Below are 56,318 nucleotides of genomic sequence, written 5' to 3' on the forward strand. Positions count from 1 at the left end.
GAAGGCGCCCCCGCCCAGAGCTTCCCCAACCCGCCCTACACCACCCTCACCAACACCCCCGTCTCCCGCGAGAAACCCTTCCTCTACCTCGACGGGGCCGACTACAAGGTCTTCCTGCCGGAGCTGCGCACCAACGCGCGCGGCACCACCTGGGGAAGCGGCACGCCCAGGGGTACATCACTGCCGCTCACCCAGTTCTACGTCGCCAAGCCCGGTGTCTCCGCGGCCACCCTCAACGAGGCGCTCACGCAGGGGCTCAATCTGCTGTTCACGCCGGGCATTTACCACCTCGACCAGACCGTACGCGTCGAGCGCGCGAACGCGGTGGTACTCGGCCTCGGCTACGCCACGCTCATACCCGACAACGGCGTGACGGCGATGAGGGTCGCCGATGTCGACGGGGTACGGCTCGCGGGCTTCCTGATCGACGCGGGTCCGGTGAACTCTCCGACGCTGCTGGAGGTCGGCCCGCAGGGCGCCGCCGCGAACCACTCCGCCAATCCGATCACCGTGCAGGACGTCTTCATCAGGATCGGCGGCGCGGGCCCCGGCAAGGCCACCACCAGCATGGTCGTCAACAGCCGGCACACCATCATCGACCACACCTGGGTCTGGCGCGCCGACCACGGGGACGGCGTCGGCTGGGAGACCAACCGTGCCGACTACGGTGTGATCGTCAACGGCGACGATGTGCTGGCGACCGGGCTGTTCGTCGAGCACTTCAACAAGTACGACGTCCAGTGGAACGGCCAGCGGGGCCGCACGATCTTCTTCCAGAACGAGAAGGCCTACGACGCCCCCAACCAGGCCGCCATCCAGAACGGCGCCCTCAGGGGCTACGCCGCCTACAAGGTCGCCGACACCGTGACCACGCACGAGGGCTGGGGTCTGGGCAGCTACTGCTACTACAACGTGGACCCGACCATCCGCCAGGCCCACGGCTTCGCCGCGCCCGCGGTCCCCGGCGTGCGATTCCACGGCCTGCTCGTCGTCTCGCTCAGCGGTAACGGGCAGTACGACCATGTCATCAACGCCATCGGCGCCGCCACCTCGGGCACGACAACCGTGCCCTCGACGGTGGTGTCCTTCCCCTGACGCCGGTCGGCGCCCGTCGCGAGCGGTGTGGACCTCGCGGCGGGCGCCCGGGCGCGTGCGCCATCCGTACGGTCCAACACCGCGCGCGCCCTGTCGCACGGGGACGTCCAATGGACGGGTGACCGCGCTTCCGGACGACTGCCTCGCGCGCAACGAGTGGATCTGCGGCGACTATCTCTCCAGCCGCCGCACGATCTTGTGGGACGCGGTGCTCCAGCATCTCCATCTGACCTTCCTCGCCATCCTGCTCGCGCTGGTCATCGCCGTCCCGCTGGCCCTGGCGGCCCGCCGCTGGAACTGGGCGGTCGGGCCCGTGCTCGGCATCACGACCATCCTCTACACCATTCCCTCGCTCGCGATGTTCTCCCTGCTGCTGCCGCTCTACGGGCTGGCCGCCTCGCTCGTCGTCGCCGGGCTGGTCCTCTACTCGCTGACCCTGCTCGTACGGAACATCCTGGCCGGACTGCGCGCCGTCCCCGAGGAGACCCTGGAGGCCGCCCGCGGGATGGGATACGGACCGGTCCGGCTGCTGCTCACCGTCGAGCTGCCGCTCGCCCTCCCCGCCGCCATGGCCGGGCTGCGGATCGCGACCGTCTCCGCCGTCTCCCTCGTCACCATCGGGGCGATCGTCGGCTACGGAGGGCTCGGCAATCTCATCTACGCCGGGATGAACACCTTCTTCAAGGCGCAGGTGCTCACCGCCTCCGTCCTCTGCGTGATCATCGCCGTCGCCGCCGATCTGCTGCTGCTCGGACTCCAGCGGCTGCTCACCCCCTGGGCGAGGGAGCGCCGCGCGTGAACACGCTCGCGGCGGCCTGGTCCTGGCTCACCAGCGCCTCGAACTGGTCCGGGGCCGGCGGGGTCTGGAACCGGCTCGGCGAGCATCTCTTCCTCACCGCGGTCTGCCTGGTCATCAGCTGTGCGATCGCGCTGCCCGTCGCGCTGGTCCTCGGCCATCTGGGCAGGGGCGGCGCGCTGGCCGTCAATATCTCCAATGTCGGCAGGGCCGTGCCGACCTTCGCCGTTCTCGTCCTGCTGCTGCTCACCCCGATCGGCACCCATGGACAGTGGCCGACGATCATCGCGCTGGTGCTCTTCGCGATCCCACCGCTGCTCACCAACGCCTACGTGGGCATGCGCGGGGTGGACCGTGATGTCGTCCAGGCCGCCCGTGGCATGGGGATGACGGGCGGTCAGCTGCTCCGGCGGGTCGAGGTCCCGCTCGCCCTGCCGCTGATCCTCACGGGCGTACGGATCGCCGCCGTCCAGCTGGTGGCGACGGCGACCATCGCGGCCCTGGTCGGCGGGGGCGGGCTCGGCCGGATCATCACCGCCGGATTCAATCTCGCCGACACCGCCCAGGTGGTCGCGGGCGCGGTGCTCGTCGCCGTGTTCGCGCTGCTGGTGGAGGGGGTGTTCGAGCTGGTGCGGCGGCTGGGACCGCGCTGGGTGAGGGGCGGGGGATGAGAGCGGCGGTTACCGGCACCGCCGTCCTGGTCGGCTCGTTCCTCCTGGCCACCGGCTGTGCCACCGGACCGTCCCTGGAGAACCGGGGCGATGTCACCGCACCGCCCGGCGACAGCAAGCATCTGACCATCGGCTCGGCCGGCTTCACCGAAAGCGATCTGCTCGCCCAGATGTACGCGCTCCTGCTGAACCGCGCGGGCTACCACACCCGGATCCTCTCCGTCACCAACCGGGAGATCTATGAACCGGCCCTGGAGAGCGGCCAGATCGATGTCGTACCGGAGTACGCGGCGACCTTCGCCGACTGGCTGAACGCCAAGGCCCACGGCCCCGACGCGAAACCCGTCGGCTCACCCGATCTGGGCGCGACGATGAAGGCGCTGCGCTCCCTCGCCACGCCGCGCGGGCTGACCGTCCTCGACCCGGGCCGCGCCGTCGACCAGAACGCCTTCGCCGTCACCGCCGCCTACGCCAGGAAGCACCGGCTCAGCACCCTGAGCGAGCTGGGCCGGTCCGGGCTGCCGGTCAGGCTCGCGGCGGGCGACGAGTGCGTACGGCGCCCCTACTGCGAGCCGGGTCTGAAGAAGACGTACGGCATCGACATCACCGCCGTCGACCCCAAGGGAGTGGGGACGACGCCGGCGAAGCGGGCCGTGCAGAACGGTCAGGACCAGATGGTCCTGACCACGACCACCGACGCGACACTCGACCAGTTCGGTCTGGTGCTCCTCGCCGACGACAGACATCTCCAGAACGCCGATTACATCGTGCCCGTCGTCAACCGCGCGCGGGCCGGCGGCAAGGGGGTGACCACGGCACTGGACAAGTTGAACACCGTACTCACCACCAAGGACCTGGCCTCGCTGAACCAGCGCGTGGACAGCTGGCGCCGGCTCCCCGAGGACGTCGCGCGAACCTATCTGGAATCGAAGAGGCTGATCCCGGCGCCGCACTGAACACCCGGGCGGGGGCTGTCGGCCGCCCGGGCTCATGACCCGCGCAGTTCGACGGAGACGGCGGCCAGCGCCAGCGGACCGGCCACGAGAAGCGCGAGCGGCGGCAGCGCCCAGACGATCGCCGCGCAGAGCGCCAGAGCCACCGCGATCAGTACGCACCCGGCCGGATCGGCGGCCGAGCGGCGGCCGGCGCCCCGTACGGCGGCGGGCCAGCTGCGCCGCGCCGCCGGGTGCGCGGCGGCCCGTACCCCCACGACCAGCGCCACCGCCCCCACGGCGGCCAGCGTGATCGAGACGGCGGCGGCACCGGGCAGTCCGGCCCCGGCCAGCGCCAGATCCAGCAGGAGCAGCGCGCCGAACCCGAGCAGCACCGCGCCGGCGGTGAGCGTACGGGCGACGCCGTGCGCCCGGAGCGCGTCCCGGTACCGGCCGGCGGTCGCCGTCCGTTCCGTGCGGGCGGAGTCCCGCAGCACCCGGCAGCCGGCGGCCAGCGCGGCAGGGGCGGTGATGAGCGGCAGACTCGCCACCGTCGTGAACAGACCGACGGCGAGCATGTCGGCGAAGAGCGCGAAGCGCGGGCCGAACAGCTCCCCCGGCTCACGGCGGTCGTACGGCCAGGACGCGGCCGGCCGGGTACCCATGGCGCTCATCCCTTCAGCCCGGAGGTCGCCATGCCCTGCACCAGATAGCGCTGGAACGCGGCGAAGAACAGCACGATCGGCAGCAGCGAGATCACCGACATCGCGAACATCGGGCCGAACGCCGACTGGCTCGACTGGTCCACGAAGTTCCGGAGCGCCAGGGTGATGGTGAACTTCTCCGGGTCGAACAGATAGATCAGCTGGGTGAAGAAGTCGTTCCAGCTCCAGATGAAGGTGAAGATCGCCGTGGTGATCAGCGCCGGACGGGTCAGCGGCAGCACCACGGACCAGAAGGAGCGGAACGGCCCGCAGCCGTCGATCCTGGCCGCCTCCTCCAGCTCGCGGGGCAGCCCTCGCATGAACTGCACGATCAGGAAGACGAAGAACGCCTCCGTGGCCAGGAACTTCGGCAGTACCAGCGGCCAGTAGGTGTCCACCATGCCGAGCTGGTTGAAGAGGATGTACTGCGGGATCAGCACCGCGTGGTGCGGCAGCATCATCGTGGCGACCATGAAGCCGAACATGACGCCCCGCATCCGGAACCGCAGCCGGGCGAAGGCATAGGCGGCCAGCGAGCACGAGATGACATTGCCGAGCACCGAACCCGCCGAGATCAGCAGCGAGTTGGTGAGGAGGGTGGCGACCTTCACCCCGCTCACCCCGTCCAGGGCGGTGCTGTAATTGCTCCACTCCAGTCGGCTCGGCAGCAGCTTCAGACTGGTCAGAACCTCGTCGGCCGGCTTGAGCGAGGTGGCGAGCAGCCACACCAGCGGATAGAGCAGGACCAGCAGGATCAGGGCGGCGGCCAGATGCAGGGCGATACGGCGGCCGCGCCTGCCGGTACCGGTTCTGGTTCCGGTACCGCTACGGGCGTTCCGCTTGCCGATGGCGGCGGTGGTCATCAGGCCCCCTCGTTGGCGTAGAAGACCCAGGAGCGTGACGTCCTGAAGAGCACGACGGTCACCGCTCCGATCCCGAGCAGCAGCGCCCACGCCATGGCGGAGGCATAACCCATGTGCGAGGCGGAGAAGCCGCGTTCGTACAGATAGAGCGTGTAGAACATGGTCGAGTCGGCGGGTCCGCCCTTGCCCCCACTGATCGCGAAGGCGGGGGTGAAGACCTGGAACGACTGGATGGTCTCCAGCACCAGATTGAAGAAGAGGACCGGGGAGAGCATGGGCAGGGTGACGGAGACGAACTGCCGCCACCGCCCGGCGCCGTCGAGCGCCGCCGCCTCGTAGAGATCGCCCGGTATCTGCTGGAGCCCGGCCAGGAAGATCACCATCGGCGCGCCGAACTGCCAGACGGCCAGCAGCGCCACGACGAAGACCGACAGATCGGGGTCGGCGACCCAGCCCCCGGTGTGGATACCGATCCGGGAGAGCAGATCGTCGACCGTACCGCCGTCGTTGTACAGCGCCCGCCACACCAGCGCGATCGACATACTGGCGCCGAGCAGCGACGGGGCGTAGAAGGCGGAGCGGTAGAAACCCCTGCCGGAGCGCATGTTCTTCAGCAGCAGCGCGACCCCGAGGGCGAGGGCCAGCTTCAGCGGGACCGCCACCACCACGAAGAGCAGTGTGGTGCCGACCGAACGCCAGTAGCGGGGATCCTCGAAGAGCATGTCCGTGTAGTTGCGCGGTCCGACCCAGGTGGGGGCGTCGAAGAGGTTGTAGTCGGTGAAGGAGAGATAGAGCGAGACGGCCATCGGCGCGAGCGTCAGCAGGACGACGCCGAGGATCCAGGGGGAGAGGAAGACATAGGCGGGGCCCTGGCGTTCACGGCGCGGGGTGCGCCGGGGCTCACGCGCGGTGGCCGGGGGAGGAGCCGAGGATCTGGTCCGCCGCGGATCTCCGGTGAGGCTCATCGCAGCTCCCTCTCCGCCTCGGCGACGAATTCCCGGGCCGCCTCGGCGGGACTCCGCATGTCATGGATCACCTGCTGGTAGACACGGGTGAAGGAGACCTGGAGAACCACATCACCCCGGGGCGGTGCCATCGGCGGGGGATCGACACCGTACGCGGCGATCTTCCTGCCGTACTCGAAGACCTCCTTCTCGGGTCCCCGCAGGTCCGTGCCGATCGACCGCGCGATGTCGCGGTTGGGCGGGGTGGAGCGGGTGACGCCGAGGATCTTCCCGGCCTCGGGGTCATTGAGCAGGAAGTCCGTCAGCGCCGCCGCCTCCTTGGGGTGTTCGGTGCTGGCGCCGGCGCCGATCAGGACGGAGGGCTTGAAGTACTGGCCCGCCCTGCCGTCCACCGTCGGGACGGGAGCGAGATGGACGTCGTCGCCCATCAGCGGCTCATAGCCGAGGAAGGGACCGTCCCAGTTGAAGTCGGTGGCGGCCAGACCGCGCCCCATCGGGCCGTCCTCGATCGCGCCGCCGATCTGGGAGGTGTCCTTGGCGTGCGAGGCCGTGCCCTCCTCGCGCAGTCCGTTGGTGAACGTCCAGAACGCGGTGAGGTCCTCGGCGGTGAAGCCCAGTCGGTGCTGCGAGGCGTAGAGCTCCTTGCCGTGCCCCCGCAGCCAGTTCTCGAACGCGTCCTCGTTCACCCCGATGTCGGTGAGGCCGGTGTACGGACGTCCGTCCGGACCCTTGAGCCCGAGCGCGCTGATCGCGCGGCCCGCGTCGGCCCACTCCTCCCAGGTCCAGCCGGGCTCCGGCGTCTTGAGCCCGGCTTTCGCGAACACCCTGGCGTCATAGGCGAATCCGGTGGAACCCTGCCCCATCGGCAGCGCGAACTGACCGGGGCCGTAGCGGCCCGTGGCGACCAGACCCGGGTCCATCGCACCGGTACGGAGCGTGCCGTCCTTGATGTACGGAGTGAGATCGAGCAGCGTGCCGCTACCCGCGTACTGGGAGATCTGGCGGTAGTCGAGCTGGGCGACATCGGGCAGATCGCCGCCCGCGGCCTGGGTGGCGAGCTTCTGGACGTACGCCTCGTAGCCGGCGAAGGAGGTCCGTACCGTCACGCCCGGATGTCTCTTCTCGAAGAGCCGTACGGCCTCGTTGGTGCGCTGGGCGCGGTTCTCATTGCCCCACCAGCTGAAGGTGAGGGTGATGCCGCCGCCCTTGACGGACCCTCCGCCGGAGCAGCCGGTCAGCAGGAGGACGAGCGTGGTGAGTGCGGAGAGTGCGGAGAGTGCGGAACGTGCGCAGAGTGCGGGCAGGGCGGCGGTGCGGGCCGGGCCGGGCGGTCTCATGACCGTGCCTCCTGGTGAACGTTCTCTGACATCGTTGTCGGAAAGCGCTTTCCTCCAGGAAACCTAGGGTTAACCCCTGGTACCGGTCAAGGGGTGTTCCCGTGCGGCTCGCCGGTACGGGCCGCCGCGCCGGGCCGCGTACCGCCGATACGCGCGCTCACGCGTCCGAGACCGAGTCGAAGTCGACCTCGTCACGCCCGATGCCCTGGGCGTCCGCGTCCACCGAGCGGCGCAGCGCCTCGTGCAGCTTCGCCGGGGTCAGCACCCCGGCGAAACGCGCCCCTTCCAGCACCGCCACCCACCCCGCGTCATGCTGGAGCATCTCGCTGAACGCCTGCTTCAGCGGGGAACCGAGCGGTACCCACGCCTCCATCCGGCGGGCGAGATCGCCCACCGAGCCGCGCTCCCCGGCCTGCGCCAGCGCGTCGGCGGAGACCCAGCCGTGCAGCTCGCCGTCCCCGTTCAGCACCACCGCCCAGCGGGCCCGCTGGGCGCGCATCCGGGCCGCCGCGTCCCGGGCCGGCTCGTCGGTCCTCGCGACCGGCGGCTCCTCCAGGTCGGCCGGCTCGACGGCGGTCACCGAGAGCCGCTTCAGCCCGCGGTCCGCGCCCACGAACCGGGCCACATAGGGCGTGGCAGGGGTGCCGAGCACCGCCCCAGGGCGGTCGTACTGCTCGATGCGGCCCTCCCCGTACACCGCGATACGGTCCCCCATCCGCACCGCTTCCTCGATGTCGTGCGTCACCATCAGCACCGTCTTGCGTACCGTCGCCTGGAGCTTCAGGAACTCGTTCTGCAGCCGTTCGCGCACCACCGGGTCCACCGCGCCGAACGGCTCGTCCATCAGCAGCACCGGGGGATCGGCGGCCAGGGCGCGTGCCACCCCCACCCGCTGGCGCTGCCCGCCGGACAGCTGTGCCGGATAGCGCGGACCGTATATCGCCGGGTCGAGCCCCACCAGATCGAGCAGTTCCGCCGCCCGCTCGCGCGCCTTCGCCTTCTTCCAGCCGACCAGGGTGGGCACGGTCGCGGTGTTGTCGAGTATCGTCCGGTGCGGGAAGAGCCCCACTTGCTGGATGACATAGCCGATCCGGCGGCGCAACTGGACCGGATCGACCCCCGATATGTCCCGGCCCTCGACGAAGACGCGCCCCGAGGTGGGCTCGATCAGCCGGTTCACCATCATCATCGTGGTCGTCTTGCCGCAGCCGGAAGGCCCCACCAGTGTCACCAACTCGCCCTCGCCGACGTCGAACGACAACCCGTCGACCGCGGCCGTTCCGTCCGGGTAGACCTTGCTGACCTGCTCGAACCGGATCATGACCTCACGCTAGGAGCGGGCGGGCCGTCGCGCGCGCGGGCCGCGACTGTCCGGGGAACCGCGTGCGCGCTGAACGGAGAGGGCCCCGCGTACGTACAGCTCGTCACACGCCGGCGCGGACTGGGGCGCGTCACGATGGGGTGGTCTCGGCGGCGCCGCGGCCCATGTGCTGAACTGTCCGGCGTGATTGCCCCGGGAGGGGCGCGTGACCGGCCCCGGAAGGGGCGAGCGAGAACAAGGAGCACCCTTGACCAGCTACCGCCAGCCCGGCGTCGTCCTCACCGACCACCGCTTCACGGTTCCCCTGGACCACGGCGATCCGTCGGGGGAGCGGATCGAGCTGTTCGCCCGTGAGGTCGTCGCGAGCACGCGCGCGGAGGCGGAGCTGCCCTGGCTGGTGTATCTGGAGGGCGGGCCCGGCTTCGGGGCGCGCCGGTTCATCGGCCGGCAGGCGTGGCTCGGCCGCGCCCTGAGGGAGTTCCGGGTACTCCTCCTCGACCAGCGCGGCACCGGCCTCTCCACCCCCGTCAACCGGCAGACCCTGCCCCTGCGCGGCGGCCCGGAGCAGCAGGCCGACTATCTCGCGCACTTCCGCGCCGACTCCATCGTGCGGGACTGCGAGACGATACGTCCGCTGCTGACGGGCGGCGCCCCCTGGACCGTGCTCGGTCAGAGCTTCGGCGGCTTCTGCGCCACGCACTATCTCTCCACCGCCCCCGAGGGCCTGGAGACCGTGCTGATCACCGGCGGGCTGCCCTCGCTGGACGCCACGGCCGACGAGGTCTACCGCGCCGCGTACCCGCGCATCGCGCGCAAGGTGGAGGCGTTCTACGCCCGTTATCCCCAGGACATCGGCGCGGCCCGCCGGATCGCGGAGTACTTGGCCGAGCACCGGCCCGTACTCCCCACCGGCTACCGCCTCACGCCCGAGGCGTTCCAGTCGCTGGGGATCATGCTCGGCGGCGGGGACGGCAGCCATCAGCTGCACTATCTGCTGGAGAACGCCTTCGTCCGTACGCCGAAGGGACCGGCGCTCTCCGACGCGTTCCAGGAGAGCGTGGCCACCGCCCTCTCGTACGCGGGGCATCCGCTGTACGCCGTGCTCCACGAGGCGATCTACGGCCAGGACGGCCGGCCGACGCGGTGGGCCGCCGAGCGGGTGCGCGGCGAGTTCGCGCGGTTCGACGCGGCCAAGACCCTTGCCGGGGAGGGGCCGTTGTACTTCACCGGCGAGTCCATCCACCCCTGGCACTTCGACTCCGACCCCGCGCTGCGCCCGCTGCGCGAGGCCGCCGAACTGGTCGCGGCCCGTACCGACTGGAGCCCGCTCTACGACCCCGCCCGGCTGGCCGCCAATGAGGTGCCGGTCGCCGCGGCCGTCTACCACGACGACATGTATGTCGACACGGAACACTCCCTGCGCACCGCGCGCGCGATCCGTGGACTGCGGACCTGGGTGACCGACGAGTACGAGCACGACGGACTGCGGGCGGGCGGTCCGCACGTGCTGGACCGGCTGCTCGCGCTCGTACGGGACGAGGCCTAGGCTCTTTCGTTCGGACCAGAGAGCGGCGTCCGTACGCATGTGGCCGAGTCGGGTGCGTGCCACGCCCATGTAGCGGTCTCTATGTCATATTGCGGACGGAAACAGTCCCGACGGGAGGCATGCCATGAAGTTCGCGGTCATCGGCGGTACCGGGCTGATCGGGTCGCAGGTCGTCAAGGATCTGAACGCCGCCGGTCACGAGGCGGCACCGCACTCTCATTCCACCGGAGTCGATGTCATCAGCGGCCAGGGACTGGACGAGGCGGTGGCGGGAGCCGACGTCGTTGTCAATCTGACGAACTCCCCGACCTTCGACGAAGCCTCCCCGGCCTTCTTCCGTACCTCGATGGGCAACCTTCTCGACGCCGCCCGGAAGGGCGGCGTCGGCCACGTCGTCATCCTGTCGATCGTCGGCGCGGACCAGGTGCCCGAGCTGGACTACTACCGGGCCAAGGTGCTCCAGGAGGAACTCCTCGCGGCCGGGCCGATCCCCTACTCGATCGTCCGGGCAACGCAGTTCATGGAGTTCATGGACGCCGTCATGTCCTGGACCGTCGACGGCGACACCGTCCGGTTGCCCGCCACGCCGATCCAGCCGATCGCCGCCAAGGACGTGGCCGACGCGGTCGCGGAGGTCGCCGCGGGCGCCCCGCTGAACGGCATCCGCGCTATCGCGGGCCCCGAGATCTTCCCCCTGGACGAGCTGGGCCGGATCACCCTGTCCCACAAGGGCGACAACCGCACGGTCGTCACCGACCCCACCGCCGGCATGTTCGCCGTCGTCAAGGGTGATGTCCTCACCGACAAGGACGCCCACCTCGCCGCCACCCGCTACGCCGACTGGCTCTCCTGACTCGCTCGCGCCGTCGTCCCAGGTCATGGCCGGTCCCACCGGACTCACCGAGCGGATGCCGGGGGCCGGGTGGACAATGTCCCCGAGGGGACCGGTGCCCTGCCGTGTGCGAAGCCGGAGCGAGCGGGTGGATTCCCGAACGCGGGAGGTGGTTGGCATGCTGCTGCCGGACAGACATCTGGTGGCCGATCTGCTGGCCCGATACCGGGCCTGGGAACGGCTGGTGCTCGCCGATCCGCTCGACGAGGCCACACGCGGACGGTTCGAGGATGTGGCGTACACCCTCTGTGTGCTGATGGGACAGCGCACCGCACGTGAGGCGATCTGGCAGGCGGAGGCGTATCTGCGCCGGATCAGGCCGGTTCCGCTCTTCCCTGAGGGAACGAAGTCTGTCGCGCCGGGAGTCAAGCCGTAGGGGCCCTTCCGGACCTCGCCGTCGAATCGCGGGTGTGTCTCCTGACCGGCGCCGCCCGGCAAAGGCCGTTGCCGTCCCGGCAATCGATGATCCAATGAGTCCATGGACGACGACGCCCGGCTCGAAGAAGTACTGAACGAAGTGGGACCCCGGTTGCGCAAGATCCGGCAGGAGCGCGGCGCCACGCTGAGCGCGCTGTCCGAGGCAACCGGTATTTCCGTGAGCACTCTCTCGCGGCTGGAGGCGGGCCGCCGCCGCCCCAGCCTCGAACTGCTGCTGCCCATCGCCCGTGCCCATCAGGTACCGCTCGACGAACTGGTCGGCGCGCCCCAGGTCGGTGACCCCCGGGTGCGCGCCAAGCCGATCGTGCGGGGCAACCGTACGATGCTGCCGCTCACCCGCCAGCCGGGCGGGCTGCACGCGTACAAGGTCATCATCCAGCCCTCGGCGGACGACGACTGCGAACAGCGGACCCATGAGGGTTACGAGTGGCTCTATGTGCTGGCGGGCCGGCTGCGGCTGCGGCTCGGTGAGCACGATGTGGTGCTCGGCCCGGGGGAGGCGGCCGAGTTCGACACGCACGTACCGCACTGGTTCGGGCCGGCCGCGGACGCGCCGGTGGAGTTCCTGAGTCTGTTCGGTCCGCAGGGGGAGCGGATGCACGTACGGGCACGGCCGAAGGCGCACTGAGGGGCGGGTCGCCGATGGGCGGTTCCCCGGCGGGATGTTCCCAGCGAGACAAGCGACTGCTTAGTATGCCCACGAGTGCGGTACTGCCCATCGTGTGTGGAGGCCCCGAATGCAGGCATGGCGAGTGCACCGGAACGGCGAGCCGGGCGAGGTGATGCGGCTCGAAGAGACCGAGCGTCCCGTGCCCGGCGAGGGACAGATCCCGCTGCTGGTCCGGGCGGCGAACATCAACTTCCCGGACGCCCTGCTCTGCCGGGGGCAGTACCAGGTCCGGCCCCCGCTGCCCTTCACCCCTGGCGTGGAGATCTGCGGCGAGACGGAGGACGGACGCCGGGTCATCGCCACGCCCGCGCTGCCGCACGGTGGCCTGGCCGAGTACGTGGTCGCCGACGCGGCAGCGCTGCTGCCCGCGCCCGAGGCGCTGGACGACGCGGAGGCGGCGGCCCTCCACATCGGCTACCAGACGGGCTGGTTCGGACTGCACCGGCGGGCGCGGCTCCAGCCGGGGGAGACCCTCCTCGTCCACGCGGCGGCCGGCGGGGTCGGCAGCGCGGCCGTACAGCTCGGGAAGGCGGCCGGGGCCACCGTCATCGGTGTCGTCGGTGGTCCGGACAAGGCGCGGGTGGCCCGGGAGCTGGGCTGTGACCTGGTGATCGACCGCCGGGCGGACGACCTCGTCGGCGCGGTCAAGGAGGCCACCGGCGGCCGGGGCGCGGATGTCGTCTACGACCCGGTGGGCGGCGACGCCTACGCCAAGTCCACCAAATGCGTGGCCTTCGAGGGCCGCATCGTGGTCGTGGGCTTCGCGAGCGGCGCGATCCCCACCGCGGCCCTCAATCACGCGCTGGTGAAGAACTACTCGATCATGGGCCTGCATTGGGGCCTCTACAACACCAAGGACCCGGCGGCGGTGGCCGGTTGCCACCAGGAGCTGACCGCGCTCGCGGCCCGGGGCGCGATCAAGCCGCTCATCAGCGAGCGGGTCCCGATGAAGGACGCCGCGGACGCGGTCCAGCGGGTCGCCGACGGTGTCACCACCGGACGCGTGGTCGTCCTCCCGGAGGGCGGTGCCCGATGACCGACGCCTCCGAACTGCGCTCCCTCACCAGGAAGTTGCTGGCCGACCATCCGCCGGCCACCACCGGCCGCACCGACTTCCTCACGGCGCGCTTCGACGCCGGACTCGCCTGGGTGCACTACCCGGCGGGGCTCGGCGGGCTCGACGCGCCGCGCTCGCTCCAGGCCGTCGTGGACGCCGAGTTGGCCGCCGCGGGCGCCCCCGACAACGATCCGCGCCGGATCGGCATCGGCCTCGGCATGGCCGCGCCGACCATCCTCCGCTACGGCACCCAGGAGCAGAAGGAGCGCTTCCTGCGGCCCCTGTGGGTCGGTGAGGAGGTGTGGTGCCAGCTGTTCAGCGAGCCGGGCGCCGGCTCCGACCTCGCCGCGCTCGGCACCCGCGCGGTACGCGAGGGCGACTCCGTCTCCGGCGACTGGATCGTCAACGGGCAGAAGGTATGGACCTCCAGCGCCCATGTCGCCCAGTGGGCCATCCTCATCGCCCGTACCGATCCGGACCTGCCCAAACACCGGGGCATCAGCTACTTCCTCTGCGATATGACCGACCCTGGTGTCGAGGTACGACCGCTGCGCCAGATCACCGGCGAGGCCGAGTTCAACGAGGTCTTCCTGACCGACGTACGCATCCCCGACGCGCACCGACTCGGCGAGATCGGCGAGGGCTGGCAGGTCGCCAGGACCACCCTGATGAACGAGCGCGTCTCCATCGGCGGCGCCCGTCTGCCCCGGGAGGGCGGCATGATCGGGACGGTCGCCCGTACCTGGCGCGAGCGGCCCGAACTGCGCACCCACGAGTTGCGTCAGCGGCTGCTCACCCTCTGGGTGGAGGCGGAGGTCGCGCGGCTGACCGCGGAGCGGCTGCGTCAGCAACTCGTCGCCGGACAACCGGGCCCCGAGGGCAGCGGGATGAAGCTCGCCTTCGCCCGGCTCAACCAGGAGATCAGCGGTCTGGAGGTCGAACTCCTCGGGGAGGAGGGCCTGTTGTACTCCGACTGGACCATGCGCAGGCCGGAGCTGGTCGACTTCACCGGACGGGACGCCGGTTATCGCTATCTGCGCGCGAAGGGCAACTCCATCGAGGGCGGTACGAGCGAGGTGCTGCTGAACATCGTCGCGGAACGCGTTCTCGGTCTGCCCTCGGAACCGCGCGACGACAAGGACATCGCCTGGAAGGACCTGGCCCGATGACCGACGCCTCCCCCGATCTGCTCTACTCGGACACCGAGGACGAACTGCGCGCGGCCGTACGGTCGTTGCTCACCGACCGCGCCGATGTACCGGCCGCGCTCGTCCGCGCCGAGGCGGGAGATCCGTACGATCCGGAGCTGTGGACCTCGCTCGCCGCCGGGATCGGCGCGTCGGGGCTGCTCGTCCCGGAGAAGCTCGGCGGCCAGGGCGCCGGCCATCGCGAGGTCGCGGTCGTACTGGAAGAGCTGGGCCGGGATGTCACGGCGGCGCCGTATCTCACCAGTTCCGTGGTGGCGACCGAGACGCTCCTCGCCTGCGACGGGGAGAGCACCGAGAGCACGGATGTCGCGGGCCTGCTCACCGCGCTCGCCCATGGCCACCGGGTCGCGGTGCTCGCGGTGCCGCTGTCCACCGCCCCGGACGGACCGCTGCCCGCCGGCGCGGGAACGGTGAGCGGGGTCGCCGACGCCGTACGCGCCGATGTCCTGCTCGTGGTGCGTCACGACGGGCTGTACGCGGTCGAGACGGCCTCGCCCGGAGTCACCGTCGAACCGCTCACCCCGCTCGATCTGACCCGGCCGCTCGCCGCGGTCACCGTCGACCCCGCCGCCGGGATCCGGATCGCAGAAGCGCCCGCGGCACAGACCGCCGTACGCCGTGGACTGCTGGCGGGGGCGGGGCTGCTCGCCTCCGAGCAGCTCGGTATCGCGGAGTGGTGTCTGACGGAGACCGTCCGGCACACCCGTGAGCGCAAGCAGTTCAACCGGCCGATCGGGTCCTTCCAGGCGCTCAAGCACCGTATGGCGCAGCTGTGGCTGGAGGTCGTATCGGCCCGCGCGGCGGCCCGCAACGCCGCCGACGCGCTGGCCACCGGCAGCGCGGAAGCCCCTCTCGCGGTGGCACTCGCGCAGGCGTACTGCGGACGGGTCGCCGTTCACGCGGCCGAGGAGTGTGTGCAGCTGCACGGTGGGATCGGGATGACCTGGGAACATCCCGCGCATCTGTATCTCAAGCGCGCCAAGTCCGATGAGATCGCCTTCGGTTCGCGGGGCCGGCACCAGGAGACGCTGGCCGCGCTCGTCGATCTGCCCGGACCGCGTTAGGGCCTGGGGCACGGGCGGCTGGACAAGCACCCCTTTACTTGCTGTTTAATTGCGAACCGATCGCAATAACAGATGATCTTCAATAGGGGTGGACGCATGACGGCCCGATCGATACGCGGCACGGTCGCCGCGGTGCTGGCCGGAGCACTGGCCCTCACCGCGGCGGCCTGCTCGAACCCGGATGGTTCGGGCGCGGATGGCGGGGCGAAGGACTCGGTGGTCGTCGGCATCGCCTACGAACCCGACAGCCTCAGCCCGCTCCTCGGCTACGGCAAGGACGGCAATTCCAAGATCTTCGACGGGCTGCTCGCCTACGACGCCGAGATGCGGCTCACGCCCGCGCTCGCCACCGCCCTGCCGACGGTGAGCGACGACGGGCTGACCTATACGTACCAGCTGCGCGAGGGTGTGAAGTTCAGCGACGGCAAGCCCTTCGGTGCCAAGGACGTCGTCTTCACGTACCGCACCATCCTGGACGAGAAGACCAACAACGCGTCCAGGACCGAGCTGGACGCCGTCAAGGACGTCAAGGCCCAGGGCGAGCACACCGTCGTCTTCACCTTGAAGTACCCCTACGCGCCGTTCGACCGGCGGACCGTCCTGCCCATCGTCCCGGAGCATATCGTGGGCGAACAGGACGTGAACACCGGTTCGTTCACCACGAAGCCCGTCGGTACCGGCCCTTATCTCCTCACCGGCTGGTCCAAGGGCGAGAAGATCGGTTTCAAGGCCAACCCGGACTACTGGGGCGGCGAGCCCCGGGTGAAGAAGTTCACCATGGCGATCATCAAGGACGACGACGTCCGCGCCACCCGGCTGCGCGCCGGCGAACTCGACGGCGCGATCCTGCCGCCCAACCTCGCCAAGGGTTTCGCCGAGGACAGCGGCCGTAAGACCTACGACGCCACGACCTACGACTACCGCACCGTCACCCTGCCGACCCACCACAAGGTCGCCGGCGACACCGCCGTCCGCAGAGCCCTCGACATCGCCGTCGACCGCGAGACCATGGTCGACAAGATCCTCGAAGGCGCGGGCAAGCCGGCCTACGGCCCGGTCCCCACCGGCAGCGAGTGGTTCGCCCAGGGCACCGAGCGCCGCTACGACCTCGAAGGGGCGCGGCGCATCCTCGACGAAGCGGGCTGGAAGCCGGGCAAGGACGGCGTACGCGTCAAGGACGGGGTGCGCGCCGCCTTCCCGCTCTGGTACCTCACCGGCGACAAGCTCCGCCAGGAACACGCCCTCGCCTACGCCTCCGACGCCAAGAAGGCGGGCATCGACATCACGACCCAGGCGGGCACCTGGGAGGTCATCGAACCGCGGATGAGGCAGGACGCGGTCCTGGCCGGCGGCGGTTCGCCGGGCGATCCGGACTTCGACCAGTACACCCTGCTCAAGTCGTCGCTCGCGGGCGACGGCTTCAACAACATGGCGTGGTACGACAACCCGGTCGTCGACCGGGCCCTCGACGACGGCCGCGAGAGCGGCGAACAGAGCGTGCGCAAGACCGCGTACGACACTGTCCAGCGGGAACTGGTGAAGAACCCCGGGTACACCTTCCTCACCCATATCGATCACCTCTATGTGGTGAACGACCGCTGGGACGGGCTGTCCACCCAGATCGAGCCGCACGACCACGGTCTGGCGTCAGGACCCTGGTGGAACATCGAGGACTGGACGCCCAAGAAATGAGCCGCCGCCTCCCCTGGGGGGCGATGGGCCGGCTGGCGGGGCGGCGGCTGGTGTTCGCCGCCCCGGTCCTCCTCGTGGTGACCTTCGGCGTGTTCGCTGTCGCCGCGGCCTCGCCCTTCGACCCCGTGAAGGCCTACGCGGGCACCGCCGGCCTCACCGCCTCGCAGAAGAACCTCGACCAGCTCCGGGTCAACCTCGGAGTGGATCAGCCACTGGTCCAGCGCTGGTGGAACTGGCTGACCCACGCGCTCGGCGGCGACCTCGGGGACTCCTCCGTACTGCGCGCGCCCGTCTCCGCCGTGATCGGCGAGCGGATCGGTTGGTCCACGCTGCTCGCCGTCACGGCCTTCGCCGTCGCCGTCCTGCTCGGCACCTCACTCGGCGTGCTCGCCGCGCGCAGGCCGGGCGGTCTGCTCGACCGCTGCGCCGGCTCGGCCGCTTACGTCCTGGAGGCCGCGCCCGCCTTCTGGCTCGGGCTCCTCGCGATCTGGTTCTTCGCGGTCACGCTCGGCGTGCTCCCGGCGGGCGGGCTCACCGACGCGGCGAGCGACACCGTCACCTTCGGGCAGGTCGCCTCGCATCTGGTGCTGCCCGCCGCCGTACTGGGCATCTCCCAACTGCCCTGGTTCTTCCTCTACGTACGCCAGGGGGTCACCGACGCGCTCGCCGAGGACCCCGTGCGCGGTGCCCGCGCCCGGGGCCTGAACGAACGCACCGTACTGCTCGGCCACGCGCTGCGCTCCGGCATGCTGCCGATGCTCACGCTCATCGGCTCCCGGGTACCCGAACTCATCACCGGCGCGCTGCTCGTCGAGACAGTCTTCAGTTGGCCCGGAATCGCCGCCGCCACCGTGCAGGCGGCCACCTCCGTGGACTTCGCTCTGCTCGCCGCGCTCACCGTGCTCGCCACCGCCGCCGTGCTGATCGGGAATCTGCTCTCCGATCTGCTCTACGGACTCGCCGACCCGAGAGTGGGTTTCGATGGCTGACACCACCGCCGGGCCGGTCACCACCGACCCGGCTACCAACGGCCCGGCCACCAACGGCCCGGTCGCCAACGGGCCGGAGTGGCGCTCGCACGGGCGCACCCGCCGCTCGACCCGCACGGTCCGGCTCCGTACCTCCGCCGTCATCGTGGCGGTCGTGGCGCTCGCCGTACTCGTCGTACCTGTGCTCGTCCCTCTCGATCAGCAGGCCGTCGACCTGGCGAGGAAACTCCAGCCGCCCTCCCTGGCGCATCCGTTCGGCACGGACGACGTCGGCCGCGATCTGCTGCTGCGCTGCGTCTACGGGCTGCGTGTCTCGCTGTTGGTCGGACTCGTCGCGGCGCTCGTCGCCACCGTCATCGGTACGGCGGTCGGCGCGGCGGCCGCGGCCCTCGGCGGCTGGACGGACCGGATCGTCATGCGGCTCGTGGACACCTTCTCGTCCGTACCGCATCTGCTGCTCGGCATCTTCATCGTCGCCATGTTCCGGCCCGGTGTCTGGCCGGTGATCGTGTCCGTGGCGCTCACCCACTGGCTCTCCACCGCCCGTATCGTCCGCTCGGAGGTGCTCTCGCTGCGCGCCCGTCCGTATATCGACGCGGCCATCTCGGGCGGCGCGTCACGCGGGCGCGTCATCGGCCGCCATCTCCTGCCCGGCGTCATGCCGCAGGCCGGACTCGCGGCCGTACTGATGGTGCCGCACGCGATGTGGCATGAATCCGCGCTGTCGTTCCTCGGGCTCGGCCTGCCCAGCCATCAGGCGAGCCTCGGCAATCTGGTGCAGACGGCGCGCGGTTCACTGCTCGCGGGCGACTGGTGGCCGACGCTCTTTCCCGGACTGTTCCTGATCGTTCCGACCCTCGCCCTCGCGGGTCTCGCGGGCGCCTGGCGGGAACGGATCAATCCACGCCGCCGATCGGAGCTGATGCTGTGACCACGCCCTCTCCGGCGGTCCCGCCGACCGGTCGCGCCGAGCCCGCCCCTTCCGTCGATCCCTCCGCTCCCGCTGCGCCCTCCGCTCGCGCCGAGTCCGGCGCTCCCGCGGAGTCCGTGCCGCCCGTGCTCTCCGTGCGCGGGCTCGGTGTGCGCTTCCGGATGCGCGGCGGCCGGCACATCGCCGCCGTCACCGACGCCGGCTTCGATCTCGCGGCGGGGGAGTGCCTCGCCCTCGTCGGTGAGAGCGGCTGCGGCAAGTCCGTCCTCGCCTCGGCCTTGCTCGGACTCCTGCCCGGCAACGCGCAGACCACCGGCTCCGCCGTCCTCGACGGCATCGATCTGCTCGCCGCCGACGAGCGCACGCTCGCGCGGACGGTACGGGGACGGCGCGTCGGCCTCGTACCGCAGAGCCCGGCCGCCCATCTCACACCCGTGCGAACGGTACGGGCCCAACTGGAGGAAACCGTAAGGGAACTGACCGGTACGCGCGGCCGGGAACTCCAGCGGGCCGCCGAGGCCGCCGCCGACCGCGCGGCCTTCCCCGCCGGCCATCTCGACCGCTATCCGCACGAACTCTCCGGCGGTCTCGCCCAGCGCGCCGCGACCGCGCTCGCCCTGATCGGTGATGCCCCACTGCTGCTGGCCGACGAACCGACCACCGGACTCGACCGGGATCTTGTGGACCGTACGGCCGACGAACTGCGACGGCACACCGACGAGGGCCGCGCCCTGCTGATGATCACTCACGATCTGGCGGCGGCCGAGCGGATCGCGGACCGCGTCGCCGTGATGTACGCCGGACGGATCGTCGAACTCACCGACGCGCGAGGCTTCTTCGGGGAACCCGGGCCGCGTCACCCCTATGCGCGCGGACTGCTCGACGCCCTGCCGGAGCGCGCGTTCACCCCCATCCCCGGCCTGCCCCCGGAACTCGGCGAGCTGCCCGCGGGCTGTGCCTTCGCGCCCCGCTGCGAACGCGCCACCGATCTCTGTGCCACACGACCGCCCTTCACGGACGGACTCGCCTGCCACCACCCCCGGGAGAGTTCCGGCGGGAGACCCGACGAGAGCGCCGAGGAGACCGTCCGTGCTTGAACTCCGCTCCATCACCGCCGGATACGAGCGGCGCGCCCCCGTCGTGCGGGACGTGTCCCTCACCCTCGCGCCCGGCACGTCGCTCGGGCTGCTCGGCCCCAGCGGCTGCGGCAAGTCGACCCTCGCGAGGGTCGCGGCGCTGCTGCACCGGCCCGACGCGGGGACCGTCACGGTCGACGGTCACCGCGTGACCGGCTGGCGCCACCGGGCCCCGAGGGAACAGCGGACCGCGATCGGCGTGGTCTTCCAGCAGCCACGGCTCTCGGCGGATCCCCGGCTGCGGCTCAGCGAGTTGATCGCCGAGCCGTTGCGCGCCACCGGCCGCCGGGCGGACCTCACGGCGCGCGTCGGCGAGCTGGCCCGCGCGGTGGGGCTCACCGGTGAGCTGCTGGGCCGCCGCCCGCACGAGGTCAGCGACGGCCAGCTGCAACGCGCCTGTCTGGCACGTGCGTTGGTGCTGCGCCCGCGCTGGCTGGTCTGCGACGAGATGACCGCGATGCTCGACGCCTCCACGACGGCCGCGCTGGTCGCCGTCGTCGAGGAGTACCGCCGCGAACACGGCGCCGGTCTGCTCGCCGTCGGCCATGACCGTGTCCTGCTGGAGCGCTGGTGCGACCGTACGGTCCGCTGGACGGAGATCACCGGGACCGGCTGAAGCGCGGATGGCGGGTGGGCGAACTCTGCGTAGGACGATATCGGCCGGGCCATGACAGGACCGATACTCGCCAGGACCGAGCCGACCGAGCCGGCCCGAGCCCCACCCGAGTCCGGTCACGTCCGGTCACGCCCGACCGAGCAGCACCGAGCTCCACCGCACCCCCATCGCGTCCCCCGGAGGCATCATGGCCCTCACCACCCGCCGCAGAGCCGTCAGCACGTTCGCCGCCGCGCTCGCGGGAGCCGTCGCGGCACCCGCGTACGCACAGGCGTCCTCGCGGACAGAGCGCGGCGACAGCGGCCCCCGGCCGCTGCGGTCGGCTCACGCCCACAACGACTATCTGCACCCCCGTCCCCTGCTCGACGCCCTGTCGCACGGCTTCACCAGCGTGGAAGCCGATATCTTCCTGGTCGACGGTGAGCTGCTGGTCGCCCACGAGGCCACCGAACTCGACCCGTCCCGAACTCTCCGCGGGCTCTATCTCGATCCGCTCCTGGCGCGCGTGCGGGCCAACCACGGTTCCGTGTACCGGGGTTACCACCGGCCGGTGCAGCTGCTCATCGACATCAAGACGGACGGTGTCGCCGCCTACGCCGAGCTGCACCGCCAACTGACCGGCTACCGCTCGATGCTGAGCCGTTACACCAACGGCTCGGTGCGCGCGGGCGCGGTCACCCCCGTCATCTCCGGCGACCGCGCGGCCCGTGCCCCGATGGAGGCGCAGCGCGTACGGTACGCCTTCTACGACGGACGGCTCGATGACCTCGGGACGGCGGCCCCGGCCTCCTTCATCCCGCTCATCAGCAGCAACTGGACCCAGAGCTTCAGCTGGCAGGGCGTGGGCGCGTTCCCCGCCGCCGAACGCGCCGAGCTGCGACGCGTCGTCGACGCCGCCCATGCGCGCGGCCAGCGGGTGCGCTTCTGGAGCACGCCCGATCTGCCGGGGCCCGCGCGGGACGCGGTCTGGACCGAGTTGCTGGCCGCCGGGGTCGACCATCTCAATACGGATGACCTCGCGGGCCTCGAACGTTTCCTCCGTCAGCACCGCCGGTAGCCCGTAACGGGGAACCCGAGGTCAACCACCCGTACGGCGGACACGCCAGTCGGCCTACCCAGCCTCCTCCTCCGCCACACTGGCGGCCGAAAGCCGCGATCCGGTGCGGCGGAGGAGGTTCTCGATGGCTATTTCGATCTCAGTGATTCTGCTACTGGCGATCCTCGCGGTGGTCTTCCTGCGTAACGGGGGACTGAAGTTCTGGCACGCGACGGTCTGCGTCCTGCTCGGGTTCTTTCTCGCGGGCACGAGCATGGCGCCGACCATCGCGAACGGGATCTCCACCACGGCGGGCGTGGTCAGCGGCCTTCACCCCTGACCGGCCCGCCCGGGTCCCCGGGGCTATGTCCCCACCAGCCGCGACCTGATGAGGAAGCGCACCCCCTCGGGGGCCTCCAGGGAGAAGCCGCTGCCGCGTCCCTTCACCACATCGACGATGAGCCGGGTGTGCCGCCACGCCTCGTACTGGCTCACCGACATCCAGAAGGGCACCGGCTCGGCGACCCCCTCGATCTCCAGGGACTGGAGCAGTACATCGGAACCGCCCGTACGGAACTCACCGTCCGGATAACACATGGGCGCGCTGCCGTCGCAGCAGCCGCCCGACTGGTGGAACATCAGCGGCCCGTGGTCCGCCCGTAGCCGCCGGATCAGTTCGGCGGCCGCGGGGGTCACCTCGACGCGCGGCTCCGGTGGTTCCTGCGGGCGCCGCGGTTGCTTCAGTGGTTCCCCGGGGGAAGTCTGCTCGTCCATGGTCTCTCCGCCGCCGTCGGTCATCGCTCATCGATCCGCGCTCATCGATCCGCGCCCTCAGGGACCCAGTCAACTCCCCCCGACGTTGCGAGACGGTTGCACGCGGACCGCGTCGCGGCCCCGGTCCCGGTCCCGGTCCCGAGTATCGGACAGGCACCCGCCCGCCGCCACAGGGCCGCGTCGGCCCCTCAGCCGGCGGTGCCGCAGAACTCGGCCTCCAGCACCGGCCCGATCCCGGCGGAGTCCCAGTCCCCGTTGAGGTTGAGGGCGAACGAGTGGCCGCCGTCCTCGGTCGTCATCGCGTAGGAGAGCGAGCCGATCCAGCCACCGCCGTGGCCCCATACCCGGGTTCCGCAGCTCGCCGTGAGCTGCTCGATGCCGAGACCGTAACCGGAGTCGAAGACCGTCGTCTTCATCGCCTTCAACTGCCCAGGGGCCAGCAGCCCGACCACGCTCGTACGTGCCCTGTGCCGTCGTGTCGCCAGGTCAGCTCCTCGTCGCGGGGGGACCGCCTCCCGGGAAGAGACCTGAACGGGGAGTCAGGGGTTGAGAGCGCGAATCCGGGCGAAGCCCCGCGCGAGCACGGAAGACGCGTCGCGGGGCTTCGCCCTACCGCCGGCGAGTGGCGATCAGCCCAGCATCTCCTCGATGAGATCGGCGGCCCGCGTGGTGCCGCCCTCGGCTCGCGTCTCGGCACGGAGCAGCGCCGAGCGGTGCGTCACCGCCGGATCGGCGACAAGTTCACGCAGCGCGGTCAGCAGGGTCTCGGCGGTGGCTTCCGCCGTGTCGAGACGGCGGGCCACGCCCAGTTCCACGAGCCGGTCGGCGTTCATGAACTGCTCGGCGCCCTGCGGAACGGCGATCATCGGAACACCGGTGTACAGCCCTTCGCCGCTGCCGCCCATTCCCGCATGCGTGACAAACGCGTCGGCCTGTTCCAGGACCGTCAGTTGGGGCACCCAGGAGTGGACCTCGACATTGGGCGGGATATCGCCGAGTTCCCGTGGGTCGGTGTACTTCCCGATCTGGAGCACGACATGCCAGCCGGGCAGATCGCCATAGGCAGCCAGGCACTGGCGGTAGAACTCCGGCCTGCGCGTGTACGCCGAGCCCAGGGAGATCAGCAGCACCTTCTCCGCGTCGGCCGGACGTGTCCAGTCCCCGTCACTCGCCCGCGCGCCGGGACAGGGGCCGACGAACGTCACCGTGTCGGTGTCGACCTGGTCCGCGTGTGGTTGCATCGCGCGGGGGATCAGCGCGAGGGCCCGGCCGGGACGGCCGGAGAAGGTATCCACGTCCGTGGTGGACGCCCCGCACCCGTCGAGCCACCGCGCGAATCGCGCGCGGTAGGCGTCGGCGCCCGGCAGCCGCCGCACGTGCGCCGCGACCTCCTGGTCGTAGCCCTGCCAGGCGACGAAGGTCGGGGACAACTGCATGAGGGGCCGGTTCCGCGCCTCGGCGAGGGCGCGCGCGGCGTAGGCGCCGATGTCGTACAGGTAGAGGTCCGCGGGGTCATGGTCGTAGACGGCGCGCAACCGCGGAAGCGCCTGAATCGCGTCGTCGAGGAACAGGCCCATCGCGGCGATGGGGTCGTCGGGCCAGTTGTTGTCGGCCACCGGCAGCACGGAGCCGCAGGGGACGAACTCGGCGCCGGTGGCCGCGATCAGGTCGGCCACCGCGGGGTCGTTGGCGTACGTCACCCGGTGGCCACGGGCCACCAGTTCGCGGATGATCTCAAGGCTCGGCAGGACATGACTGACGACGGGGATGCCGACCATCGCGACATGGGCACGGCGACGGGACATGGACGATCACTCTCACATTCAGGTCTACGGCGAAAGGACACGGCGAACCGGTGCGCCACCACTGCCCGTACGACGACGGCTGTGATGGCGACACGCGGGTGTCCGCGACGGGAGCGGGGCGCGGCCCCGTCCGTGTCAGCCGTAGATCTGATGGAAGTACATAGCCCCGGACTCTAATCCGCCTCCGGATTCCTGGCCACCCCGGTGCGGACCGGTGCGGTGCGATCATGGGACCGGATACCGACACGCGACCCCCGCGGATACCGCGACCCCCGCGGATACCGCTACGCAACCGATAAGGAAACGTTCGCCATGCCTGTGCCCGCGCCTGTGCCCGCCGACGCGACAGTCATCCATCCGATGCCCGATCAGCCGCGAGTGGTGCTGCTCAGGCCGCTGGTGACGTCGCCGCTGATCGAGGTCGGGGAGTACTCCTACTACGACGACCCGGACGACCCGACGGCGTTCGAGACCCGCAATGTGCTCTACCACTACGGCCCGGAGAAGCTTGTCATCGGCAAGTTCTGTGCGCTGGGCACGGGCGTCCGGTTCATCATGAACGGTGCCAACCACCGCATGGACGGCCCGTCGACGTTCCCCTTCCCGACCATGGGCGGTTCATGGGCCGAACACTTCGACCTGCTCACCGGCCTGCCGGGGCGCGGTGACACCGTCGTCGGCAATGACGTCTGGTTCGGCTACGACACGATGGTGATGCCCGGCGTACGGATCGGCCACGGCGCGATCATCGGCTCCGGCGCCGTGGTCACCACGGATGTGCCCGACTACGGGATCGTCGGCGGGAACCCGGCCCGGCTCATCCGTACCCGTTACAGCGAAGAGGATGTGGCCCGGCTGCTGGCAGTGGCCTGGTGGGACTGGCCGGCGGAACACATCACCGAGCATGTGCGCACGATCATGTCGGGGAGCATCGCCGATCTCGAAGCCGCCGCCCCGGACACCCCCGGTATCTGACACCGTGAGGACCTCCCACTCCCGGCTGTTGGAGATTGCCATGAGCGAACGCCTTGTTCACACGGTCGAAGTGCCTCTGGTCGAGGGCGGTGACGAGACGATTCGAGTGCAGATCCGTGAAGTGGACGAAACTCTCGTCCGAGTCGGCCGCGGCAGCCGCTCCGTGGCACGGGCCGAGCGGTCGTTCGGTCAAATGCTGGACACCGTACGGCCCGTGGCGGAGAGCTTCGTGGGGCGGTTGCGCGGGATGGCGAACTCGCCCGACGAGATCACGCTGGAGTTCGGGGTGTCGCTGTCGGCCGAGGCCGATGTCGTCATCGCCAGTACCGCGACGGCCGCGAACTTCTCGGTGAGTCTGACATGGAACAGGAGCGAAGCGGCGGCCTCAACGCCGGATACCCCGCAGGGTAGTTGACACGCGGGGCACGGGGCTCAGCCGTCGGTGTGCGACGGCGGCGGAGCGCTTGTGTCGCCCAGGATCAGCTTCATCGGGATAAGGCTGGGTTCGCCGTCGAATGCCGACGTCATAAGGAGTTCGAGTGTCTCCACGGCGATCCTGCCGAGTTCGTTTCTGGCCCCGGAAACCGTCGTGAGGCGGCCCGGGGACGGCCGGCGGTCGAGTGCGAGATCATCGCAGCCGATGACGGACATGTCCGTGGGGACCGTGACTCCGCGTTCCTCCAGCGCGGCCAGCGCACCCAGAGCGACCAGGTCGTTGTACGCGACGATCGCGGTGGCGTCGGGGTCGGACAGGGCGGTGACGGTCTGATAGCCGTGGCGGCTCGTCGTACCGCACGGGACGACCGTCACCTGAAGGCCGAAGGCCGCCGCGGCGTCGAAGGCCCGGATCCGCTCGGCGTTGGCCCATGAGGTCTCCGGGCCGCTGAGGTAGAGCGCCCGGCGATGGCCGAGTTGGGTCAGATGTCCGCAGACCAGGGCCATACCGCCGTAGAAGTCCACCGAGACGGAGGGGGTGCTCAGGCCGGGGGCCATCCTGTTCACCAGGACCATGGGCCGGGAGTGCAGGGCGAGTTCGGCCAGGGACGCGCGGTCCATACGGGTCGAGCAGAGCAGGACTCCGTCGCAGGACCTCATCAGATCGAGGGCGAGTTCGTACTCGCTCGCGGCGTCTTCGTCCGATTCCATGATCATGACGCGCCGCCCATAGGTCCGGGCCGTGCGAGAAACCGCTTTCAGAATATTCGGGAAGTAGGGATTCGCCAGATCGGGGACGAGCACGCCGATCGCGCCCGCCTCGCCCCTCGCGAGTCCTTGCGCGGCGGCGTTCGGGCGGTATCCGAGGTCGGCCACCGCGTCCTGGACGCGCCGGGCCAGCGATGGATCGACCTTGGCGGTGCCATTGAGTACGCGAGAGACCGTGGACGTCGAGACGCCGGCCGCCGCGCCCACGTCTCGGATGGTCACCCGGGACCGATCGGGCCCGCTCGTCCTGTCGACCCGTTCCCGCGACCTGCTCAAGGACCGCCTCCGATTCCGATTCGGTGAGTGGGACCGCGTGCCGCCGGGCGCGCGGGCGACCGTGACCGGCCGGGTCGGACCGGGGCGCCCACACCAGCCGGCCGCGCCGACCCGACCGCATGCTCGGTACCCAATCATGCCGAGGCGGGCCGCGTGCCCACACCCCGCTCCGCACCTCGTCCCGCACGACGGGTCCCGCCGGTCGAACGGCGACTGCCCTCACTGTGAAAACGTTCTCTTGAATCTAGCAGGTGCGGGGGAGATTCCTGTGGTGTGTTCACATCATCACAGGTCAGAGGTGTGATGCTGCGAAGGTCCAGTCGTTCCAAAAAGTTGATCTTGTGAAAACGCTTGCACAGACCCATCGCCGTCCCTAGCCTCATCCGCACCTCGGACCCTTCGGTTCGGCGTGGACGAGTGCGGGAGGTCATTGATGCTCAGGAGAAATTGGGTAGGTGTGGCGGCGGTTCTGGCGCTGCTGGGGACGACGCTGGCCGGCTGTGGCACGAGCGGAGGCGGCTCCGCGTCATCCACGCTCACCATCTGGGACTTCTCGGCGGAGCAGACCGACTTCCATAAAAAGGTCGCCGCCCAGTACGCCAAGGAGAATCCGGGCAAAACGATCGAGTGGCGGTCGATCTCCCAGGACGAATACGTGAAGACCCTGCCGCTCGCCTTCCAGAGCAAGCAGGGCCCGGACATCTTCTACTGGCGGCCGGCCGGTCCGACGGACATGGCCCAGCTGCTCGACCAGAAGTGGATCCAGCCGCTGAACGGCGACGGCAAAGTCCCGAAGTCCTTCACCGACCGCTGGCCCGAGGGCTCCTTCGTGGAGGGGATCAATACCCGTGACGGGAAGACATACGGCTTCCCGTTCTCGGAGAACCTGTACTGGGGTCCGGGCTACATGTTCCTCAACAAGAAGGTGTTCGAGGACGCCGGGCTCGACGCTGCCAAGCCTCCCCGTACCTGGTCGGAACTGACCGAAGCCTGCGCGCGGATCACCGGCGAGACGGACGCGTCCTGCATAGCCTCCCCCAGCAAGGGACTTGACCTCCAGCGCATCTGGTTCGCACTCGCGTCGGGGGTTTCGACGGACCTCTTCTTCGACTTCCAGAAGGGCAAGTTCAGCCTGGACGATCCGCGGTCGCTGAAGACGTTCTCGTTCATCCAGGACCTTCAGAAGAAGAAGTACATCGCACCGGGGCTCAACGACAAGAACTTCAGCCGCCAGCAGTTCGCCGTGGGGCAGGCGGGTATCTACCTGGACGGAACCTGGGCGCCCAGCGCCTGGAACAGCCAGGGTTTCCAGGCCGACCAGTACACCGTCGCGCCGCGCCCCGTTCCGGACGGCGGCGCGACCGGCGCCCTGGCCCGCCAGCACGACGGCAACAAGTACTGGGTGAGTGCGCAGAGCAAGAAGTCCGCGGACGCCTGGAAGTTCCTTCAGTGGATGACCGATCCCGACGGGTTCTTCGCCAAGGAATACCTCAAAGCGGGCTTCGGGACCCTCGCCTTCACGGACAACGCCGCGCTGATCGAGGATCCCGCCATCCAGAAGATCATGAAAGTCGCGGACCAGCCGGGCTACCGCGTCGAGGTGCCGGTGCCGGTAAGGAAATGCCCCGATCTCGTCAGGTCGAATGCCTATGTCAAGGCCATCTCCGAGCGGCCCAACTGGGAGTACGAAGCGATGGTCGAGGCCCTTACGTCAGGAAAGCCGCTCGCCCCCGAGGCGAGGAAACTCGTCGCCGAACGCCAGCGGATCCTCGAATCGGAGCTCAAGAAGGAAGCGGCGTCGGGCCTCAAGGTGTCGATCGACTGCTACACCTTCCCGGACTGGAAGTACACCGAGGACTACCCACGGGAGAAGTACCAGAAGTAGCCCGGTAACTCTCCCCGGCCGGTGATCCTTCGATCGCCCCAGAACAGAACCAAGGAACTCTCTATGGTCTCCGCACGGACCGCCGCGCCACCGCCTCAGGCGGCATCGGCACCCATGCCGCACGACGACACACGGCGCAACGACACACGACGGGTTCAGCCGACCGATGGTGAGCGCCCCCGCGAGCGGGCCAAAGGGTGGAACCGAGTATGGGTCGCGCTCTTCCTCGCGCCCTTCCTCCTGCTCTACCTGGGCTTCACTCTCTGGCCGCTGGCGGCCACGGTCTACTACTCCTTCTTCGACTGGTCGGGCAGCGGACCGGTGGAGAACTTTGTCGGACCGGGCAACTACCGCTCCATTCTCACCGACGAGCTGTTCTGGCTGGCAGTCGCCAACACCCTGATCTTCGCGGTCCTCACCACGGTCATCAAACTTCCGCTCTCTCTGATAGCGGCCGTGCTCTTCACCCGGAAATGGCTGCGGGGAAAGAAGTTCTTCCGTACGACGTTCTTCGCCCCGCTCATCATTCCGGTAGCCATGGCAGGACTCGTCTTCACCTATCTGCTCAACCCGTCCAACGGCGCCCTCAACGCCCTGCTCCGGGACATCGGCGTCATCGACGAGTCGGTGGATGTCTTCGCCTCCCGCTGGAGCGCGTTGTTCGCCCTGGTGCTCATCTCGGTATGGCAGGTCTTCGGTCAGTACGTCATCTACTGGATGGCCGCCATCCAGAACGTGCCCGAGGAGCTGTACGAGGCCGCCGAACTCGACGGCGCCACGGAATGGCAGAAACTCACCCGCATCACCCTGCCCATCATCAAACCGGTGGCCGTCGTCATCCTGCTGCTCGGACTCGTCAACGCCATGCACGTGTTCGGGCTCGTCGTCACCCTCACCGGTGGCGGTCCCGGCACCAGTACCTACGTCATCTCGTACTTCATCTACGACCGGGCGTTCGCCTCCGTGCCCTTCTCCTACGGCTACGCTTCCGCGGCCGCTCTTCTCTTCTCCGTCATCGCCTTCCTCATCGTGATGGGCCAGGGCTTCTTCGTGAGCCGCGCACAGAAGCTCCGGAAGGAGTACGGAGTCTGATGGACGACAAGAAAAAGCGTCTCCCCCTGGGCAGGGGAACGCGCGCCAACCTCATCGCTCTGCCGCTGCTCCTGATCGTCTCGCTCCTATGGGTCTACCCGTTCCTGTGGACGATCTCCGGAGCGTTCAAGACGCAGGCGGGCCTGTTCACCGGCGGGGCGAGTCTGATACCCGACCAGCTGAACTTCGACAATTTCCGGCGGGCCTGGGTGAACGCGGGATTCTCCCGCTACTTCTTCAACACCGTTCTGTACACGGTGGTCTCCACGTTCGTGGAACTGGTGAAGTCGGCGCTGTGCGGCTACATTCTCGCGCGGTACGAATTCCCCGGCCGCAAGCTACTGCACCGCACGATCGTCGCGACGCTGTTCATCCCCGTCGCCTCCATCATCATCCCGCAGTTCGTACTCGTGGAGCAGCTCGGCCTTCTCAACACCAGGGCAGGCGTGATCCTGGCGATGTCCGGCGCGGCGGGAGCGCTGTACGTACTCCTGTTCATCGGTTTCTTCTCCAGCGTGCCCCACGATCTGTTCGACGCGGCCAAGCTGGACGGCGCCGGATTCCTGCGCACCTTCTGGCTCGTGCTGCCGCTCGCGAAACCGGTGATCGCGGTCGTGGTGATCTTCCAGTTCGTCACCAACTGGAACGAGTTCAACATCCCCCTGGTCTTCACCCTGGGCCAGCCGGAGCTCCAGAACCTCGCGGTCGGAATGCTCTCGTTCAAGGGCGAACACGCCGTCGACTGGACCGGGTTCGCGGCCGGAATGACGATTTCGGTCATCCCGATGCTTTTCGTCTTCCTCTTCTTCCAGAGCTACTTCGTGCGCGGCCTGGCCGGCGCGACCAAGGAGTGACCCGAGTGACCCGATCGAATCCCACCGGCTCGGACGGAGTCTTCGCCTACACCTGGGACATCGTGGGCGACCCGGCCGCCGCCGAGCGACTGGCCGCGCTGGGGGTCGGCTCGGTGACGCTCCAGGCGAGCTACCACGCCGTACGGGCGATCACTCCCCGCCACCCGCACCACCGCGTCGTGCACGCCACGCACGCCGCCGCGTACTTCCCACTGTCGACGGACATCTGGCGAGGCCAGCGGCTGAGGCCTCTCGCCCCCTCCTGGGGCGTCGAGGCGCCCGACCGGTTCGGCGCGGCGGCCACCGCGCTGGGGCAGGCGGGACTGCGTACGGAGGCATGGCTCGTACTCACCCACTCCTCGGTACTCGGCGCGCGAGCCCAGGAACTGACCGTGCGCAACGCGTACGGCGAGCGGTACACATACGCGCTCTGCCCGGCGCACCCGGACGTCGCGGCGTACGCCGTCAACCTCGCCCGGGAGATCTGCTCCCGCTACGACGTGCCGACGCTGATGCTGGAGGCCTGCGGCTGGCTCGGCTTCGAGCACGGCAGCCACCACGAGAAAACCGAGGGCGCCGACCTCTCCTCCGGCTGCCGCGCGCTGCTGTCCGTCTGCCTGTGCGCGTCCTGCGGCGCCGCGCTCGCGGGCGGCGGGTTGGACCCCGATGACCTGGCACGTGACATCCGCACCGCCGTCGACGGGGAACTGAAGGAGGGACGCCCGGTCGCCGCCACCCTGGGCGAGACACTCGGCGAAGACCGCGCCCAGCTGCTCTTCGACCATCGCCGGTCCGTGATCACCGGGCTGGCCCGCCGTATCGCCGCCGTCGCGGACGGGCGTGGGCTGCTGCTGATGGCGGAGGACAACCCGCAGGCGACCGGGCCCGACAGCGCGCTGGACCTCACCCGGTACGACGGGCCGGCCGACGCCTACGTCCTCAAGTGCTGGGACGAGCCGGACGCCGCGCTGACCCGGGTGAAGAGCGCGGCTCTGAACACCGCCGTGCCGATCGTCGCCAATGTCTCCGTCATAGAGGACCCGCCGGGCGAGCTGGCGTCCCGGATCGCCGGGCTGCGCGCCGCCGGCGCGCGCCACTTCCGCTTCTACCACGCGGGATTGGCGTCTTCCGCCAGGCTCGATGCCCTGCGCTCCGCTGTACGAGGAGGATGAATGACACTCAACGGCATCCACGCCATGGATCCGGCCCGCTTCGCGTCCGCGCCCCGGCTCGAACCGGCGCTGTACGGGGAGAGTTCGGTGCGCGACGTCGTCACCGCCGACCGGATGGAGTGCGCGGCATGAGCGACGCCACGAGCGGAGGACCGTACACCCTGGTGATGCTGCCGCCGCGGGCACCGGCGACCGAGGAGTGGGCCGAGCGGCTGGAGCGGGAGCTGCCCGGACTCCGCGTCCTCCGACCGCTGCTGCCACAGGATGTCGCGCGAGCGCTGCGGGAGGCGGACGCCGCGTACGGCGCCCTTCCCGAGGATCTGCTGCCGCACGCCGTACGGCTGCGCTGGCTCCAGGTCCCGCAGGCAGGGCCCCCGCCCGGCTTCTACTACCCGGCGCTGATCGAACACCCCGTCCGTGTCACCAACATGCGCGACACCTACACCGACCATGTGGCCACGCACACCCTGGCGCTCGTCCTGGCCCTGGCGCGCGGCCTGCCCCGCTATATGCGCGATCAGCAGGCCGTGCGGTGGGAACCCGACTGGGACCCCGATTCCGTGGTGCCCCTGGCGGAGAGCCGTGCCCTGGTCGTCGGAGTGGGCGCCGTGGGCGCGGAGGTGGGGCGGCTGCTCGATGCCTTCGGCACCGAGGTCGAAGGCATCGATCCCCGGCGTACGGGCGAGGTCACGGGCTTCACCCGGATCCACCCGGCGGACCGGCTCGACGCCCGGCTCCCCCTGGCGGACTTCGTGGTGCTGACCGTGCCACACACCCCGCACACCGAAGGGCTGGTCAACGCCGCACGGCTCGCCCGTATGAAACCCACCGCCTGCTTGGTCAACATCGGGCGCGGGCCCACCGTACGGCTCGACGCGCTCGTACGGGCGCTCGACGCGGGTCAGCTGCGCGGGGCCGCGCTCGATGTGTTCGAGACCGAGCCGCTGCCGGCGGACCACCCGCTGTGGCGCCGCCCCGACGTCCTCATCACGCCGCATGTCGCGGGCGCCGGTCCGCACGCGGAGGAGCGGCGGTTCGCCGTGCTGCGGGAGAACGCCCGGAGATTCATGGCCGGTGAACCGCTGATCCACGTGGTGGACAAGGCCGAGTGGCACTGAAAGCGGACCCGGGAACGGCGACAACGAAAGGAGGCGGTACCCCCAGCCCGGCAATCGATCATTTCCCAGAACAGGAGTCGCACATGAACAAGATCACGTCCCCCCACACCTACCGCCGCCGTGCGGTATACGCCCTCACCACCTTGGGACTCGGCGCCACGCTGCTCACCGGCCCCACGGCCGTCGCGGCACAGAGTGCCTGCCCCTCACCCTCCACGGTCCTCGGGATGACCAGCGACTGGAAGATCCAGCTGCCGGTCGACGACCCCGACGCCTCGGGTACCCAGCCGCTGGAGATCAAGCAGCCCGCCCTCGCCTCGTACAACAACGCCCCCTGGTTCACACCGACGTCCGCGTGTGACGGGGTGCGGTTCCGTGCCGCCGTGAACGGAGCCACCACCACGAACACGTCCTACCCGCGTTCGGAGCTGCGGGAGATGACCAACGGCGGCAAGAGCAACGCCAGTTGGTCGTCCACCTCGGGCACTCACACTCTCATCGTCGACCAGGCGATCAACCGACTGCCTCAGACGAAGAGCCATGTGGTGGCCGGCCAGATCCACGACGGCAACGACCGGTCGGTCTTCCGCCTGGAAGGCACCAAGCTCTACGTCACCAAGGACAACGACACCCACTACAAGCTCGTCACCGACAACTACCAGCTCGGAACGGTCTTCGAGGCGAAGTTCATCGTCGGAGGCGGCAACATCAAGGCGTACTACAACGGGGTGCTGCAGACCACCATCCCGGTGAAGTTCACCACCGGTTACTTCAAGGCGGGCGTCTACACCCAGGCGAACTGCGGCAATTCCTCGCCCTGCGACACGAGCAACTACGGCGAGGTGACCCTGTACAACGTCAGCGTCCGGCACAGCTGAGCCGCCACGACTGATCCACACCTGATCCACAACTGAGCCCGCGCCGGCGGGCCGCCCCGCCGGGCGGCCCGCCGGTCGGCGTCGAGGCCCGGCGAGCCATAGTCATTGACGTCGATAATTTGATGCCCATGATGAAATGTGTGACGGTTGATCTCGTCGACGCCCACGCTCGCCCACTACGTCCCCCTCGGGGCGAGGCGAGCGCGAGGTACGCATGTGCGCGAGGTACGCAGATGACGGGTCGGCCTGGAGGGAATGGCTCATGTCAGGCAACGCGGACCTGCTCCGCTTGGCGTCGGACCTCGAAGCGAGGCGAGCCGCACTGCTGGTCTCCGGCGACGCGGACGCGCTGGCCGGTCTCCTCTCCGAGGAGCTCTACTACGCCCACTCGACGGGGCTGCTGGACGACAAGCAGTCCTTCATCGAGAAGTTCCGCGACGGCGCGTTCGTCTTCCGGTCCGTCGACGCCCGAGTGGAGTCGGCCCGAGGACTGGGGGAGTCCGCGTTCCAGGCCGCCGGGGTGCTCGAACTGCTGGTTCTGGTCGATGGCGTAGAGCGGCGGATCGTGGCCGTCTACCTCGTGGTCTGGCGGCAGGAGGAGGGGGCCTGGCGACTGGTCGGTCATCAGGCCACCACCGCGCCCACCGGACGGGCGGGAACGACGGCGCGCTCAACTCTCTGACCTTCTGGGAAGGAATCGAGGAATCATGAAAAGGCTTGCCGGAAAAGTGGCCCTCATCAGTGGGGGTGCGCGTGGGATGGGTGCGGCTCACGCACGCGCGATCGTCGCCGAAGGCGGCAAGGTGGTCGTCGGGGATCTGCTCGACACGGAAGGCCAGGCACTGGTCAAGGAGATCGGCACGGACGACGCCGTGTACGCGCACCTTGACGTGACGAGCTATTCCGCCTGGGAAGCCGCTGTCCGAACGGCGGAGGACGCGTTCGGATCCCTCAGTGTCCTGGTGAACAACGCGGGTGTCATGAACTTCGGGAGTCTGGAGGAGTACAGCCTCGAAAGCTGGGAGAAGATCATGTCGATCAATGTGACGGGTCAATTCCTCGGCGCCAAGGCGGCCCGTGCGAGCCTGATCCGTTCCGCCCCCGCCTCCGTCGTCAATGTGTCATCGGTTGCGGGATTCCGGGGTTTCGCGGGGCTCCATGGATACAACGCGTCGAAGTTCGCGCTGCGCGGTCTGACCAAGTCCCTCGCCCTGGAGCTCGCCGAGTTCCGTGTCCGGGTCAACTCGGTGCACCCCGGCGCTGTCGCCACGGCGATGACCGACGGTCTCGACGTGGCTCAGCTGAACCCCATGAAGAGGGTCGCCGACCCGGCGGAGATCTCGGGGCTCATCGTCTACCTGGCCAGTGACGAATCGAGCTTCGCCACGGGCTCCGAGTTCATCGTCGACGGAGGTGAGCTGGCCGGCGGCGGGACGATCGCCGCGGGCTGATACGCGACGACGACAGCGGGAGAGGGCGCCGGATCCTGGCGCCCTCTCCCGCTGTCGTCGTCATGGCCACCGCACGTCATCCCTGATTCGACGTTGTAGTGGAAAATTCGACATGAGTGACGTACCGTGGGGTGTGACGGTGGAAAGGTGAGCCGCGTGCTCTCAGCGCGGCCCGGCCAAGGGAGTGTGTGCGGTGACCGAGCAGAACTACGACGTGATCGTCGTCGGAGGCGGATCCGCGGGAGCGGTTCTCGCGAATCGCCTGACCGAGGACGCCTCCCGGAAGGTGCTCCTGCTGGAAGCGGGACGGGCGTACGCCCCCGACGCGTACCCCGAGGTGATTCGAGACAGCGGCCGGGTGGGCGGCGACGCGGACCACGACTGGGGCTACTCCGCCACCACGGGCCGGGGCGGCAACGAGATCCCGGCTCCGCGGGGCAAGGTGCTCGGCGGCAGCTCCGGCGTCAACGCGGGGGTCGCGCTTCGCGCGCGTCCCGCCGACTTCGCCGCCTGGCGCGCCCATGGCCTCTCGGGCTGGACCGACCCGGAGACGCTGGAGGCGTACAAGCGGCTGGAGACCACCTCGGCCGGTGAGGACAGCCTCCGCGGGCGCTCGGGGCCGCTGCCCATCCATCAGCTGGGATATGAGGAGCTGACCCCGTCGCTCCAGGCGTTCATCGACGCCGCGGCAGACGAGGGGTTCAAGCGGCTGAGAGACGTCAACGGAGTCGACCAGGACGGAGTCACGGCCTACCAGCTCAACGTACTTTCCGGGGTCCGCCGGAACACGGGCATGGCCTATCTGACCGACGAGGTTCGCCGGCGCCCGAACCTGACCATCCGCGGGGGCGCGGAGATCGACCGGCTGCTCATCGACAACGGTGAGGCCCGAGGAGTCGTGACGACCGACGGTATGGTCTTCACCGCGGGCGAGGTGATTCTCTCCGCCGGCGCCTTCGGCAGCCCCGCGATCCTGATGCGCTCGGGCATCGGCCCGGCCGACCAGCTGCGGGCCCTCGGCATCCCCGTCGTGGCCGACCTGCCGGTGGGCCTGCGTCTGCGGAACCAGCCCTTCTACTTCAACGTGTACTCGCTGCGCCCTGGCAAGCTCGGCATGACGCCGCCGGGAGGCGCGCTGGTCTGGACGGCGACCAGCGAGGCAGACGAGGACGAGCTGGACCTTCATATCTCGGCGACTCACCTCATCGATCCGGCATTCAGCCCGACCGGCGGCGCCATCGTGCTCGCGGTGTCGATCGTACGGCCGGACTCGACCGGAACCCTCCGGCTCCGGAGCCGTGACCCCAAGGACGCCCCGCTCATCGACTACAACTTCCTCGCCGAGCCTCGTGATGTGCGGCGCATGGTGGAAGCGGTCAAGCTCAGCCGGCGCATCGGGGCCAACGAGGTGTTCGCGAAGGTCGCCCAGGCCGAACTGCTGCCCGGGGACGCCGTCCAGGACGACGCGACGCTCGAAGGCGTCATCCTCGACAACCTGGGCTCCTACGAGCACCCCACCTCGACTGTGCCCATGGGCGGCGACGACGACGAATGGGCCGTGGTGGACAGCGTGGGCGCGGTGCGCGGGGTCGGCAATCTGCGTGTGGTGGACGCCTCGATCTTCCCCGAGATCCCGTCGACCGCCACCAACCTGACGGCCATCATGGCCGCCGAATACGTCTTCCGGCAGGCGTACGGCAAGTGACTCACCGGACCCCGTTCGGGCGGGCGGCCGGCACCCGCCCGAACGACTCGGTGGGTGTCGGCCTCCGGCCCGGCGGCCAGGACCTCACGTCCGACTGATCCCGTCGTCGACCCTCACGTACAGTGCGGTCAACTCACGTACTGTGCGGTCAAAGGGAGAGGGGTCGGTGCCCCGGTGAAGGCAGTCGTCGGGAGCGTTGACATGTCGCGCGGTGCGCGTCTGGCCGCCCACAGCGCCGTTTCCACCTCGCTGGCCCTGTGCGGTGATCGCGAACTGCGCGACCTCGTGGACACGGCCGCGCCGCTGGGTTCCGGTATCGGCGGGACGTCGGCGCTGCTTGAGGTCGACGGGACCCCGGTCTTCGTCAAGCGGGTGCCACTGACCGATCTGGAGAGGCAGCCGGCGAACACCCGGTCCACGGCGAACCACTTCGGGCTGCCCACCTTCTGCCAGTACGGCATCGGCGGCCCGGGCTTCGGGGTCTGGCGGGAGCTGGCCGTACACACCATGACGACGAACTGGGTGCTCGCGGAGGAGTACGAGGGCTTCCCTCTGATGTACCACTGGCGGATGCTGCCGGACCCCGGGCAGTCGCTTCCCGAAGAGCTGGCCGATGTGGACGGGGCCGTCGCCTACTGGGGAGGCGGGCCGGAGGTGCGCCGCCGTATCGAGGCACTGCGAGATTCCTCGGCGAGCGTCGCGCTGTTCCTGGAGTACATCCCCCACAACCTGCACGAGTGGCTGGGCGCTCAGGTCGAGGCCGGCGACGAGGCGGCCGAGCGGGCCTGCGCCATGGTGGCGAGGCAACTGGAAGCCGGGACCTCGTTCATGAACGCCCGCGGCCTCCTGCACTTCGACGCCCACTTCCAGAACATCCTGACCGACGGTGAGCGTCTGTTCTTCGCGGACTACGGCCTCGCGATCTCCTCGCGGTTCGAGCTGTCGAAGGAGGAGGCCGATTTCGTCGCCGAGCACCAGAACTATGACCGTTGCTATACCGCCACACATCTGGTGATGTGGCTCGTCACCGCCCTGTACGGGTACGAGCGGGACGAGCGGGACGCGTTCGTGCGCGCGTGCGCTCAGGGGGAGCGCCCGACGGGAATCCCGCCGGAGGTCGCGGCGATCCTCACCCGCCATGCCCCTCTCGCCGCGGTGATGACGGGCTTCTACCGCAAGCTCCAACTGGAGAGCAGGCAGACGCCCTATCCGCTGGAGGAGATCCGCCGGATCGGCGAGCCGTACGACTGACCCGGGCGCCCGTCGGACGGATCTCGGACTACTCGTCCGGAATCCCCCTGGCGTCCTCCGCCACGAGCTTGGCCTCGATGTCCTCCCGCAGGGACTTCTTCGAGACCTTGCCCACGTTGGACAGCGGCAGGCCGGCCACCACCTCGACCCGCTCGGGAAGCTTGTACGTGGCCAGGCCCTGCCCCAACAGGAACTCGCCCAGCGACCGTACGGTCAGTGGCTGTCCGCCGGGCTCAAGGACGAGATAGGCGCATCCGCGTTCGCCCAGGACCTTGTCCGGCATGGCCACCAGGGCGGCGTTGGAAACGGCGGGGTGACGCATGATCAGTTCCTCGACCTCGTCGGCATGGATCTTCTCCACCCCGCGGTTGATCACATCCTTGATGCGGCCGTCGATCGAGTAGCAGGTCAGACCGTCGATGACATGGCGCCTGGCGAGGTCGCCCGTGCGGTAGAACCCGTCCGCGGTGAACGCCCGCGCGTTGTGCCGCTCCGCGCGGTAGTAGCCGCGGATCGTGTAGGGGCCGCGTACGCACAGTTCGCCGATCTCGCCGGGGCGGACCTCCGTCTCCTGGCCGGGCCGCAGGATGCGGATCTCGTCGGCGGGGGAGAGCGGCTGACCAACGGTGTGGTGCCGCACCCGTTCACCGGCGTGCGCGGGTGTGAGGAGGAACATCCCTTCCGCCATACCGAACTTCTGCCGCACGGCGATGCCCAGTTCGTCCCGCAGACGCTCGGCCACATCCTCGGCCAGCTTCTGTCCGCCGACGATGAAGTCATCGAGGGAGGAGAGATCGGCCGTCCTGGCGCGTGGGTGGTCGAGCAGCCGGATCGCCAGGGCGGGCGGCACCAGAGGGATCACCCGCGGGCGGGTCGCCTCGATCAGGTCGAGCACGGCGCCCGCGTCCGCCGAGGGGGCGAGCGCCAGTGTGGCGCCGCTGAGCAGCGCGGGCTGCAGGGCCAGAGCGATTCCCGCGTTGTGCATGATCGGGAGCGGATACAGCACCACGGTTCCCTTGCCCCAGCCCAGTGTCCGGGCCCAGACGCAGGCGTTGTAGGCGTTTTCCTCGTGCAGCCGGGGCGCGATCTTCGGCAGACCGGTGGTGCCTCCGGAGAGCTGGAAGACGGCGATCCGGCGAGGGTCACGGCGGTGGTACGGCAGAGCCTCGGAGGTGGCAGCCGCCCCGGACGCGAGCAGTTCTTCATACGTGACGAAGCCGGATACCCGGCCGCGGGCCACGACGACATCCTTGATGACACCACTGGCGACGAGCGCACGCGCGTTGTCGGGCAGCCGTCCGCGTCCGAAGTCGGCCTGCACGATGAGGCCACGGGCGCCGATGTGCTGGGCCAGCACGCTGATCTCCCGTACGCCGTGCTGCGGCAGTGTGCACACCGGCCGTACCCCGGCCAGCAGGCAGCCCAGATAGGACACGACGGTCTCGGCGACATTGCCCATCTGGAACATCACGGAGTCCCCGGGCCACAGGCCCGTCGACTCCAGCAGACCGGCGGCGAACCGCTGGGCTTCGCCGAAGAGTTCCTGGTAGGTCCGGACTCCCTCGGGAGTGATCAGTGCCGTGCGTTCGGCATGGGCGGACGCGGCGGACATCAGTTCCGCCGGCAGGGACCGGCCTGACCAGAGACCGGCCGCCCGGTAGTGGGCCTCGACGTCTGCCGGGTACGGAACGAGTCCCGGCTCGTCGACCTCACCGCCGGGGAACGTGTGCGCCGTTGTTTTCGCCATGTTCCGCAATCTAACGACACTCCCTCCGAAGGTCCACCCCGCGTGTCGAATTTTTGACGGCGATGTCATTTCGGCGTGGGGGCCCCTTGGGGGAGTGTGGCACGGGCTTACTCGACTTAGACGTCGATATTTCGACTATAACGTTGACAGGGTGGTGTGCCGGTCTCATTGTGGGAGGCGAGCCGTCTCGGCGGGCAGCGATGGAGCGAGGGACTGTCGCGTTCCCGGGGCATGTGACCAGCGAGGAGACGTTCATGTCGACCACACTCTTCGCGCCTTCCGGCGCGTGGAACGGCAAAATCTACAGCAACGGCTGGCAGGAGCCGGGGCTCGGGACCGAGCCGGTGACCGAGAAGGCCACGGGCGCCGTCCTTGGTCACACCGGGCTCGCCTCCGCGCACGACGTCGCGGCTGCCGCGGCGGCGGCGAAACAGGCGCAGGTCGCCTGGGCCCAGGTGCCCGCCCCTCAGCGTGGGGACATTCTGCGGAAGTTCTCGGAACTCCTCCTGGACCACGTGGACGAGATCGCCGAGATGCTCATGAGGGAGACCGGTGCCATTCGCTTCAAGGGGGAGTGGGAGGCGCGCATGACCGCCCGCGAGATCCTCGAAGCCGCCGCGCTCGGCAGCCGGCCGCAGGGCATCCTGGCGGCCAGCGCGGAACCGGGACGCCGCAGTGTCGCCCGCCGGATTCCGGTCGGGGTCGTCGGTGTCATCACGCCGTGGAACTCACCCCTTCTGCTGGCTGCCCGGGCCGTGGGCCCCGCGCTGGTGATGGGCAACGCGGTTCTCCTCAAGCCCGACATCCAGTCGCCGGTCTCCGGTGGCGTCGTCTTCGCGCGGCTCCTGGAGGAGGCCGGACTCCCCTCGGGGCTGCTGCACGTCCTGCCGGGCGCGATCGAGACCGGGCGGGCCCTGGTCAAGGACCCGGCGGTCGACATGGTGAGCTTCACGGGTTCGACCCGCGCGGGACGGGAGATCGGCTCCGTGGCGGGCGGCCTGCTCAAGCGGGTGTCCCTGGAGCTCGGGGGCAACAATCCCTACGTCGTGCTGGATGACGCGGACATCGAAGCCGCGACCAGCGCGGGCGCCTGGGGCTCCTTCTTCCACCAGGGGCAGATCTGCCTCACCGCCGGACGTCATCTCGTACATGAACGGATCGCGGACGCCTATACCGAGGCGCTGGTCAGGAAGGCCAAGGCGCTGGTGACCGGCGACCCGATGACCGAGGGCGTGACGGTGGGGCCGATCGTCAACGAGCGTCAGGCGGCACGCGTCGAACAGATCGTCGGCGACACCGTCTCCCAGGGAGCGCGCGTCCTTGTGGGCGGCTCCCGCGACGGGCTCTTCTTCGAACCGACCGTACTGACCGATGTCGCTCCGGGCATGCCGGCCTTCGACGAGGAGATCTTCGGCCCGGTCGCGCCCCTCACCACGTTCAGCACCGATGACGAGGCCATCGCCCTGGCCAACCGGACCGGCTACGGACTGGTGGCGGCGGTCGTCTCGGCGGACCAGGCCCGTGCCCAGCGGATCGCGGACAAGCTCCATTCGGGCATCGTCCACATCAATGACCAGACCGTGCTTCACGAGGTGTACGGGCCGATCGGCGGCATCGGCGCGTCCGGCAACGGCTTCAACCACAGCACACACACCAACGCCGACCAGTTCTCCGAATGGCAGTGGGTCACGAGCCGCGCCGAGATCCCCGAGTACCCGTTCTGACAGGCTCGCCGGTCCGGGAGTCCCCGGCGGCGGGGGCGGAAGCCGCGCGCCGCAGTACGTCCCGGCGCGCGCTGGTCACCCGTGACCTGTTGGAGAAGGCGACGCTCCTCTTCGCCGAGAAGGGATACGAAACAACCACCCTCCAGGATGTCGCCGCCGCCGTCGGCGTCTCGCGTACGGCCCTGTATCACTACGTGACCAGCAAGGAAGAGCTGCTCGCGATGCTGGTCGAGCAGCTGAGCCTCGGCCTGGCCGAGACGCTGGCCGCGTTGCGCGCCCGTACGGATCTGACCTCCGAGGGGAAGCTGCGCGAGCTGACCGACACGCTCGTGCGGCAGAGGGCGGAGTCCCCGCATCAGTTCAGAGTTCACGATCAGACCGAGTCGGTACTGCCGGATCCCCTGCGCTCCCGTCACCGCCAAGCGCGACGGGATGTGCTGGCCGCGCTCTCCGGTGTGATCGAAGAGGGCATCGACGCGGGGGAGTTCAGACCCCTCGATCCCCGCGTCGCGGCCTTCAGCGTCCTCGGCATGTGCAACTGGGTGGCCTGGTGGTACCACCCCGGCCCGGACTACGACATCGATTCCGTGGCCCGCCAGATCAGTCAGTCCGCCGTCGACATGGTCGCCGATGTCCACGCGCCACGTGGACGGGCGGATTCCGCGCGCTCCGCCCTGGCCGCGGCGCGGTCGAGCCTGGACGCGCTGGAGCGGCTGCTTCCCCCCGAGGGCTGACCCCTCTTCACGGCTCGCACCCTTGACAATCTGACGTCCGAGTCGAAAAATAGTCATGAGAGTCAATCAGAGGGAGCGCCCCATGCCTGCACCGATTCGGATCGGCCTCGTCGTACCCAGCTCGAATGTGACGGTCGAGACCGAGATGCCGCGGCTGCTCGGCCGGCTCCCCGATGCGGACTTCTCGTTCCATGCCAGCCGCATGCGCATGCACACGGTGTCGCCCGAGCAGCTGCGAGCGATGAACGCGCAGCGCGAACGGTGCGTCCTGGAACTGGGCGACGCGGGGGTCGACGCCGTCCTCTACGCCTGTCTGGTGGCGCTGATGGTCGGCGGACCGGGAGAACACCAGCGTGTCGAGTCCTCGATCAGCGAGCAACTCTCCACCGGTGGGGCGAACGCCGCGGTGCTGTCCAGCGCAGGCGCGCTGTCGGAAGGCCTGCGCGCCCTGAAGGCACGCAGGATCGCTCTGGTCACCCCGTACACGCTCCCACTGGCACGGAAAGTCGTCGCCTATCTGGAGGCGGAGGGGTTCGACGTCACCGACTGGCGGGCCCTCGAAGTCGAGGACAACGAAGAGGTCGGCCGCATCCCCGGGGAGCGGGTGATGAGTGCCGCGCGGGATCTGGACCTGGACGGAGTCGACGCCCTTGTCATCTCCGCCTGTGTGCAGATGCCCTCACTCGACCTCGTCCAGGCCGCGGAGGACGAGTTCGGCATTCCGGTCGTCTCGGCGGCGACGGCCGGCGCGTACACCCTGCTCAGAAAGCTCGGCCTGACCGTCGACATCCCCGGTGCCGGGAGCCTGCTCCGGGCGGACTCCCCGGTCGCCTGATGACTCGCCCGCACCCAGAGATCCGTATCCGCTACGCGTACGAGGAGGTCTGACATGAACCAGCCCGAGCACCGGGTCAAGGGCGTCGACCACGCCGCCTTCCCCACCTTCGACCCCGTTGGCACCGTGCACTTCTACCGCGATGTGCTGAAGTTCCCGGTCGTTCACTCGATCTGCGCCGCCGGCTGGGGCCCGGAGCGGCACCCGGACTTCATCCACTTCTTCTTCGACATCGGCAACGACGACCGCATCGCGTTCTTCTACTACTTCGGTTTCGAGCCCCCCGCCGGAGCCGGTGCCGCGGGTGACGTATACGCGACGTTCGCCGATGACGTGCCCCAGTTCTTCATCAACTCCCGCCACTTGGCCATCCATGTGGACAACGAGCGGGATCTGCTCGAATACCGCCGGCGTCTCGACGCGTCCCGGTGGCCCGTCGAGATGCAGGTCATGCACGAAACGATCGAGTCGATCTACACCCACGACCCGAACGGCTACATGGTCGAGATCACCCGCGCACTGCGGCCGGTCACACCGCAGGAAGACCTCGACGCCACCCTCACCGTCGACGCCCTGGTCGACGTGGCCTCGGGGCCTGAGCCCAGCATGGACAAGCTGCTCACCCGCAAGGCGGAGCTCATCGTCCAGCGAGCCGCGCGGTGGGAGGAAAGCAGTGGGAGGAAACCCGTCGACGCCGGGGAGGAGCTGACCCGGCGATGAGCACCTTCTTCGTCCTGGACGTCCCGGAGAACACCACGATTCCCGAGGTCGCCGCAGAGGACCCCGCTGTGCGGGTGGACAGGATCGGACCGTACTTCCGGATCACCTCACCCGGAACCATCGTCGTGGACCGCAGGGCCACAGGGTGCCGGCACGCCGTCTGGTACAGCGCGGTGGCCGGGCTCGTGGACTCCCGGATCACCCAGCAGGACAAGAACGCACTGCGTGTGGAAGCACGATGAACTCCTCTGGAGGCACGATGAGCTCCTCCGCCCGGCTGGGAGCCGGCCGGTACATCACCGCCCGCGCGATCCCCGGCTCGACAGTCTCCTCGCCGCACGAACTGACCACCGCGGACGGTGCGACGGTCACGGGAGTGCTGCGCGGTACCCCCGGCGCCCGCACGGTCGTCTGTCTGATGCATCCCCGCCAGGACTTCACCCACCATGTCCTGGTGCCCGAGCTGCTCGCCAGAGGAGCGGCGGTGTGGACGCAGGGGACGCGCTCGGTCAACAACGACCTCAACCTGCTTCACGAGCAGGCCGTTCTCGACATGGCCGCGGGCCAGGCGTTCCTCCGGAGCCGCGGTTTCGATCATGTGGTCACGCTCGGACACTCGGGCGGCGGCACACTCGCCGCGCTCTACCATGAGCAGGCAGGACTGCCCCCGGAGCGGAGGATTTCCCGTACCCCCGCCGGTCGCCCCGTCGACTTGGCCTGCGCCGATCTGCCGGTCCCGGACGCCGCCGTCTTCATGGCGCCCCATCCGGGCCAGGGCGCGCTGTTGCGGCGCCTGATCGATCCGTCGGTCATGGACGAGACCGACCCCCTGTCCGTCGACCCCGGTCTCGACCCGTACAGCGTGGCCAACGGCTTCGCCCCCGCTCCCCAAAGCTCCACCTACGCACCCGAGTTCGTCGAGCGCTACCGGGCGGCCCAGCGGGCCCGTATCGAGCGCGTCGACGCCCGCGCCCGGGAGCTGGCCGCGGAAGCGGCAGACGCGCGCAAGCAGTTCAAGCGGAGCGGCGACGCCGCCGACCGGCGACGGGCGCTGGCCCCGAGGATCATCACGGTCTACCGCACCGACGCGGACCTGCGCGGCGTCGACCAGAGCCTGGACGCCAACGAACGCCCCTACGGTTCACTCTTCGGCAGCCGGCCCGATCTCATCAACTACGGTCTCGTGGGGTTCGGGCGGCTGTCCACACCGGAAGCCTGGCTGTCCACCTGGTCCGCCGTATCGACCAACGCGGACTTCCTCCGCTGCGCACCCGGAGTCACCGCGCCCACGCTGCTGGTCGAACTCACCGGGGACCAGGCGTCCTTTCCACGGGACTCCGCGGCCATGCTGAGGAGCCTCGGCGCGGCGGACTTGACCCATCGCCGCGTACGCGGGCTGCACTTCGGCGGCCCCATCGCACTCGGTGAGCCGACCGGCAGCGGTCTGGCGGCCGAGGCGATCGGCGCGTGGCTGGCCGAACGGTTCCCGCTCGCTGTCTGACAGCCGACCTGGACATGCCGACCTGGCCTGTCCGGCCTCCTCGCCTACGATCTCAGGCATGGCCAAAGCAAAGACACCCGAAACCGGGCGCCGGAGTACCGCGCGGCGCTCACTCGTCACGCGTGACGTCCTGGAGAAGGCGACCCAGCTGTTCGCGGAAAAGGGATACGAGACCACCACCCTCCAGGACATCGCCGAGGCGGTGGGAGTCTCTCGGACCGCGCTCTACCACTACGTCTCCAGCAAGGAACAGTTGCTGGAGATGCTCGTGGAGCGGATCGGCTTCGCGCTCGCCGAGGAAGTGGTCAGCCTGCGCGCCCGTACCGATCTCTCCCACGAGGGAAAGCTGCGTGAACTCACGGACCTGCTCGTACGTCAGCGGGCCGCCTCACCCAGTCAGTTCCGGGTGCTCGACCAGTCCGAGTCGATGCTCCCGGAGCCCTGGCAGGTCCGTCACCGCGAGGCGCGGCGCCAAGTGCTCGCGGAGCTGTCCGGAGTGATCGAAGACGGCATCGCCGCAGGGGAGTTCAAGCCACTGGACCCCCGCGTGGCCGCCTTCAGTGTGCTCGGCATGTGCAACTGGGTGGCGTGGTGGTACCACGCAGGTCCCGACTACGACGTGGACGCGATCGCCAGGCAGATCACCCAGTCCGCCATCGACATGCTTGTCGTCGAAGGCGCTCGCGGGCCGGACGACTCGGTCCGCTCCGCCCTCATGATGGCGCGATCGAGCCTCGACGCTCTCGAACGGCTGCTGCCCGGCGAGGGATGACACCCGCGGGCCGGCGTGACACCCCGGCGTGGCCCGCCGGGGGCGGTGCGCCGTCATCAACTCCTCGACAGTGCGTGGTTACCACGTGGAATCCCCGCGCAGCACCACATCGGCGCCTCCGTCGAGGAAGATGGTCTGCCCCGTCATATGGCCGTTCTTCCCGCTCGCGAGCCAGGCCAGCAGTTCCGCGGCCGCCACGGGCTCATAGGGTCCGCCCAGAGGCATCGGGCTGCCGGCCTCGATGCGGAGCCTGGTCTCCTCGTCCTCGAAGAGCCGCTTGAGGAGTTCGGTGCGGACCAGGCCGGGGGCGACCGCGTTGAGCGGAATGCCCGCGCCGGCCCATTCCGCGTCGACGGCGTGCCGGCGGATCCACCGTGACAGGGCCCGCTTGGTCGTCCCGTACACCTGCTCCGCGACGGCGGCACGGGCCAGGGCGTCCTCTTCCTTCCCGTCCAGCATGAAGTCCAGCAGTCGCTGGTCGAACGGGTGGACCGAGGTGATCGAGGAGACGGCGACAACGCGGGGAGCGGGCGAATCGCGGAGCAGCGGGCGCAGGCCGTCCATGGTGGCGATCGCGCCGTAGTAGTTGATCGCGACGGTGGCCGGTCCCGCGATGTCGACGCCCGCCACGGCCAGGATCGCGTCGATCGTGCCGCCGCTGAGGGCGGTCACCCGCTCGACCAGGGCGGTACGGCCCTCGGGCGTCGAGAGGTCGGCGATCACATCGGCGTCGCGGAGATCCACCCCGATGACGCGGTGCCCCTGGGTCTCCAGGAGCTGCTTGGTCGCCAGACCGATACCGGAGGCGGAACCGGTGACGACATGGATCCGCGGCGCGTCCGAGGCGGCGCCGCTCGCGCTGAGAGCATCACTGTTCGTCATGCTTGTAAAAATATCGACGTCAATGTCGACAGTCAAGTGGAAGGCGCGCGGCTGGTTCGAACCGGCGTGGACAGCGCACCGGCGTGGACGGCGCACTGGGGGGTGGGCGCTCCACGCGAACGATCCGTTCGCACTCCGCGCGCTCTACCGACGGCCATGGGCCGCGGCAATGATGAGCGGACCGCAAGTGATTCAGGCGACTCCGCACACCTGCCCCTCGGCAGGTGGACACGCGGTGGAAGGAATCCATCTTGTTGCTTCTCATCTCCCCGGACAGCGTCGAGGAGGCCCTTGACTGCGCGAAGGCGGCGGAGCACCTCGACATCGTCGATGTCAAGAAGCCCGACGAGGGCTCGCTCGGCGCGAACTTCCCGTGGGTCATCAGGGAGATCCGCGAAGCCGTCCCGGCGGACAAGCCGGTGTCCGCCACGGTAGGAGACGTACCGTACAAGCCCGGCACGGTGGCTCAGGCGGCGCTCGGCGCGGCCGTCTCCGGAGCCACGTACATCAAGGTCGGCCTCTACGGATGCACGACGCCCCAACAGGCCATCGATGTCATGCGAGGCGTCGTCAGGGCGGTGAAGGACTATCGGCCGGACGCGTTCGTCGTCGCCTCGGGCTACGCCGACGCCCACCGGATCGGCTGCGTCAATCCGCTGGCACTGCCCGACATCGCCGTCCGCTCCGGCTCAGACGCGGCCATGCTCGACACCGCGATCAAGGACGGGACACGGCTGTTCGACCACGTTCCGCCTGACGTCTGCGCGGAGTTCGTCCGGCTGGCCCACGAGGCCGGTCTGCTCGCCGCCCTCGCGGGCAGCGTCAAGGTGGGTGACCTCGGCGAGCTGACCCGTATCGGTACGGACATCGTGGGCGTGCGCGGCGCGGTCTGCGAGGGCGGCGACCGCGACACCGGAAGGATTCAGCCGCAGTTGGTGGCCGCCTTCCGGGCGGAGATGGACCGGCATGCCCAGGAGTACGCGGCTGCCGTCGCCGCGAACTGACCGCCGGTATGCCCACACGTCAGCCCGGTCGCACGCCCGGGGCGCGCGGCGGGCGCTTCGCCGTTCTCGATCCGGCCACGGGTGAGGTCTTCGACGAGGCGCCCGACCAGCGGCCGGACGAGTTGGACGCCGTCGTCGACCGGGCCCACGAGGCCTGGCGCGGCTGGCGGGCCGACCCCGTCGCCCGTACCGCCGCGTTGCTCACAGCAGCCGACGCGGTGGAGGCGGCCGGGGCCGACCTCGCTCCGCTGCTCACCCGTGAACAGGGCAAACCCCTGGCCGAGTCGTACGCGGAGATCGCCCGCACGGCGGCCCGCCTGCGCTACTTCGCCGAGCTGGACCCCGGATCCCAGCCGATCACGGACGGCCGGCCGGTACGCGGCGAGATCCGCTGGCGACCGCTCGGGCCCGTCGCCGCGATCGTTCCGTGGAACTTTCCTCTCCAGCTCGCGTCGGCGAAGTTCGCGCCCGCGCTCGCCGCGGGCAACACGATGGTGCTCAAGCCCTCCCCGTTCACCCCTCTTGCCACGCGGCTGCTGGCGTCCGTCATCTCCACCGCCCTCCCCGAGGACGTACTGACGATCGTCACCGGTCGTGAACCCCTCGGCGCACGGCTCGCGTCCCATCCTGGGATACGCCATGTGACCTTCACCGGTTCGATTCCGACCGGACGGGCCGTCGCGGAGGGCGCGGCGGCCTCGCTCGCCCGGGTCACGCTGGAGCTGGGCGGTAACGACGCGGCCATCCTGCTGGAGGACGTGGAGGTGGAGCGGATCGCGGACCGGCTGTTCTGGGCGGCGTTCCGTAACTGCGGACAGGTCTGCATGGCGGTCAAGCGCGTCTATGCCCCGGCCCGGATCTACCCCCAGGTGGTCGAGGCCCTCGCGGCGCGCGCGAAGACCGCCGTCGTCGGAGCAGGGCTCGACCCGGGCTCGCAGCTCGGGCCGGTCAACAACGCCCCCCAACTGGCCCGGGTCGAGCGCTACACGTCCCGGGCCCTGGCGGACGGCGCCCGAGCCGTGGCAGGTGGCCACCGGCTCGACCGGCCGGGCTATTTCTTCGCCCCGACGATCCTGGCCGATGTCCCGCCCGACAGCCCGGTGGTGACGGAGGAGCAATTCGGTCCGGTCCTGCCTGTGCTGCCGTACGGGAGCCTCGACGAAGCCATCGACGCGGCCAATGACACCGGCTTCGGGCTGGGCGGCTCGGTATGGGGGACCGACCTCGACCGGGCCGAGGCGGTGGCCGACCGGCTGGAGTGCGGGACGGCATGGCTCAACCACCACGCCGAACTGTCCCTCGCTCAGCCCTTCGCGGGCATCAAGGAGAGCGGTGTCGGCGTCGCGGGCGGGCCGTGGGGGCTCTACGGGAATCTCAGACCGTTCGTCGTGCACCGTCCGGAGGAGGCGTGACCTTGAGGTTCGGCGCGGCGGTACTGCGCTCGTACGAGAGCCGTTTCGCCGTCGAGGAGGTGATCCTGGAGTCGGGGCCTGCCGACGGCGAGATCCTGGTCAGGATCGAGGGCTGCGGGATGTGCCGGACCGATCTCGCGGTCCGGCGTTCGGACGGCCGCACACCGCTGCCCGCGGTCCTGGGGCACGAGGGGGCCGGGGTCGTGGTGGAGACGGGCGGCCCGGACACAGGTCTGAGCATCGGCGACCATGTCGTGCTGAGCTTCGACTCCTGCGGACACTGCCGGAACTGCCTGGGCGCCGCCCCCGCCTACTGCGACTCCTTCGCCTCGCTCAACCTCTTCGGAGGGCGTGCGGAGAGCGCGGCGCGGTTCACCGACGCGGCCGGGGGCGAACTGGCCCCCCGGTGGTTCGGCCAGTCCTCGTTCGCCGAGTACGCGATGGTCCCGGCCCGCAACGCCGTCCGGGTCGATCCCGTACTGCCCATCGAGCTGCTCGGTCCGCTGGGCTGCGGCTTCCTCACCGGCGCCGGAGCGGTCTTGAACTCCTTCGGCGCGGGCCCCGGCGACACCGTCGCGATCTTCGGCGCGGGAGCGGTGGGCCTGGCCGCGGCGATGGCGGCCACCGCCGCGGGGGCGGTGGCCGTGGCCGTCGACCGGCACCCCGAACGGCTGGCCCTCGCGGAGCGGTTCGGCGCGATCCCGCTGCACGCCGCATCGGCCGGGCTGCCGGATCGCGTCCAGCGGCTGACCGACGGCGGCGCGCGGTACGCGCTGGACACCACCGGCTCCGCCCGGCTGATCAACGACGCGCTCCGGTCACTGCGCCCGACCGGTCACCTCGGTCTGGTGGCCCGGCTCCACACCGTGCTGCCGCTGGAACCCGGGGCACTGGACCGGGGCCGGGGAATCTCCCATATCTGCGAGGGGGACGCGGTGCCGGGGCTGTTGATTCCCCGGCTGACCGGACTGTGGCAGGCCGGGCTGTTCCCCTTCGACGAGCTGATCCGTACGTACCCGCTCGCCGACATCAACGAGGCCGAACGCGACTGCGACGCGGGCCGCGTGGTCAAACCCGTCCTGATTCCGGAGCGGACGAGCCGGTAAGCCGATGAGCCGCTGCGCCGACGAGTGGATGAGCCGATGAGTGGATGAGCGAGACGTGCGACGCCGTGCGTCGGGCCGTCCGACGGCAGCGTTACGGCCGGGGCTTGTTCGCGAACACCCATCGGTTGCCCGCCAGCGCGTCGTTCCGCTCGGGCAGCGGCCCGCGTCCGTGCCGACGGGTGAAGTCGAAGGGGGTGTGGACCGAGGTGGTCCAGCCCTTGCTCGCCAGATCACCCGCGGAGTCGGGTCGCGGCTCTCCGTCGAACAGGGTGAGCAGGTCGATGCCGATCTGGTTCCTCGTCGCGGTGTAGAGCGGGCTGTCGCGGTATTCCAGCAGGTTCTTCTCAAGCTTGACCTCGAATGCCAGAGCGCTTCCCGCTGCGCTCAACCGGTCCATCGTGTCGATGAGATACGTCTCGGTGGCGCTGGGCAGATAGAACAGCAACCCCTCGGCCAGCCAGACGCTGGGCGCGGCCGTGTCGAAGCCGGCGTCGATGAGCGCGCCGACCCAGTCGCCGCGCAGATCGATCGGGATCGGTACGCGTGCCGCCTTCGGGGTGGCCGACAGCCCGCCGAGTACTTTGTGCTTGAACGCCAGCACGCCTTCCCTGTCGATCTCGAAGATCACGCGGCCGGCAGGCCAGTCGAGCCGGAACGCCCGCGAGTCCAACCCCGCCCCGAGCAGGACCACTTGGCGGGCGCCCGCGTGCACCGACCGGAGAAGGAAGTCGTCGAGGACCCTCGTCCGCAGACCGAAGTACCGTGCGAATCGCCCCCACAGCGGGTTCGCGTCCCCGCCCGGAGCCTGTTGCACACGGACCGGCCACCCCGCGGACGCCGGCGCGGCGAGTACGAAGTGCTCCGCGTAGACGTCCCGCGCCAGGCTGTCGTGGCGGTGGGTCTCGATCGCCCGTGCCGCGGCGACCAGGAGAGCGGTCAGGCCGACACCTCCTTCCACTCCTTCCACACCGGTGTTCCGATGCGCTGTGCCGGCCATGTGTCCTCCCTTGAGGCGAGTTGAGACCACGAGCAGCGAGGAAACTGTCCAGCCGACGAGGGCCCCTTCGTATGAAGAAGCCACAAGCATTCACTCGAACAGGTGGATATCGCCCAAGTGGCCCCGGGTAGCCACGAAGTGTGCTGTCCGCCGGGTGGTGGGTATTCATACATTTCAGTCTTCTGAGTGGCGAGTGAGCAGATTTCTCGACATGTCAACTGGGTTCACGCGTAATGGAGTTGCGTGTGTGCTGGTACTGCGAGGCAGGCCCAGGCAGACGCGTCCAGATGGAGGGTCGTCCAAGGAAGGAGAAGAAGCATGTCTGAGAACGACGAACTGTTCGAGGAGATGGCGCTGCCCATGGCGGAAGAGACGTTTGCCGGGCACAGCTGTCTGTCGGCCGTCGCCGCGGCCGACACCGAAGTCGAGGACGAGTAAGAAGCAACAGAGGCATCCTCCCGCCGCCCCACCGAGCGGGAGGATGCCGCCCCCCTCTCCCTTCCCCTTCCACTTCCGCTCCCTCCCCCTGACGCTTCATCAAGAAGGCGGACCGCTTTGGACACACACGCTGCCTCCTCGCTCGCACCACCATCCGTTCCGCTCACGACCCGGCGGGATGTCCGGCTCGTCGCGCGCGGCGACCATCTGTATGTCTGCGCGAGCACCGGCATGCTGCGGCTGGCGCCCCCTCCGGCCGACCCTCGGAGCGCGGGTCCCCGGGAGGCGGCTCCCCGGGAGGCCGGTCCCCAGGAGGACAGGGACGGGCATCTCCTTCTTGACGCCCTGCCCGAGCGGGTGGTCCAAGGGCTCCACGCCCGCGGCCTGGTCCACCAAGGGGGTGAGCGGGAGGCCCACCCGCTGTATGCCGCCGGTGGCGACGGATCCGAGGACCATGTGGTGGCCGTCGCCGACGGCGCTCTCGGGGAGGGAGTCTCGGCGCTGCTTCGACGGGCCGGGGTGAGCATGGCCTCGGTCGACCCTCCGCGGGCCGGAGCCCAGGCCCCGGCCGTCGCGGTCCTGCCGTTGTCCTTGCCGGAGTCCGTGCTCCAGCGATGGGCCGAGGTGTCGATGGACAGTGGCATGCCCCTGGTCGTCCATCTGAGCACCCCGAAGCGGCTGCTGTCCGCCACCCTCACACCGCCCCACACCCCCTGCCCGGTGTGTCTCGTGCGCCGTATCCGCGCGAACCACGTCTGGCAGGCGGTGGCCGATCTGCCGCTCGACGTGCTGCTGGGGGCGGCCGACAGCGACGCGTGGCCCACCACCGCCATCGCCTCCGGGCTGCTGGCTCATGAGACCCTCAGGCTCCTCAGCGGCCGACCGGGACCGGGGCGTGGCATCCTCACCGAATTCGACCACCAGGAGCTGGAGCGCACCCGGCACACCCTGTTCCATACCCCCGGCTGTCCCGCCTGCTCCTCACGCGCCCGTACGCCACGGCGCGACGAGACCGGCGACACCGACGTCCGCGCCTGCTGGGAGCGGATGCGCGGTGCCGTCGACCCGCTGACCGGACTGGTGCTGGAACTCCGCGTGGACGACGGGGCAGGAGAAGAAGGCGACACGACCTACGCGCGCACCGCCGGACGCACCACGACGAGCTGGTTCTCCCCGGTGGACGCCGAGGCACGTGGAGGGGCCGTCAAGAGCGATCCGGTCACCGCCCGGGTCTGCGCCGTGGGCGAGACCATGGAGCGCTACGCGGCCGGAGTCTATGGTCGCGACCAGCTCGTGCGAGCCTCTTTCACCGATCTCGGCGACGAGGCCGTCGACCCCCGTGATCTGCCCTTGGGCTCGGCCAAGGAGTACGCAGACCACCCTCGCTACGGCCCCTTCGAACCGGACACCGCGATCGACTGGGTGCGTGGACACTCCTTGACGACGGGCAGGACGCGGTACGTACCGGCCTGCGCGGTCTATCTGCCGTACCGGTTCCCCAAGGGCCACCGGGCGTGGTTCGACCCCATCTCCACCGGGCTGGCCGCGGGCAGTTGTTACGAACACGCGGTACTGGCCGGGCTGATGGAGGTCGTCGAGCGGGACGCGAGCGTGGTGTTCTGGGAGAACCGCCTCACCCTGCCCAGTCTGGACCTGACGAGCCTGCCGGACGGAGTACCGCGTCGCATCGTCGACAGGCTCACCGCCGCGGGCGTCGCGGTCACCGGCAAGGACCTCACCACCGACCTCGGTATCCCGGCCTTCGCCATCCGCTGCCAGGAGGACACGGAACGGCGGCCGGTGACCGTACACGCCGCCCGGGCGGACCTGGATCCCCACGCGGCCCTGCTCGGCGCCCTCGAAGAGGCATGTCTCGGCCGCGCCGGCGCGGCCACCTGGCAGAAAGAGCTCGACGCCGGTGCCCGAATCCCCGCCGCGGACGCCGCGTTGGACACGCTCAGGGACTTCAGCCTCTACTACTGGGACCACGACCGGGCACGGCACCTGGAGTTCTGGCACGACGGCCCCTCACGGCCCGTCCCGCCGCCCAGGCCCTCCCAAGGGTTCCGGGCGGATGTCGACGAAGCGGTTCGGCGCCTGGCGGCGCGGGGGTATGAGGCCATCAGCGTGGACATCACCCCCATCGACGTCGCCGAGTGCGGTGTATCGGTCGTGCGTTCCCTGGTGCCGGGCCTGTGCCCGATTACCCTGCGCAGCGACTTCCACCGGCGGGGCGGCCCTCGTGTCTTCCGGGCACCAGTGGCCATGGGCGTACGCACGGCCCCCCTCGGCGAGGACGAACTCAACCCCCTGCCGCTGCCGTTCCTCTGAGATTCCCCCCGAGGCACCGGACACGCTCAGGAAGGACCCACACCGCGTGGACACGCGAACGCTCTTCCGCCGAAACCCCGACCTGCTGCTGGAGTGGGACGAGCACTCCGGGTCTGTGCTCGTCGACTCCCGCAGCGGCCGGAAATTCGTCGCCAAGCCCGAACTGGTCGATCTGCTGCAGCGACTCGACGGTCCACTGACGGCGGACGAACTCAACGCCCGGTGGCCGCACCAGTCGGACGCCGACACGACCCGGACACTGCTCGAACGGCTGGCCTCCGCGGGCATCGTCCGCCATGACGGCAAGGAGGACGCCGAACCCGCCGCCGACGGCCTGACACCGTACGAACGCGCCTGCCACGCACAGGCCGGGCGCGGGCCCCTGCCCGGCACACAGCGCGGCACACCGCCGCCGGCCCGACTGCGCCACCCCGAGGCCACCGGGACCGTTGCCCTGCCGGATGCTCACGATCTGCCGAGCCGCACGCTCGCGGAGGTGCTCGCCGAGCGGCGCAGTATCCGCGACTTCGCGGCCGAACCGATGCCGTTGAGACTCCTCGCCGCGTTCCTTGACCGGTCCGCGCGGGTGCGTGGTTACCTGCCACCGCGGTCCTACGAGCAGACACAGCGCCCCGCGCCGTCCGGTGGCGCCCGGCACAGCCTGGAGATCTACTTGATCGCCCGCGACGTGGAGCGGCTACCACCCGGGGCGTACCACTACGACGCGTTCGACCACGCGCTGCACCGGCTGTCCGACTGGAACGACGACCTCGCCGCGCTCCAGGACCGGACCATCACCCTCCCGGCGCTGCTGAACGACGCGCCCCCGGCCGGGCTCTACCTCGCTTCCCGCGCGGACCGTACGGGCTGGAAGTACGCGGGGATGGCGCTGAGCATGATCTACCGCGACACCGGCTGTCTGCTGCAGACCATGTGCCTGACGGCCACCGATCTCGGCCTGGCGTCGTGCCCGACCGGACGGATGGAGGTGCCGGTATCGGCTCCCTTCCTCCAGTCGTACGAGCAGCGGCTCCTTCACGTCGGAAACCTGGCGCTGGGCCTTCCCGGCGTCCTCTCGGACAGCCCGACGGCGGTACAGGGCACTCGCTGAGGGCGTCGAGGTCATAGGCGCGCCGTGGGTGGGAAGATCATCCGGACCGTCAGTCCGCCGTGCGGATTCGCGCTCGCCCGTGTGTCCGCGTCGTGGGCCCGTGCGATCGACGCGACGATCGAAAGGCCCAGCCCCGCGCTGTCCCCCCGGCCGTGGCGGCGTTCCGCCGCTCGTCGGAACGGCTCGAAGAGGAGCGGTACGTCTGTGGACGGCACCATGGGACCGGTGTTGTCGACTTCGATGGCGTTCGATCCGACGCGTACCCGGACGGTGCCGCCGGGGTGGTTGTAGCGGATGCCGTTGGAGACGAGGTTGTACACGGCGTGTTCGAGCAGGATGGGGTCACCCTCGACGGACAGCGGCTCCGCTGCCAGGTCCAGGGCGACCGAGCACCGGGCCGCCTCCTCCCGAAGTCCCTCCGTGCAGTGGGCCGTGATCTCGTGGAGTCGGACTCGTTCGCGGCGCGACAGTTCCCGGTCGGAGACCGCGAGCAGGAGAAGGCCCTCGATCAGTCGCTCGCTCCCGTCGGCGTTCTCGATCAGCTTGCGCCGCATATGGGCGACCTTCTCCGGTGGTGGGTCGTTCGCGAGGCCGATCTCGGCGGCG

General features: G+C 69.6%; 56 protein-coding genes and 1 pseudogene (1 of these 57 running past the window's edge). 44 read left to right on the forward strand and 13 right to left on the reverse strand.

Going from position 1 to position 56,318, the window contains the following annotated elements; genetic code table 11:
- The 4 genes and pseudogenes from AB0M67_RS05465 to AB0M67_RS05480 form a co-directional block, all read left to right on the forward strand.
- A pseudogene (locus AB0M67_RS05465) lies at positions 1-1,095 on the forward strand (coagulation factor 5/8 type domain-containing protein); the annotation flags it as partial.
- A gap of 118 nt (positions 1,096-1,213) precedes the next feature.
- Entirely contained in the window at positions 1,214-1,894 is a 681-nt protein-coding gene (locus AB0M67_RS05470; RefSeq protein ID WP_365742896.1) for an ABC transporter permease, read from the forward strand.
- On the forward strand, positions 1,891-2,562 hold the full coding sequence (locus AB0M67_RS05475) for an ABC transporter permease (protein ID WP_365742898.1): 672 nt from the start codon (positions 1,891-1,893) through the stop codon (positions 2,560-2,562). Before AB0M67_RS05470 ends, AB0M67_RS05475 begins: the two co-directional genes overlap by 4 nt.
- Entirely contained in the window at positions 2,559-3,518 is a 960-nt protein-coding gene (locus tag AB0M67_RS05480) for an ABC transporter substrate-binding protein (protein WP_365742900.1), read from the forward strand. The genes AB0M67_RS05475 and AB0M67_RS05480 overlap by 4 nt, the downstream gene beginning before the upstream one ends.
- Positions 3,519-3,550: 32 nt before the next feature.
- On the opposite strand, the gene AB0M67_RS05485 is transcribed toward AB0M67_RS05480, so the two are convergent.
- From AB0M67_RS05485 to AB0M67_RS05505, 5 genes are all read right to left on the reverse strand, one after another.
- Complete coding sequence (locus tag AB0M67_RS05485; RefSeq protein ID WP_365742902.1) at positions 3,551-4,159, reverse strand: hypothetical protein; 609 nt, start codon at positions 4,157-4,159, stop codon at positions 3,551-3,553.
- A gap of 5 nt (positions 4,160-4,164) precedes the next feature.
- The gene (locus AB0M67_RS05490; protein WP_365742904.1) at positions 4,165-5,061 is read right to left on the reverse strand and encodes a carbohydrate ABC transporter permease; all 897 of its coding nucleotides are present in this window, start codon (positions 5,059-5,061) and stop codon (positions 4,165-4,167) included.
- Complete coding sequence (locus AB0M67_RS05495) at positions 5,061-6,026, reverse strand: sugar ABC transporter permease (RefSeq protein WP_365742906.1); 966 nt, start codon at positions 6,024-6,026, stop codon at positions 5,061-5,063. The genes AB0M67_RS05490 and AB0M67_RS05495 overlap by 1 nt, the downstream gene beginning before the upstream one ends.
- Positions 6,023-7,363 carry an extracellular solute-binding protein gene (locus tag AB0M67_RS05500; protein ID WP_365742908.1) on the reverse strand — a complete coding sequence of 447 codons (1,341 nt, stop codon included), beginning with the start codon at positions 7,361-7,363 and terminating at the stop codon, positions 6,023-6,025. The genes AB0M67_RS05495 and AB0M67_RS05500 overlap by 4 nt, the downstream gene beginning before the upstream one ends.
- 157 nt (positions 7,364-7,520) lie before the next feature.
- Positions 7,521-8,684 carry a betaine/proline/choline family ABC transporter ATP-binding protein gene (locus tag AB0M67_RS05505; RefSeq protein WP_365742910.1) on the reverse strand — a complete coding sequence of 388 codons (1,164 nt, stop codon included), beginning with the start codon at positions 8,682-8,684 and terminating at the stop codon, positions 7,521-7,523.
- A 247-nt stretch (positions 8,685-8,931) separates the two neighbouring features.
- Here AB0M67_RS05505 and AB0M67_RS05510 point away from each other — a divergent pair, with 247 nt between their 5' ends.
- From AB0M67_RS05510 to AB0M67_RS05575, 14 genes are all read left to right on the forward strand, one after another.
- Entirely contained in the window at positions 8,932-10,230 is a 1,299-nt protein-coding gene (locus tag AB0M67_RS05510; protein WP_365742912.1) for an alpha/beta fold hydrolase, read from the forward strand.
- 124 nt (positions 10,231-10,354) lie between these two features.
- Positions 10,355-11,083, forward strand: a complete 729-nt coding sequence (locus AB0M67_RS05515; RefSeq protein ID WP_365742914.1) for an NAD(P)H-binding protein — start codon at positions 10,355-10,357, stop codon at positions 11,081-11,083.
- Between the two features lie 157 nt (positions 11,084-11,240).
- Entirely contained in the window at positions 11,241-11,498 is a 258-nt protein-coding gene (locus AB0M67_RS05520; RefSeq protein ID WP_365742916.1) for a DUF5133 domain-containing protein, read from the forward strand.
- Positions 11,499-11,600: 102 nt separating this feature from the next.
- Positions 11,601-12,188 carry an XRE family transcriptional regulator gene (locus AB0M67_RS05525; protein WP_365742918.1) on the forward strand — a complete coding sequence of 196 codons (588 nt, stop codon included), beginning with the start codon at positions 11,601-11,603 and terminating at the stop codon, positions 12,186-12,188.
- Positions 12,189-12,297: 109 nt separating this feature from the next.
- The gene (locus AB0M67_RS05530; protein ID WP_365742920.1) at positions 12,298-13,266 is read left to right on the forward strand and encodes an NADPH:quinone oxidoreductase family protein; all 969 of its coding nucleotides are present in this window, start codon (positions 12,298-12,300) and stop codon (positions 13,264-13,266) included.
- The gene (locus AB0M67_RS05535) at positions 13,263-14,456 is read left to right on the forward strand and encodes an acyl-CoA dehydrogenase family protein (protein ID WP_365742922.1); all 1,194 of its coding nucleotides are present in this window, start codon (positions 13,263-13,265) and stop codon (positions 14,454-14,456) included. The genes AB0M67_RS05530 and AB0M67_RS05535 overlap by 4 nt, the downstream gene beginning before the upstream one ends.
- The gene (locus AB0M67_RS05540) at positions 14,453-15,559 is read left to right on the forward strand and encodes an acyl-CoA dehydrogenase family protein (protein WP_365742924.1); all 1,107 of its coding nucleotides are present in this window, start codon (positions 14,453-14,455) and stop codon (positions 15,557-15,559) included. Before AB0M67_RS05535 ends, AB0M67_RS05540 begins: the two co-directional genes overlap by 4 nt.
- Positions 15,560-15,655: 96 nt before the next feature.
- Positions 15,656-17,251, forward strand: a complete 1,596-nt coding sequence (locus AB0M67_RS05545) for an ABC transporter substrate-binding protein (protein ID WP_365742926.1) — start codon at positions 15,656-15,658, stop codon at positions 17,249-17,251.
- Positions 17,248-18,240, forward strand: coding sequence for an ABC transporter permease (locus AB0M67_RS05550; RefSeq protein WP_365742927.1), 993 nt, complete (start codon positions 17,248-17,250; stop codon positions 18,238-18,240). The genes AB0M67_RS05545 and AB0M67_RS05550 overlap by 4 nt, the downstream gene beginning before the upstream one ends.
- Positions 18,233-19,171, forward strand: coding sequence for an ABC transporter permease (locus AB0M67_RS05555; RefSeq protein ID WP_365742929.1), 939 nt, complete (start codon positions 18,233-18,235; stop codon positions 19,169-19,171). Before AB0M67_RS05550 ends, AB0M67_RS05555 begins: the two co-directional genes overlap by 8 nt.
- Positions 19,172-19,332: 161 nt before the next feature.
- Positions 19,333-20,268 (forward strand): ABC transporter ATP-binding protein, encoded by a 936-nt coding sequence (locus tag AB0M67_RS05560; RefSeq protein WP_365743687.1) that lies wholly within the window; start codon positions 19,333-19,335, stop codon positions 20,266-20,268.
- A complete protein-coding gene (locus AB0M67_RS05565; RefSeq protein WP_365742931.1) occupies positions 20,261-20,923 on the forward strand; it encodes an ATP-binding cassette domain-containing protein in 663 nt (220 codons plus the stop codon). Before AB0M67_RS05560 ends, AB0M67_RS05565 begins: the two co-directional genes overlap by 8 nt.
- 187 nt (positions 20,924-21,110) lie before the next feature.
- Positions 21,111-21,980: a phosphatidylinositol-specific phospholipase C/glycerophosphodiester phosphodiesterase family protein gene (locus tag AB0M67_RS05570; protein WP_365742933.1), complete on the forward strand. Its 870-nt coding sequence runs from the start codon at positions 21,111-21,113 to the stop codon at positions 21,978-21,980.
- Between the two features lie 124 nt (positions 21,981-22,104).
- On the forward strand, positions 22,105-22,299 hold the full coding sequence (locus AB0M67_RS05575; protein WP_249950282.1) for a hypothetical protein: 195 nt from the start codon (positions 22,105-22,107) through the stop codon (positions 22,297-22,299).
- Between the two features lie 23 nt (positions 22,300-22,322).
- On the opposite strand, the gene AB0M67_RS05580 is transcribed toward AB0M67_RS05575, so the two are convergent.
- The 3 genes from AB0M67_RS05580 to AB0M67_RS05590 form a co-directional block, all read right to left on the reverse strand.
- Positions 22,323-22,733: a DUF779 domain-containing protein gene (locus tag AB0M67_RS05580; RefSeq protein WP_365742935.1), complete on the reverse strand. Its 411-nt coding sequence runs from the start codon at positions 22,731-22,733 to the stop codon at positions 22,323-22,325.
- 188 nt (positions 22,734-22,921) lie between these two features.
- Positions 22,922-23,185: a hypothetical protein gene (locus tag AB0M67_RS05585; RefSeq protein ID WP_365742937.1), complete on the reverse strand. Its 264-nt coding sequence runs from the start codon at positions 23,183-23,185 to the stop codon at positions 22,922-22,924.
- A gap of 177 nt (positions 23,186-23,362) precedes the next feature.
- Positions 23,363-24,538, reverse strand: a complete 1,176-nt coding sequence (locus tag AB0M67_RS05590) for a macrolide family glycosyltransferase (RefSeq protein WP_365742939.1) — start codon at positions 24,536-24,538, stop codon at positions 23,363-23,365.
- A gap of 312 nt (positions 24,539-24,850) precedes the next feature.
- On the opposite strand from AB0M67_RS05590, the gene AB0M67_RS05595 reads away from it, so the two are divergent.
- Together AB0M67_RS05595 and AB0M67_RS05600 are read left to right on the forward strand one after the other, a co-directional pair.
- Positions 24,851-25,513 (forward strand): CatB-related O-acetyltransferase, encoded by a 663-nt coding sequence (locus AB0M67_RS05595; protein ID WP_365742941.1) that lies wholly within the window; start codon positions 24,851-24,853, stop codon positions 25,511-25,513.
- A gap of 40 nt (positions 25,514-25,553) precedes the next feature.
- On the forward strand, positions 25,554-25,928 hold the full coding sequence (locus AB0M67_RS05600; protein WP_365742943.1) for a CU044_2847 family protein: 375 nt from the start codon (positions 25,554-25,556) through the stop codon (positions 25,926-25,928).
- A gap of 17 nt (positions 25,929-25,945) precedes the next feature.
- Here the strand turns inward: AB0M67_RS05600 and AB0M67_RS05605 are convergent, their stop codons facing one another.
- Positions 25,946-26,938 (reverse strand): LacI family DNA-binding transcriptional regulator, encoded by a 993-nt coding sequence (locus tag AB0M67_RS05605; protein ID WP_365742944.1) that lies wholly within the window; start codon positions 26,936-26,938, stop codon positions 25,946-25,948.
- A gap of 511 nt (positions 26,939-27,449) precedes the next feature.
- On the opposite strand from AB0M67_RS05605, the gene AB0M67_RS05610 reads away from it, so the two are divergent.
- The 11 genes from AB0M67_RS05610 to AB0M67_RS05660 all read left to right on the forward strand — a co-directional run bounded on the left by AB0M67_RS05610 (position 27,450) and on the right by AB0M67_RS05660 (position 38,398).
- Complete coding sequence (locus tag AB0M67_RS05610) at positions 27,450-28,877, forward strand: extracellular solute-binding protein (RefSeq protein ID WP_365742946.1); 1,428 nt, start codon at positions 27,450-27,452, stop codon at positions 28,875-28,877.
- A gap of 63 nt (positions 28,878-28,940) precedes the next feature.
- Positions 28,941-29,969, forward strand: coding sequence for a sugar ABC transporter permease (locus tag AB0M67_RS05615; RefSeq protein ID WP_365742948.1), 1,029 nt, complete (start codon positions 28,941-28,943; stop codon positions 29,967-29,969).
- Complete coding sequence (locus AB0M67_RS05620; RefSeq protein ID WP_365742950.1) at positions 29,969-30,823, forward strand: carbohydrate ABC transporter permease; 855 nt, start codon at positions 29,969-29,971, stop codon at positions 30,821-30,823. The genes AB0M67_RS05615 and AB0M67_RS05620 overlap by 1 nt, the downstream gene beginning before the upstream one ends.
- A gap of 5 nt (positions 30,824-30,828) precedes the next feature.
- A complete protein-coding gene (locus AB0M67_RS05625; RefSeq protein WP_365742952.1) occupies positions 30,829-31,995 on the forward strand; it encodes a hypothetical protein in 1,167 nt (388 codons plus the stop codon).
- Positions 31,996-32,127 carry a hypothetical protein gene (locus tag AB0M67_RS05630; RefSeq protein WP_365742954.1) on the forward strand — a complete coding sequence of 44 codons (132 nt, stop codon included), beginning with the start codon at positions 31,996-31,998 and terminating at the stop codon, positions 32,125-32,127.
- Positions 32,124-33,113 carry a D-2-hydroxyacid dehydrogenase gene (locus tag AB0M67_RS05635; protein WP_365742956.1) on the forward strand — a complete coding sequence of 330 codons (990 nt, stop codon included), beginning with the start codon at positions 32,124-32,126 and terminating at the stop codon, positions 33,111-33,113. Before AB0M67_RS05630 ends, AB0M67_RS05635 begins: the two co-directional genes overlap by 4 nt.
- Before the next feature lie 83 nt (positions 33,114-33,196).
- Positions 33,197-33,991, forward strand: a complete 795-nt coding sequence (locus AB0M67_RS05640; RefSeq protein ID WP_365742958.1) for a polysaccharide lyase family 7 protein — start codon at positions 33,197-33,199, stop codon at positions 33,989-33,991.
- A 262-nt stretch (positions 33,992-34,253) separates the two neighbouring features.
- Complete coding sequence (locus tag AB0M67_RS05645; RefSeq protein ID WP_365742960.1) at positions 34,254-34,673, forward strand: nuclear transport factor 2 family protein; 420 nt, start codon at positions 34,254-34,256, stop codon at positions 34,671-34,673.
- 25 nt (positions 34,674-34,698) lie between these two features.
- Complete coding sequence (locus AB0M67_RS05650) at positions 34,699-35,442, forward strand: SDR family oxidoreductase (RefSeq protein ID WP_365742961.1); 744 nt, start codon at positions 34,699-34,701, stop codon at positions 35,440-35,442.
- Positions 35,443-35,635: 193 nt separating this feature from the next.
- Positions 35,636-37,147, forward strand: coding sequence for a GMC oxidoreductase (locus AB0M67_RS05655; protein ID WP_365742963.1), 1,512 nt, complete (start codon positions 35,636-35,638; stop codon positions 37,145-37,147).
- Positions 37,148-37,348: 201 nt separating this feature from the next.
- Positions 37,349-38,398 (forward strand): protein kinase family protein, encoded by a 1,050-nt coding sequence (locus AB0M67_RS05660; RefSeq protein ID WP_365742965.1) that lies wholly within the window; start codon positions 37,349-37,351, stop codon positions 38,396-38,398.
- A gap of 28 nt (positions 38,399-38,426) precedes the next feature.
- Here AB0M67_RS05660 and AB0M67_RS05665 read toward each other — a convergent pair whose 3' ends face one another.
- Positions 38,427-40,145 carry an AMP-binding protein gene (locus AB0M67_RS05665; protein WP_365742967.1) on the reverse strand — a complete coding sequence of 573 codons (1,719 nt, stop codon included), beginning with the start codon at positions 40,143-40,145 and terminating at the stop codon, positions 38,427-38,429.
- Between the two features lie 254 nt (positions 40,146-40,399).
- On the opposite strand from AB0M67_RS05665, the gene AB0M67_RS05670 reads away from it, so the two are divergent.
- The 7 genes from AB0M67_RS05670 (at position 40,400) to AB0M67_RS05700 (ending at position 46,431) form a co-directional block, all read left to right on the forward strand.
- On the forward strand, positions 40,400-41,869 hold the full coding sequence (locus AB0M67_RS05670; protein ID WP_365742969.1) for a benzaldehyde dehydrogenase: 1,470 nt from the start codon (positions 40,400-40,402) through the stop codon (positions 41,867-41,869).
- Between the two features lie 89 nt (positions 41,870-41,958).
- Positions 41,959-42,603, forward strand: coding sequence for a TetR/AcrR family transcriptional regulator (locus tag AB0M67_RS05675; RefSeq protein ID WP_365742972.1), 645 nt, complete (start codon positions 41,959-41,961; stop codon positions 42,601-42,603).
- A gap of 82 nt (positions 42,604-42,685) precedes the next feature.
- Positions 42,686-43,438, forward strand: coding sequence for an Asp/Glu racemase (locus tag AB0M67_RS05680; protein ID WP_365742974.1), 753 nt, complete (start codon positions 42,686-42,688; stop codon positions 43,436-43,438).
- A gap of 54 nt (positions 43,439-43,492) precedes the next feature.
- Complete coding sequence (locus tag AB0M67_RS05685) at positions 43,493-44,158, forward strand: VOC family protein (RefSeq protein ID WP_365742976.1); 666 nt, start codon at positions 43,493-43,495, stop codon at positions 44,156-44,158.
- Complete coding sequence (locus tag AB0M67_RS05690; protein WP_365742979.1) at positions 44,155-44,400, forward strand: hypothetical protein; 246 nt, start codon at positions 44,155-44,157, stop codon at positions 44,398-44,400. Before AB0M67_RS05685 ends, AB0M67_RS05690 begins: the two co-directional genes overlap by 4 nt.
- Positions 44,401-44,417: 17 nt before the next feature.
- The gene (locus AB0M67_RS05695; RefSeq protein WP_365742981.1) at positions 44,418-45,659 is read left to right on the forward strand and encodes a hypothetical protein; all 1,242 of its coding nucleotides are present in this window, start codon (positions 44,418-44,420) and stop codon (positions 45,657-45,659) included.
- A gap of 58 nt (positions 45,660-45,717) precedes the next feature.
- Positions 45,718-46,431 (forward strand): TetR/AcrR family transcriptional regulator, encoded by a 714-nt coding sequence (locus AB0M67_RS05700; RefSeq protein WP_365742983.1) that lies wholly within the window; start codon positions 45,718-45,720, stop codon positions 46,429-46,431.
- A gap of 78 nt (positions 46,432-46,509) precedes the next feature.
- Here the strand turns inward: AB0M67_RS05700 and AB0M67_RS05705 are convergent, their stop codons facing one another.
- Positions 46,510-47,313, reverse strand: coding sequence for an SDR family oxidoreductase (locus AB0M67_RS05705; protein WP_365742985.1), 804 nt, complete (start codon positions 47,311-47,313; stop codon positions 46,510-46,512).
- A gap of 251 nt (positions 47,314-47,564) precedes the next feature.
- On the opposite strand from AB0M67_RS05705, the gene AB0M67_RS05710 reads away from it, so the two are divergent.
- From AB0M67_RS05710 to AB0M67_RS05720, 3 genes are read left to right on the forward strand one after another with little or no spacing between them, the layout of a single operon-like run.
- Entirely contained in the window at positions 47,565-48,317 is a 753-nt protein-coding gene (locus AB0M67_RS05710) for a (5-formylfuran-3-yl)methyl phosphate synthase (RefSeq protein ID WP_365742987.1), read from the forward strand.
- 8 nt (positions 48,318-48,325) lie between these two features.
- The gene (locus AB0M67_RS05715; RefSeq protein WP_365742989.1) at positions 48,326-49,729 is read left to right on the forward strand and encodes an aldehyde dehydrogenase family protein; all 1,404 of its coding nucleotides are present in this window, start codon (positions 48,326-48,328) and stop codon (positions 49,727-49,729) included.
- Positions 49,730-49,731: 2 nt separating this feature from the next.
- A complete protein-coding gene (locus AB0M67_RS05720) occupies positions 49,732-50,835 on the forward strand; it encodes an NAD(P)-dependent alcohol dehydrogenase (RefSeq protein WP_365743689.1) in 1,104 nt (367 codons plus the stop codon).
- 91 nt (positions 50,836-50,926) lie between these two features.
- Here AB0M67_RS05720 and AB0M67_RS05725 read toward each other — a convergent pair whose 3' ends face one another.
- Complete coding sequence (locus tag AB0M67_RS05725; RefSeq protein ID WP_365742991.1) at positions 50,927-51,832, reverse strand: class I SAM-dependent methyltransferase; 906 nt, start codon at positions 51,830-51,832, stop codon at positions 50,927-50,929.
- Positions 51,833-52,150: 318 nt separating this feature from the next.
- Here AB0M67_RS05725 and AB0M67_RS05730 point away from each other — a divergent pair, with 318 nt between their 5' ends.
- The 3 genes from AB0M67_RS05730 to AB0M67_RS05740 all read left to right on the forward strand — a co-directional run bounded on the left by AB0M67_RS05730 (position 52,151) and on the right by AB0M67_RS05740 (position 55,712).
- On the forward strand, positions 52,151-52,270 hold the full coding sequence (locus tag AB0M67_RS05730) for an azolemycin family RiPP peptide (protein ID WP_249950289.1): 120 nt from the start codon (positions 52,151-52,153) through the stop codon (positions 52,268-52,270).
- 117 nt (positions 52,271-52,387) lie between these two features.
- Positions 52,388-54,601 (forward strand): TOMM precursor leader peptide-binding protein, encoded by a 2,214-nt coding sequence (locus AB0M67_RS05735; protein WP_365742993.1) that lies wholly within the window; start codon positions 52,388-52,390, stop codon positions 54,599-54,601.
- A 46-nt stretch (positions 54,602-54,647) separates the two neighbouring features.
- Positions 54,648-55,712: a SagB/ThcOx family dehydrogenase gene (locus AB0M67_RS05740; protein ID WP_365742995.1), complete on the forward strand. Its 1,065-nt coding sequence runs from the start codon at positions 54,648-54,650 to the stop codon at positions 55,710-55,712.
- 11 nt (positions 55,713-55,723) lie between these two features.
- Here AB0M67_RS05740 and AB0M67_RS05745 read toward each other — a convergent pair whose 3' ends face one another.
- Positions 55,724-56,318, reverse strand: partial view of an ATP-binding protein gene (locus tag AB0M67_RS05745; RefSeq protein ID WP_365742997.1) — the 3' portion only. Its footprint extends 572 nt past the window's final position; the window shows 595 of its 1,167 coding nt (coding positions 573-1,167); its start codon lies off the right edge, out of view; it ends in the stop codon at positions 55,724-55,726.

This window comes from Streptomyces sp. NPDC051662 (genome assembly GCF_040681655.1).
GTDB lineage: Bacteria > Actinomycetota > Actinomycetes > Streptomycetales > Streptomycetaceae > Streptomyces.

Bases quoted from the DNA above. Each gene is read 5' to 3' on its own strand.
- AB0M67_RS05550 (WP_365742927.1), top strand. From the start codon at position 17,248: ATGAGCCGCCGCCTCCCCTGGGGGGCGATGGGCCGGCTGGCGGGGCGG.
- AB0M67_RS05635 (WP_365742956.1), top strand. From the start codon at position 32,124: ATGAGCGACGCCACGAGCGGAGGACCGTACACCCTGGTGATGCTGCCG.
- AB0M67_RS05500 (WP_365742908.1), bottom strand. From the start codon at position 7,363: ATGAGACCGCCCGGCCCGGCCCGCACCGCCGCCCTGCCCGCACTCTGC.
- AB0M67_RS05725 (WP_365742991.1), bottom strand. From the start codon at position 51,832: ATGGCCGGCACAGCGCATCGGAACACCGGTGTGGAAGGAGTGGAAGGA.
- AB0M67_RS05570 (WP_365742933.1), top strand. From the start codon at position 21,111: ATGGCCCTCACCACCCGCCGCAGAGCCGTCAGCACGTTCGCCGCCGCG.
- AB0M67_RS05505 (WP_365742910.1), bottom strand. From the start codon at position 8,684: ATGATCCGGTTCGAGCAGGTCAGCAAGGTCTACCCGGACGGAACGGCC.
- AB0M67_RS05730 (WP_249950289.1), top strand. From the start codon at position 52,151: ATGTCTGAGAACGACGAACTGTTCGAGGAGATGGCGCTGCCCATGGCG.
- AB0M67_RS05645 (WP_365742960.1), top strand. From the start codon at position 34,254: ATGTCAGGCAACGCGGACCTGCTCCGCTTGGCGTCGGACCTCGAAGCG.
- AB0M67_RS05665 (WP_365742967.1), bottom strand. From the start codon at position 40,145: ATGGCGAAAACAACGGCGCACACGTTCCCCGGCGGTGAGGTCGACGAG.
- AB0M67_RS05485 (WP_365742902.1), bottom strand. From the start codon at position 4,159: ATGGGTACCCGGCCGGCCGCGTCCTGGCCGTACGACCGCCGTGAGCCG.
- AB0M67_RS05590 (WP_365742939.1), bottom strand. From the start codon at position 24,538: ATGTCCCGTCGCCGTGCCCATGTCGCGATGGTCGGCATCCCCGTCGTC.
- AB0M67_RS05580 (WP_365742935.1), bottom strand. From the start codon at position 22,733: ATGGACGAGCAGACTTCCCCCGGGGAACCACTGAAGCAACCGCGGCGC.
- AB0M67_RS05630 (WP_365742954.1), top strand. From the start codon at position 31,996: ATGACACTCAACGGCATCCACGCCATGGATCCGGCCCGCTTCGCGTCC.
- AB0M67_RS05535 (WP_365742922.1), top strand. From the start codon at position 13,263: ATGACCGACGCCTCCGAACTGCGCTCCCTCACCAGGAAGTTGCTGGCC.
- AB0M67_RS05530 (WP_365742920.1), top strand. From the start codon at position 12,298: ATGCAGGCATGGCGAGTGCACCGGAACGGCGAGCCGGGCGAGGTGATG.
- AB0M67_RS05600 (WP_365742943.1), top strand. From the start codon at position 25,554: ATGAGCGAACGCCTTGTTCACACGGTCGAAGTGCCTCTGGTCGAGGGC.
- AB0M67_RS05575 (WP_249950282.1), top strand. From the start codon at position 22,105: ATGGCTATTTCGATCTCAGTGATTCTGCTACTGGCGATCCTCGCGGTG.
- AB0M67_RS05560 (WP_365743687.1), top strand. From the start codon at position 19,333: ATGCGCGGCGGCCGGCACATCGCCGCCGTCACCGACGCCGGCTTCGAT.
- AB0M67_RS05545 (WP_365742926.1), top strand. From the start codon at position 15,656: ATGACGGCCCGATCGATACGCGGCACGGTCGCCGCGGTGCTGGCCGGA.
- AB0M67_RS05640 (WP_365742958.1), top strand. From the start codon at position 33,197: ATGAACAAGATCACGTCCCCCCACACCTACCGCCGCCGTGCGGTATAC.
- AB0M67_RS05700 (WP_365742983.1), top strand. From the start codon at position 45,718: ATGGCCAAAGCAAAGACACCCGAAACCGGGCGCCGGAGTACCGCGCGG.
- AB0M67_RS05715 (WP_365742989.1), top strand. From the start codon at position 48,326: ATGCCCACACGTCAGCCCGGTCGCACGCCCGGGGCGCGCGGCGGGCGC.
- AB0M67_RS05695 (WP_365742981.1), top strand. From the start codon at position 44,418: ATGAGCTCCTCCGCCCGGCTGGGAGCCGGCCGGTACATCACCGCCCGC.
- AB0M67_RS05705 (WP_365742985.1), bottom strand. From the start codon at position 47,313: ATGACGAACAGTGATGCTCTCAGCGCGAGCGGCGCCGCCTCGGACGCG.
- AB0M67_RS05595 (WP_365742941.1), top strand. From the start codon at position 24,851: ATGCCTGTGCCCGCGCCTGTGCCCGCCGACGCGACAGTCATCCATCCG.
- AB0M67_RS05490 (WP_365742904.1), bottom strand. From the start codon at position 5,061: ATGACCACCGCCGCCATCGGCAAGCGGAACGCCCGTAGCGGTACCGGA.
- AB0M67_RS05540 (WP_365742924.1), top strand. From the start codon at position 14,453: ATGACCGACGCCTCCCCCGATCTGCTCTACTCGGACACCGAGGACGAA.
- AB0M67_RS05650 (WP_365742961.1), top strand. From the start codon at position 34,699: ATGAAAAGGCTTGCCGGAAAAGTGGCCCTCATCAGTGGGGGTGCGCGT.
- AB0M67_RS05480 (WP_365742900.1), top strand. From the start codon at position 2,559: ATGAGAGCGGCGGTTACCGGCACCGCCGTCCTGGTCGGCTCGTTCCTC.
- AB0M67_RS05620 (WP_365742950.1), top strand. From the start codon at position 29,969: ATGGACGACAAGAAAAAGCGTCTCCCCCTGGGCAGGGGAACGCGCGCC.
- AB0M67_RS05690 (WP_365742979.1), top strand. From the start codon at position 44,155: ATGAGCACCTTCTTCGTCCTGGACGTCCCGGAGAACACCACGATTCCC.
- AB0M67_RS05660 (WP_365742965.1), top strand. From the start codon at position 37,349: ATGTCGCGCGGTGCGCGTCTGGCCGCCCACAGCGCCGTTTCCACCTCG.
- AB0M67_RS05515 (WP_365742914.1), top strand. From the start codon at position 10,355: ATGAAGTTCGCGGTCATCGGCGGTACCGGGCTGATCGGGTCGCAGGTC.
- AB0M67_RS05680 (WP_365742974.1), top strand. From the start codon at position 42,686: ATGCCTGCACCGATTCGGATCGGCCTCGTCGTACCCAGCTCGAATGTG.
- AB0M67_RS05495 (WP_365742906.1), bottom strand. From the start codon at position 6,026: ATGAGCCTCACCGGAGATCCGCGGCGGACCAGATCCTCGGCTCCTCCC.
- AB0M67_RS05520 (WP_365742916.1), top strand. From the start codon at position 11,241: ATGCTGCTGCCGGACAGACATCTGGTGGCCGATCTGCTGGCCCGATAC.
- AB0M67_RS05525 (WP_365742918.1), top strand. From the start codon at position 11,601: ATGGACGACGACGCCCGGCTCGAAGAAGTACTGAACGAAGTGGGACCC.
- AB0M67_RS05615 (WP_365742948.1), top strand. From the start codon at position 28,941: ATGGTCTCCGCACGGACCGCCGCGCCACCGCCTCAGGCGGCATCGGCA.
- AB0M67_RS05670 (WP_365742969.1), top strand. From the start codon at position 40,400: ATGTCGACCACACTCTTCGCGCCTTCCGGCGCGTGGAACGGCAAAATC.
- AB0M67_RS05555 (WP_365742929.1), top strand. From the start codon at position 18,233: ATGGCTGACACCACCGCCGGGCCGGTCACCACCGACCCGGCTACCAAC.
- AB0M67_RS05685 (WP_365742976.1), top strand. From the start codon at position 43,493: ATGAACCAGCCCGAGCACCGGGTCAAGGGCGTCGACCACGCCGCCTTC.